57 protein-coding genes and 1 pseudogene (2 of these 58 cut by a window edge) are annotated in these 54,782 nt (G+C 65.1%); 26 read left to right on the forward strand and 32 right to left on the reverse strand.

The window, feature by feature from the left end:
- A protein-coding gene (locus tag AC5RUO_RS12065; protein WP_494011319.1) for a RidA family protein crosses the window boundary here: on the reverse strand, positions 1-71 show its start. It extends 313 nt beyond the left edge of the window; 71 of the gene's 384 nt are visible here — the first part of the coding sequence; the start codon lies at positions 69-71; the stop codon falls past the left edge of the window.
- 28 nt (positions 72-99) lie between these two features.
- Positions 100-1,326: an NAD(P)/FAD-dependent oxidoreductase gene (locus tag AC5RUO_RS12070; RefSeq protein WP_494103631.1), complete on the reverse strand. Its 1,227-nt coding sequence runs from the start codon at positions 1,324-1,326 to the stop codon at positions 100-102.
- A 304-nt stretch (positions 1,327-1,630) separates the two neighbouring features.
- Here AC5RUO_RS12070 and AC5RUO_RS12075 point away from each other — a divergent pair.
- Positions 1,631-1,971: pseudogene (locus AC5RUO_RS12075) on the forward strand (recombinase family protein); the annotation flags it as partial.
- Between the two features lie 268 nt (positions 1,972-2,239).
- Here AC5RUO_RS12075 and AC5RUO_RS12080 read toward each other — a convergent pair.
- The 6 genes from AC5RUO_RS12080 to AC5RUO_RS12105 all read right to left on the reverse strand — a co-directional run bounded on the left by AC5RUO_RS12080 (position 2,240) and on the right by AC5RUO_RS12105 (position 8,971).
- Complete coding sequence (locus AC5RUO_RS12080) at positions 2,240-2,869, reverse strand: bifunctional 4-hydroxy-2-oxoglutarate aldolase/2-dehydro-3-deoxy-phosphogluconate aldolase (RefSeq protein ID WP_494103632.1); 630 nt, start codon at positions 2,867-2,869, stop codon at positions 2,240-2,242.
- On the reverse strand, positions 2,862-4,277 hold the full coding sequence (locus AC5RUO_RS12085) for a mannitol dehydrogenase family protein (protein WP_494103633.1): 1,416 nt from the start codon (positions 4,275-4,277) through the stop codon (positions 2,862-2,864). The genes AC5RUO_RS12080 and AC5RUO_RS12085 overlap by 8 nt, the downstream gene beginning before the upstream one ends.
- A gap of 38 nt (positions 4,278-4,315) precedes the next feature.
- Positions 4,316-5,281 (reverse strand): PfkB family carbohydrate kinase, encoded by a 966-nt coding sequence (locus AC5RUO_RS12090; protein ID WP_494103634.1) that lies wholly within the window; start codon positions 5,279-5,281, stop codon positions 4,316-4,318.
- Positions 5,282-5,292: 11 nt separating this feature from the next.
- Positions 5,293-6,504, reverse strand: coding sequence for a D-mannonate dehydratase ManD (manD, locus tag AC5RUO_RS12095; protein ID WP_494103635.1), 1,212 nt, complete (start codon positions 6,502-6,504; stop codon positions 5,293-5,295).
- A 62-nt stretch (positions 6,505-6,566) separates the two neighbouring features.
- Complete coding sequence (locus tag AC5RUO_RS12100; protein ID WP_494103636.1) at positions 6,567-7,592, reverse strand: L-idonate 5-dehydrogenase; 1,026 nt, start codon at positions 7,590-7,592, stop codon at positions 6,567-6,569.
- Positions 7,589-8,971, reverse strand: a complete 1,383-nt coding sequence (locus AC5RUO_RS12105) for an MFS transporter (RefSeq protein ID WP_494103637.1) — start codon at positions 8,969-8,971, stop codon at positions 7,589-7,591. The genes AC5RUO_RS12100 and AC5RUO_RS12105 overlap by 4 nt, the downstream gene beginning before the upstream one ends.
- A 146-nt stretch (positions 8,972-9,117) precedes the next feature.
- Here AC5RUO_RS12105 and AC5RUO_RS12110 point away from each other — a divergent pair, with 146 nt between their 5' ends.
- Positions 9,118-9,843, forward strand: a complete 726-nt coding sequence (locus AC5RUO_RS12110; protein WP_494103638.1) for a GntR family transcriptional regulator — start codon at positions 9,118-9,120, stop codon at positions 9,841-9,843.
- A gap of 428 nt (positions 9,844-10,271) precedes the next feature.
- Here the strand turns inward: AC5RUO_RS12110 and AC5RUO_RS12115 are convergent, their stop codons facing one another.
- The 10 genes from AC5RUO_RS12115 to AC5RUO_RS12160 all read right to left on the reverse strand — a co-directional run bounded on the left by AC5RUO_RS12115 (position 10,272) and on the right by AC5RUO_RS12160 (position 18,193).
- Entirely contained in the window at positions 10,272-10,793 is a 522-nt protein-coding gene (locus AC5RUO_RS12115; protein WP_494103639.1) for a gamma carbonic anhydrase family protein, read from the reverse strand.
- Positions 10,794-10,879: 86 nt separating this feature from the next.
- Positions 10,880-11,314 (reverse strand): hypothetical protein, encoded by a 435-nt coding sequence (locus AC5RUO_RS12120; protein ID WP_494103640.1) that lies wholly within the window; start codon positions 11,312-11,314, stop codon positions 10,880-10,882.
- Between the two features lie 2 nt (positions 11,315-11,316).
- Positions 11,317-12,852: an AMP-binding protein gene (locus AC5RUO_RS12125; protein WP_494103641.1), complete on the reverse strand. Its 1,536-nt coding sequence runs from the start codon at positions 12,850-12,852 to the stop codon at positions 11,317-11,319.
- Positions 12,853-12,864: 12 nt separating this feature from the next.
- Entirely contained in the window at positions 12,865-14,016 is a 1,152-nt protein-coding gene (locus AC5RUO_RS12130; protein ID WP_494103642.1) for a thiolase family protein, read from the reverse strand.
- Positions 14,013-14,363: a Zn-ribbon domain-containing OB-fold protein gene (locus tag AC5RUO_RS12135; protein WP_494103643.1), complete on the reverse strand. Its 351-nt coding sequence runs from the start codon at positions 14,361-14,363 to the stop codon at positions 14,013-14,015. Before AC5RUO_RS12135 ends, AC5RUO_RS12130 begins: the two co-directional genes overlap by 4 nt.
- Positions 14,363-15,190, reverse strand: coding sequence for an SDR family NAD(P)-dependent oxidoreductase (locus AC5RUO_RS12140; RefSeq protein WP_494103644.1), 828 nt, complete (start codon positions 15,188-15,190; stop codon positions 14,363-14,365). Before AC5RUO_RS12140 ends, AC5RUO_RS12135 begins: the two co-directional genes overlap by 1 nt.
- Complete coding sequence (locus AC5RUO_RS12145) at positions 15,187-16,041, reverse strand: substrate-binding periplasmic protein (protein WP_494103645.1); 855 nt, start codon at positions 16,039-16,041, stop codon at positions 15,187-15,189. The genes AC5RUO_RS12140 and AC5RUO_RS12145 overlap by 4 nt, the downstream gene beginning before the upstream one ends.
- Positions 16,042-16,059: 18 nt before the next feature.
- Positions 16,060-16,731, reverse strand: coding sequence for an amino acid ABC transporter permease (locus AC5RUO_RS12150; protein WP_494103646.1), 672 nt, complete (start codon positions 16,729-16,731; stop codon positions 16,060-16,062).
- Entirely contained in the window at positions 16,728-17,393 is a 666-nt protein-coding gene (locus AC5RUO_RS12155; RefSeq protein ID WP_494103647.1) for an amino acid ABC transporter permease, read from the reverse strand. Before AC5RUO_RS12155 ends, AC5RUO_RS12150 begins: the two co-directional genes overlap by 4 nt.
- Positions 17,390-18,193 (reverse strand): amino acid ABC transporter ATP-binding protein, encoded by an 804-nt coding sequence (locus AC5RUO_RS12160; protein ID WP_494103648.1) that lies wholly within the window; start codon positions 18,191-18,193, stop codon positions 17,390-17,392. Before AC5RUO_RS12160 ends, AC5RUO_RS12155 begins: the two co-directional genes overlap by 4 nt.
- Before the next feature lie 115 nt (positions 18,194-18,308).
- Here AC5RUO_RS12160 and AC5RUO_RS12165 point away from each other — a divergent pair, with 115 nt between their 5' ends.
- Positions 18,309-19,505 carry a PucR family transcriptional regulator gene (locus AC5RUO_RS12165; RefSeq protein ID WP_494103649.1) on the forward strand — a complete coding sequence of 399 codons (1,197 nt, stop codon included), beginning with the start codon at positions 18,309-18,311 and terminating at the stop codon, positions 19,503-19,505.
- Positions 19,506-19,768: 263 nt separating this feature from the next.
- Positions 19,769-20,026 carry a DUF3072 domain-containing protein gene (locus tag AC5RUO_RS12170; protein WP_494011328.1) on the forward strand — a complete coding sequence of 86 codons (258 nt, stop codon included), beginning with the start codon at positions 19,769-19,771 and terminating at the stop codon, positions 20,024-20,026.
- Between the two features lie 49 nt (positions 20,027-20,075).
- On the opposite strand, the gene AC5RUO_RS12175 is transcribed toward AC5RUO_RS12170, so the two are convergent.
- On the reverse strand, positions 20,076-20,279 hold the full coding sequence (locus AC5RUO_RS12175; protein ID WP_494103650.1) for a hypothetical protein: 204 nt from the start codon (positions 20,277-20,279) through the stop codon (positions 20,076-20,078).
- 367 nt (positions 20,280-20,646) lie between these two features.
- Here AC5RUO_RS12175 and AC5RUO_RS12180 point away from each other — a divergent pair, with 367 nt between their 5' ends.
- Positions 20,647-21,933 carry a glycosyltransferase family 87 protein gene (locus AC5RUO_RS12180; protein ID WP_494011420.1) on the forward strand — a complete coding sequence of 429 codons (1,287 nt, stop codon included), beginning with the start codon at positions 20,647-20,649 and terminating at the stop codon, positions 21,931-21,933.
- Between the two features lie 28 nt (positions 21,934-21,961).
- On the forward strand, positions 21,962-23,221 hold the full coding sequence (locus AC5RUO_RS12185) for a glycosyltransferase 87 family protein (protein WP_494103651.1): 1,260 nt from the start codon (positions 21,962-21,964) through the stop codon (positions 23,219-23,221).
- A gap of 16 nt (positions 23,222-23,237) precedes the next feature.
- Here AC5RUO_RS12185 and mptB read toward each other — a convergent pair whose 3' ends face one another.
- The gene (gene mptB, locus AC5RUO_RS12190; RefSeq protein ID WP_494103652.1) at positions 23,238-24,821 is read right to left on the reverse strand and encodes a polyprenol phosphomannose-dependent alpha 1,6 mannosyltransferase MptB; all 1,584 of its coding nucleotides are present in this window, start codon (positions 24,819-24,821) and stop codon (positions 23,238-23,240) included.
- 289 nt (positions 24,822-25,110) lie between these two features.
- Between mptB and AC5RUO_RS12195 the strand changes: the two genes are divergently transcribed.
- Positions 25,111-26,637 carry a SulP family inorganic anion transporter gene (locus AC5RUO_RS12195; RefSeq protein ID WP_494103653.1) on the forward strand — a complete coding sequence of 509 codons (1,527 nt, stop codon included), beginning with the start codon at positions 25,111-25,113 and terminating at the stop codon, positions 26,635-26,637.
- A gap of 46 nt (positions 26,638-26,683) precedes the next feature.
- Here AC5RUO_RS12195 and AC5RUO_RS12200 read toward each other — a convergent pair whose 3' ends face one another.
- The 5 genes from AC5RUO_RS12200 to AC5RUO_RS12220 all read right to left on the reverse strand — a co-directional run bounded on the left by AC5RUO_RS12200 (position 26,684) and on the right by AC5RUO_RS12220 (position 31,437).
- Positions 26,684-27,805, reverse strand: a complete 1,122-nt coding sequence (locus tag AC5RUO_RS12200; protein ID WP_494103654.1) for an NAD(P)/FAD-dependent oxidoreductase — start codon at positions 27,803-27,805, stop codon at positions 26,684-26,686.
- A gap of 87 nt (positions 27,806-27,892) precedes the next feature.
- A complete protein-coding gene (locus tag AC5RUO_RS12205) occupies positions 27,893-28,936 on the reverse strand; it encodes a Gfo/Idh/MocA family protein (protein WP_494103655.1) in 1,044 nt (347 codons plus the stop codon).
- Positions 28,936-29,715, reverse strand: a complete 780-nt coding sequence (locus AC5RUO_RS12210) for an amino acid ABC transporter ATP-binding protein (RefSeq protein WP_494103656.1) — start codon at positions 29,713-29,715, stop codon at positions 28,936-28,938. The genes AC5RUO_RS12205 and AC5RUO_RS12210 overlap by 1 nt, the downstream gene beginning before the upstream one ends.
- A complete protein-coding gene (locus tag AC5RUO_RS12215; RefSeq protein ID WP_494011336.1) occupies positions 29,712-30,500 on the reverse strand; it encodes an amino acid ABC transporter permease in 789 nt (262 codons plus the stop codon). Before AC5RUO_RS12215 ends, AC5RUO_RS12210 begins: the two co-directional genes overlap by 4 nt.
- Before the next feature lie 79 nt (positions 30,501-30,579).
- On the reverse strand, positions 30,580-31,437 hold the full coding sequence (locus AC5RUO_RS12220; protein ID WP_494011337.1) for an ABC transporter substrate-binding protein: 858 nt from the start codon (positions 31,435-31,437) through the stop codon (positions 30,580-30,582).
- A gap of 173 nt (positions 31,438-31,610) precedes the next feature.
- Here AC5RUO_RS12220 and AC5RUO_RS12225 point away from each other — a divergent pair, with 173 nt between their 5' ends.
- Positions 31,611-32,717 (forward strand): LacI family DNA-binding transcriptional regulator, encoded by a 1,107-nt coding sequence (locus tag AC5RUO_RS12225; RefSeq protein WP_494103657.1) that lies wholly within the window; start codon positions 31,611-31,613, stop codon positions 32,715-32,717.
- 34 nt (positions 32,718-32,751) lie between these two features.
- On the opposite strand, the gene AC5RUO_RS12230 is transcribed toward AC5RUO_RS12225, so the two are convergent.
- Positions 32,752-33,903: a GGDEF domain-containing protein gene (locus tag AC5RUO_RS12230; protein ID WP_494103658.1), complete on the reverse strand. Its 1,152-nt coding sequence runs from the start codon at positions 33,901-33,903 to the stop codon at positions 32,752-32,754.
- 149 nt (positions 33,904-34,052) lie between these two features.
- Here AC5RUO_RS12230 and AC5RUO_RS12235 point away from each other — a divergent pair, with 149 nt between their 5' ends.
- Both AC5RUO_RS12235 and rsgA read left to right on the forward strand, forming a co-directional pair.
- A complete protein-coding gene (locus tag AC5RUO_RS12235; protein ID WP_494103659.1) occupies positions 34,053-34,289 on the forward strand; it encodes a zinc-ribbon domain-containing protein in 237 nt (78 codons plus the stop codon).
- 244 nt (positions 34,290-34,533) lie between these two features.
- Entirely contained in the window at positions 34,534-35,697 is a 1,164-nt protein-coding gene (gene rsgA / locus AC5RUO_RS12240) for a ribosome small subunit-dependent GTPase A (RefSeq protein WP_494103786.1), read from the forward strand.
- A gap of 69 nt (positions 35,698-35,766) precedes the next feature.
- Here the strand turns inward: rsgA and AC5RUO_RS12245 are convergent, their stop codons facing one another.
- Genes AC5RUO_RS12245 through AC5RUO_RS12255 form a run of 3 tightly spaced genes read right to left on the reverse strand, consistent with a single transcriptional unit; the run spans position 35,767 to position 37,715 of the window.
- The gene (locus tag AC5RUO_RS12245) at positions 35,767-35,994 is read right to left on the reverse strand and encodes a hypothetical protein (RefSeq protein WP_494103660.1); all 228 of its coding nucleotides are present in this window, start codon (positions 35,992-35,994) and stop codon (positions 35,767-35,769) included.
- Between the two features lie 12 nt (positions 35,995-36,006).
- The gene (locus AC5RUO_RS12250) at positions 36,007-36,144 is read right to left on the reverse strand and encodes a methionine/alanine import family NSS transporter small subunit (RefSeq protein WP_082978922.1); all 138 of its coding nucleotides are present in this window, start codon (positions 36,142-36,144) and stop codon (positions 36,007-36,009) included.
- Positions 36,141-37,715 carry a sodium-dependent transporter gene (locus AC5RUO_RS12255; RefSeq protein WP_494103661.1) on the reverse strand — a complete coding sequence of 525 codons (1,575 nt, stop codon included), beginning with the start codon at positions 37,713-37,715 and terminating at the stop codon, positions 36,141-36,143. The genes AC5RUO_RS12250 and AC5RUO_RS12255 overlap by 4 nt, the downstream gene beginning before the upstream one ends.
- Before the next feature lie 112 nt (positions 37,716-37,827).
- On the opposite strand from AC5RUO_RS12255, the gene AC5RUO_RS12260 reads away from it, so the two are divergent.
- The 10 genes from AC5RUO_RS12260 (at position 37,828) to AC5RUO_RS12305 (ending at position 48,672) form a co-directional block, all read left to right on the forward strand.
- On the forward strand, positions 37,828-38,541 hold the full coding sequence (locus tag AC5RUO_RS12260) for an alpha/beta fold hydrolase (protein WP_494103662.1): 714 nt from the start codon (positions 37,828-37,830) through the stop codon (positions 38,539-38,541).
- Positions 38,542-38,569: 28 nt separating this feature from the next.
- Complete coding sequence (locus tag AC5RUO_RS12265; protein ID WP_494103663.1) at positions 38,570-39,193, forward strand: TetR/AcrR family transcriptional regulator; 624 nt, start codon at positions 38,570-38,572, stop codon at positions 39,191-39,193.
- 105 nt (positions 39,194-39,298) lie between these two features.
- A complete protein-coding gene (locus AC5RUO_RS12270; RefSeq protein WP_494011352.1) occupies positions 39,299-40,525 on the forward strand; it encodes an MFS transporter in 1,227 nt (408 codons plus the stop codon).
- Positions 40,525-42,231, forward strand: coding sequence for an amidohydrolase (locus AC5RUO_RS12275; RefSeq protein ID WP_494011353.1), 1,707 nt, complete (start codon positions 40,525-40,527; stop codon positions 42,229-42,231). The genes AC5RUO_RS12270 and AC5RUO_RS12275 overlap by 1 nt, the downstream gene beginning before the upstream one ends.
- A 45-nt stretch (positions 42,232-42,276) precedes the next feature.
- Entirely contained in the window at positions 42,277-43,359 is a 1,083-nt protein-coding gene (locus AC5RUO_RS12280; RefSeq protein ID WP_494103664.1) for an agmatine deiminase family protein, read from the forward strand.
- Positions 43,356-45,116 (forward strand): amidase, encoded by a 1,761-nt coding sequence (locus AC5RUO_RS12285; protein ID WP_494103665.1) that lies wholly within the window; start codon positions 43,356-43,358, stop codon positions 45,114-45,116. Before AC5RUO_RS12280 ends, AC5RUO_RS12285 begins: the two co-directional genes overlap by 4 nt.
- Positions 45,117-45,575: 459 nt before the next feature.
- Positions 45,576-46,832 (forward strand): D-arabinono-1,4-lactone oxidase, encoded by a 1,257-nt coding sequence (locus AC5RUO_RS12290; RefSeq protein WP_494011357.1) that lies wholly within the window; start codon positions 45,576-45,578, stop codon positions 46,830-46,832.
- 47 nt (positions 46,833-46,879) lie between these two features.
- On the forward strand, positions 46,880-47,215 hold the full coding sequence (locus AC5RUO_RS12295; RefSeq protein WP_494011358.1) for a hypothetical protein: 336 nt from the start codon (positions 46,880-46,882) through the stop codon (positions 47,213-47,215).
- A gap of 105 nt (positions 47,216-47,320) precedes the next feature.
- The gene (locus tag AC5RUO_RS12300) at positions 47,321-47,536 is read left to right on the forward strand and encodes a hypothetical protein (protein WP_494011359.1); all 216 of its coding nucleotides are present in this window, start codon (positions 47,321-47,323) and stop codon (positions 47,534-47,536) included.
- Positions 47,533-48,672 (forward strand): baeRF2 domain-containing protein, encoded by a 1,140-nt coding sequence (locus AC5RUO_RS12305; RefSeq protein WP_494103666.1) that lies wholly within the window; start codon positions 47,533-47,535, stop codon positions 48,670-48,672. The genes AC5RUO_RS12300 and AC5RUO_RS12305 overlap by 4 nt, the downstream gene beginning before the upstream one ends.
- Positions 48,673-48,724: 52 nt before the next feature.
- Here the strand turns inward: AC5RUO_RS12305 and AC5RUO_RS12310 are convergent, their stop codons facing one another.
- On the reverse strand, positions 48,725-49,309 hold the full coding sequence (locus AC5RUO_RS12310; protein ID WP_494011361.1) for a MarR family winged helix-turn-helix transcriptional regulator: 585 nt from the start codon (positions 49,307-49,309) through the stop codon (positions 48,725-48,727).
- A gap of 260 nt (positions 49,310-49,569) precedes the next feature.
- Between AC5RUO_RS12310 and AC5RUO_RS12315 the strand changes: the two genes are divergently transcribed.
- From AC5RUO_RS12315 to AC5RUO_RS12325, 3 genes are read left to right on the forward strand one after another with little or no spacing between them, the layout of a single operon-like run.
- On the forward strand, positions 49,570-50,418 hold the full coding sequence (locus AC5RUO_RS12315) for a hypothetical protein (protein WP_494011362.1): 849 nt from the start codon (positions 49,570-49,572) through the stop codon (positions 50,416-50,418).
- Positions 50,415-50,846: a phage holin family protein gene (locus AC5RUO_RS12320; protein ID WP_494011363.1), complete on the forward strand. Its 432-nt coding sequence runs from the start codon at positions 50,415-50,417 to the stop codon at positions 50,844-50,846. The genes AC5RUO_RS12315 and AC5RUO_RS12320 overlap by 4 nt, the downstream gene beginning before the upstream one ends.
- On the forward strand, positions 50,843-51,505 hold the full coding sequence (locus AC5RUO_RS12325; RefSeq protein WP_494103667.1) for a DUF3618 domain-containing protein: 663 nt from the start codon (positions 50,843-50,845) through the stop codon (positions 51,503-51,505). The genes AC5RUO_RS12320 and AC5RUO_RS12325 overlap by 4 nt, the downstream gene beginning before the upstream one ends.
- Before the next feature lie 209 nt (positions 51,506-51,714).
- Here AC5RUO_RS12325 and AC5RUO_RS12330 read toward each other — a convergent pair whose 3' ends face one another.
- The gene (locus AC5RUO_RS12330) at positions 51,715-52,548 is read right to left on the reverse strand and encodes a LysR family transcriptional regulator substrate-binding protein (RefSeq protein ID WP_494103668.1); all 834 of its coding nucleotides are present in this window, start codon (positions 52,546-52,548) and stop codon (positions 51,715-51,717) included.
- On the opposite strand from AC5RUO_RS12330, the gene AC5RUO_RS12335 reads away from it, so the two are divergent.
- On the forward strand, positions 52,511-52,915 hold the full coding sequence (locus tag AC5RUO_RS12335) for a DUF5997 family protein (RefSeq protein WP_494103669.1): 405 nt from the start codon (positions 52,511-52,513) through the stop codon (positions 52,913-52,915). The genes AC5RUO_RS12330 and AC5RUO_RS12335 overlap by 38 nt on opposite strands.
- An 83-nt stretch (positions 52,916-52,998) precedes the next feature.
- Here AC5RUO_RS12335 and AC5RUO_RS12340 read toward each other — a convergent pair whose 3' ends face one another.
- Complete coding sequence (locus AC5RUO_RS12340) at positions 52,999-53,379, reverse strand: VOC family protein (RefSeq protein WP_494103670.1); 381 nt, start codon at positions 53,377-53,379, stop codon at positions 52,999-53,001.
- A gap of 138 nt (positions 53,380-53,517) precedes the next feature.
- Here AC5RUO_RS12340 and AC5RUO_RS12345 point away from each other — a divergent pair, with 138 nt between their 5' ends.
- Entirely contained in the window at positions 53,518-54,120 is a 603-nt protein-coding gene (locus AC5RUO_RS12345; RefSeq protein WP_494011368.1) for a hypothetical protein, read from the forward strand.
- Positions 54,121-54,186: 66 nt separating this feature from the next.
- Positions 54,187-54,782 carry the 5' portion of a DUF6919 domain-containing protein gene (locus AC5RUO_RS12350; RefSeq protein ID WP_494011369.1) on the forward strand. The gene runs 7 nt beyond the window's last position, so the window shows 596 of its 603 coding nt (coding positions 1-596); the start codon lies at positions 54,187-54,189; the stop codon falls past the right edge of the window.

Raw genomic sequence — 54,782 nt, forward strand, 5'->3', positions numbered from 1 at the left:
TGTACGGCCTGTGACAGCGCTGGGGACGACAATGCCTCCGGTGTGCTGATAATACGTGCTGTCTTGTTCATGTTTTTCTCCTCGTTGCTGTTGCGGATGTTAACGCAGGGGGTCAAAGTCGGCGGCTTCAGGAACGTTGTTTCCGGAGATCAGCTCTGCGAGCATTTGGCCTCCGGCGGGGCCCAAGGTTAAGCCCCACATGCCGTACCCACCAGCGACATGCACATCCGGGATCCGACTGCGGCCGATAAGCGGCAATCCGTCCGCCGTGCACGGGCGCGATCCCACCCATTCTTCGCTGCGGCGGTCGAAATCAATGGATGGAAGTAAAGGCTTAATGGTCCGGACAACGGCATCGAGGCGCCGGTGATCGAGAGGAGCGTCAGGGTGGCGGAACTCCATCATTCCTGAGATGCGCAATGTCTGTCCCATGGGCGTGGCGACCACCCGGTGGGACGGGAAGTAGAGCGGCCCAGATGGCAGGGCGTCAGTCTTTACACTGAAGCTATATCCCCGGCCGGCCTGGACGGCTTGCCGGATGCCAAGCTTTTTTCGGAAGTCGGCAAGCCACGCCCCATTCGCCATGATGACCGCATCTGCAGGCATACGTCCCGCGCTGGTGTGAAGGACTGGGCCGCCATCATGCTCCACACCGAGCACGGAGACACCCTCTTTAATGACGGCGCCGCTGGCCACGAGCCTCTTTGCCAAAGAGCTCACGAAAACTCGTGGGTCCAGGTAATACTGATCGTTGAGTCTTAGCGCCCCGCCAAGGTCCTCCGAGACCATGGGTGCCAAGCGCCTGGCAGCCTGCCCGTCGAGAAGGTCAAAGTCGACATCCTGGCCTGCAGCTCGAACGAACTTCAATTCGTGCTCGATGCCCGATAGTTGCTGTGCGCTGGCGGTGAAGATCAGTCCCGGATCCATTCGCACGGGGCCGCCCTGCACACCTGCGGCTTCCAATTCGCGGTAAGCCCGCAGCGCCTGCAGGTTAAGTGGGGTAAGGGACTGGACGCCTGCCTCCCACTTGTCCGGCCGGCAGCTGCCCACGAACGACATCAGGAACCGGAAGAGGTTTGGGTCGGCACGGAGCGGGACCGAAACAGGAGAGGTGTTGGAGAAGAATGCCGACAGACCAAACTTGAGCGCTGCCGGTTCGGCCAGGGGCACCGAAAATGCCGGGCTAATCCACCCGGCGTTGCCCCACGATGCCCCAGATCCTATCTGCTTCCTCTCCAGCACAGTGACCCGATTGCCCTTTGCCATCAGAAACCAAGCCGCCGACAGGCCGACGATGCCGCCGCCAACTACTACCACATGCTTCATTTTCTATTCCTGTCTTGCTGAATAAGGAGCTGCTCCAGCATCTCAAGACCCACGGGAAACAGTGGCGAAATGGCATAAACAACGAAAAACGCCATCTCAATGACCGAAAGTCGCGCCTGACGTAGTAAGAATGTCCCTATCTGAACTCTCCTACTCCGGCAGATTCTCCCCCTGGGACTGCAGATCCGCCGAGGGCGTCCTGGTACCGGTGGCTGACCCCAATACACGCCCGAGAAGAACGCCAAAGCGTCCAAGCGGACCAAAGAGCTGGAGAAGGAGAATGCTGGCTCAGGGCACCGGACAGCGCAACCTGGATGACCTGCGTGCCCTGATGCAGGGCCTCGCCCGTAAAGGCCTGCGGGTTGAGTTACTCATGAAAAGCCTGGCTTCTACCGGCGAGGACTCTCCCATGGCTAACCTCATGCTCTCAATCATGGGTGCTTTCGCCGAATACGAACGTTGCCTTATAAGGAAACGGCAAAGGGAAGGCATTGCCTTGGCCAAGCACCGCGGAGCCTACAAAGGCCAAAAAGCCCTCCCATCGGAACGGGCCGCGAGCTGGTTCCGAAAGCCGTCCTCGCCCGCGATTACGGGATCAGCAGGGAGACGATCTATCAGTACCTGCGCCACGCCAAGCTGGGGTGAAACCCCTCCCCTGCCGGCGCTGTCGATGCCGCAACCGAAGCGCCGACTACTGGCACGCGTGCATGTCCGATTCCGAACTATTCGATCCTTCTGAACAACGCTGTAGGACCAGTCCGATCAAAGGTGTGGCGAACGGCCTCGGGGGCAGCCGGAGCCATCAAGCCCGAAAACCTGGCTCGCGTGCCATGTTCTCGTCCAATAAGAGCACACCTCAACGTGACAAAGAGGTCCGCATGTCTTGACTTTCTTCTAAAATCGCTATCCCGCATCACTCCGTCCGGAGGGACGCAGCCTCCTCGGCGAGCTTGGTGATCTGCTGCCAGTCCTGGTTTTCGATGGCGCTGCGGGGGGTGAGCCAGCTGCCGCCGACGCAGGATACGTTGGGCAGTGCAAGGTAGGCCGGTGCGGAAGCGAGGCTGATACCACCGGTTGGGCAGAACTGGACTTGCGGGATGGGAGCGCCGATGGCGGCGAGATAGTCCGGGCCACCGGCTGGTCCGGCCGGGAAGAACTTCATGGTGTCCAGCCCGTGCTCGAGCACCGCCATCGTCTCGCCCACGGTGGCCACGCCGGGCAGGACAGGGATTCCGAGGGTCAGCATGTAATCCAGCAGGGACGGTGTCACGCCAGGGCTGACGAGGAACTGTGCGCCGGCGGTGACCGCCGCGTCCGCCTGGCCGGGCGTTAGTACGGTGCCTGCCCCGACGAGGATTTCGGGCACTTCGTTGGCGATGAGCTTCAGTGACGTGAGCGCACTTTCGGTGCGGAGCGTGAGTTCGATGATTGGGACCCCGCCGGCGACCAGGGCCCTGGCAAGGGGAACGGCGTGTTGCGGGTCATCGATGGTTACGACCGGGATGACGGGTGATATGTGCAGGACGCTGTTGGCGTTAGTCATGGTTAATCTCGTTTCTCAGGCCGTCCAGGCCTTGGGTATCAATGATGCGGTACCAGTGCGTGAGGAGTCCCGTGAAGGTGCTGTCTGCCGCGAGCCCGGCGTCGAAGACGCTGCGGCAGCCGAGGAGCGCCGGGATGACGGTGTCCGCTGTCCGGTTGGCGGGAAGGGCGTCCTGAAGCTCGGCGGCGAGGGGGTCGTTCAGCTCCTCTGTGCCGGTGGAGGCAACATGGTGCATCCATGCAGCCACGGCCAGGGCAGCCCATCGGGGCTCCCGGCCGGCATCGAGGTTTGCGCGGATTGTGGTCAGTAGGCGCAGGCCGATTTTCTGGGAGCCGTCGCTGCCGACTTTGGCTGTGGTGTGTCCGAGGGCGGGGTTCGCGAAGCGTTCCAGAATCTGGGCGCAGTAGGTTTCACCATCCAGGCCGTCGGGCAGGCTGATGGTGGGGAGGCCGTCCTCGGCCAGCATCAGCCGGCATGCTGTGCGGAAGGAGTCCTCTCCCACGGCATCACTGATGGTCTCCTTGCCCGCGGCAAGGCCAAGGTAGGCGAGCAATGAGTGGCTGGCGTTGAGCAATCGCAGCTTGGCTGCTTCCCACGCGGCGACGTCGTTGCTGAACAGTGCGCCGGCTTCCTCCCAGGCCGGCCGGTTCCCAGCAAAGTTATCCTCAATGACCCATTGCATAAAGGGTTCAGCCACCACAGCAGCCTCGTCGCGCAGCCCAAGTTCACGTTCGACGGCGTCAAGGTCGGCGCTGGTGGTGGCCGGGACCATGCGGTCCACCATGGTGCTGGGAAACGCTACGTTTGCATCCAGCCATGCCAGAAGCGGCCCTGCTTCCGTTTCGGGCAGGGCTCGGGCGAAGGCGCGGACCAGGTTTCCGGTCAGCTCCCCGTTGCCCGGGAGGTTATCACAGGAGACGACGGTGAGCGGCCCTGCCCCGTTGCGGGCCCGCTGCTGGATTCCCCGGGTAAGCTGTCCGATCGCCGTCAGGGGTGGGTGGCCGGCAAGGTCGGCCTGCACCTGTTCATCTGCGGTGTTGAGCGATCCCGTGTGGGGATCAATCCGGTAGCCCTTTTCGGTGATGGTCAGTGTCACCACCTGCGTGGCGGGTGCGGCGATCCGGTCCACGACAGTTTTCGGGTTGTCCCTGCCGGAGATGGCTTCCACAATGCTGGAAACAACGCGGAGCGGTGCGGCGCCGCTGCCACGCTCGGCAACGGTGAACAGCCCGTCCTGGGGTGTTAGCTGGCGTGCGACAGTATCGGAGCGTTGGGTCACCCCAATAATTCCCCAGTCGGACGCGCCGGTAGCGAGCATGGCGTTTTCTGTAAAGACGGCGGTGTGGGCCCGGGCAAAAGCGCCAAGGCCCAGGTGCACAATGCCGGGCTGGAAGGTGCCTGTGGGCACCCGCGGCTGGTGTTTGCCGCTGGCGAGGGAGGCTGCGCTTAGGCGTGTGATGACAGTGCTCCTTCGGGGGATCCGGCCGCATGGGCGTGGGTCTGTTCGAAGGTGGGGATGTATCCCGTCCCGCCCTTGCCGCCGACGACCAAGGAGGCTGCCGCCGCACCGTACCGGGCAGCGACGGGGAGTGCGTCTCCCAGGACCATCCGCGCGGTCAGCGTGCCCACGAACGAGTCCCCCGCCCCGGTCTGGTCCACGACGGCTGGGGCGGGGATCGAGTCAATCCATGCACTGTTCTGGCCTTCGCCTTCAAGCTGGATACCCTCGGCTCCGCACGTGACCGCTACGTTCGCTGCGCCCAGGCTCCGGAGTTTGGCTGCTGCCTCCCTCGCTGTGGAGCAGCCCAGCAGTGCAGATGTTTCGCCCGGAAAGGACGGCGTCACCAGGAAAGTCCGCGGTGCGAGCTGGAGGAGGACTGCCGCCGCATCCTCTGCGGACGTGAGGCGGGGGCGGAAGTTGGGATCGAACACGAAGCGTTTTGCCAGTGCAGCGGCCTTCAGGACCGCGGCCCGGGAGGAGTCTGAGATGGCGCAGGCGATACCGCCTGCCACAACGGCGCCGGCGGCTGAAAACACTGCCGGGTCAACGTCGTCGGGTCCAAGGCTGGATCCCACGCTGCCGCTGCGGGCGTAGGAGAACTCGCGCTGCCCGTCGGGATCGCTGTGCACCAGGTAGACGCCCTGCTGGCCTTGCCGGAACTTTAGGAGGTCGGGGGAAATGCCGAGTTCAACGATCCGCGCGGCGATCGCCTTGCCTAGGTCGTCGTCGGTCAGTACCGCCAGCAACCCGACGCGGGCGCCGGCTGCGGCTGCGGCGGCGGCGACGTTCAGGGCGTCCCCGGAGATGCCGAGCTGGGCGGGCACGCCGTGCCCAAAGGCCACGTCTGTGGCCACCTCAACGAGGATCTCCCCCATCACGACGACGTCGAACGGCTGGTTCGCGCTATGCATTGTTGCGTCGTTCACCAGTCGTGCACCGATCCGTCGAGCCGCCGGTTGATGGGCAGGTATTTGGGGTCGAAGGGGAAGCGGGTGGCGGCTTCCTCGTTGAACTCCACCCCGATGCCAGGGGCGTCTCCGGGGTGCATGTACCCGTCGTTGAACGTGTAGGACGTGGTGAACACTTCGTTGGCCGGTTCCCGGTGGCCCATGTATTCCTGGATGCCGAAGTTGGGGATGCTCATATCCACGTGGAGGGCTGCGGCGAACGACGCAGGGGACAGATCGCCTGCACCGTGGGAGCCCGAACGGACACCGTACAGATCCGCCAGGGAGAAGATCCTGCGCAGGTGCGTGATGCCCCCGGCGTGCGAAACGGAGGTGCGGATGTAATCGATGAGGCGTTCGGTGATCAGCTGCTGGCAGTCCCAGATGGAGTTGAACACCTCACCGACGGCGATGGGCGTGGTGGTGTGCTGGCGGATCAGGCGGAACGCTGATTGGTCCTCTGCCGGTGTGGGATCCTCGATCCAGAACGGCCGGTACTGCTCCAGTGAAGCGCCCAGCCGCCCGGCCTCGATCGGGGAGAGGCGGTGGTGCACGTCGTGCAGGACATGGGTGCCGTAGCCGAATTCCTCGCGGACGTGAGCCATCATCTTGGGTGCGAAGTCCAGGTACGCCGACGTCTCCCAGGTGTCCTCCTGCGGGACGTTGCCGCTGGCAGGCTCGTACAGCTTCCCGTCCACCGGCGCGATGCCATAGGTTTTGTCCAGTCCAGGCACCGCTGCCTGGACCCGGATGGCCTTGTAGCCGAGGTCCAGGTGGTGCTGGAAGTCGGCGCTAAGGTCCTCCAGAGTGGAGCCGCTGGCATGGCCGTAGACCATGACACCCTCGCGGGCCGCACCGCCCAACAATTCGTAGACGGGCATGCCCGCTGCCTTGCCCTTGATGTCCCAGAGCGCGACGTCGATGGCGGCGATCGCCGTCATGGTCACCGGGCCACGACGCCAGTAAGCCCCCTTGTAGAAGTACTGCCACGCGTCCTCAATCCGACGCGCGTCGCGGCCAATCAGCATCGGGCACAGGTGCTCGGACAGGTACGACGCCACCGCCATCTCGCGGCCGTTGAGCGTGGCGTCGCCGATGCCGGTGATGCCGTCCTCGGTTTCGATAACGAGGGTGACGTAATTCCGTCCGGGCGACGAAACAACTACCCGTGCGTCGGTGATCTTCACTGGTTGGTCCTTTGGATGTTGATGGTGGAGAAGTTGTATTGGCCGGAACTGTCAGCTGTGGCTCAGCTGAGCTTGAGCATGACTTTGCTGCTGCCGGCAGCAGGATCGCCAAAAACCCTCATGGCTTCGGCTGCCTGTTCGATCCCGAACTTGTGCGTGATGACCGGGGATACGTCCAGGCCTCCGGCCATGGCGCTAAGGGCGTTACTGATTTCGTCCGCGAAGCGGTAGGAACCGATCCAGGTGATCTCGCGCGTGACCAGGTCGCCCAAGGCGGCCGGTGCCGGCGCGCCCGGAAGGTTTCCGACCTGGACGAGGGTGCCACCGCGTGCAGTGGCGCGGAGAACAGCGCCCAGCACTGCCGGAATGCCGGACGCTTCGAACACCAGCTCCATTTCCTCGGGAAGGCTTTCACCACCGGAAACGTTCCGGACCTCATCGGCGCCCATGGCTTTAGCGATCTTCAGCGCCGCGTCGTTGATGTCAGCGGCGATGACGGTCCTGGCGCCGGCGTACTTTGCCGCTGCCACCACCAGGGAGCCGATGGGCCCGGCACCGTTGACGAGGACGTCACGGCCGGTAAGGTCACCGGCACGGCTGACTGCATGCATTGCGACGGCGAGCGGTTCGGCCAGGGCGCCGCGGAGCGTGTCCACTCCGTCGGGAAGCACCCGTATCTGGGAAGCTTTGGCGAGCTTCCGTTCACTGAAGCCGCCGTCAGTGTGCGGATCAAAGGCGGCGGATCCGAAGTAGCGGATTTGCGGGTACAGGTTGGTGCGCCCGGCCAGGCGGTCCGGCAAGATGCCGTCCCCCACCAGTTCTGCGGGGTGGACGGTAACCGGCTGGCCGACCTCGAGGTTCTTTACACCGTCGCCGAGCTGGGCGATCCGTCCTGCCACTTCGTGGCCGAGGACAAGCGGTGACTTCAGCGCCGCCGTCCCCGAGGCGCCGTGGCGCCAGTACGAAAGGTCCGATCCGCAGATGCCTCCCCATTCGACGTCGAGCACTACCTCGCCGGGGCCGGCTACAGGCTCGGGCCGTTCGTCGATCCGTAGATCGTTTGCGCCATGGACAACGACGGCTTTCATACTGCGTCTTCCAAGCGGACCATGTCGCGGCCACGGACCTCGGGACCCACGAAGGCCGAGATGAGGGTGATCAGCGAGTAAGCGATGAGCATCGCTGCCAAGGGCCACCAGTGTCCGGTGATTGCGGTGAGTGTTGCGGCCAGCAGGGGGCCGATGGCGGTGGCAAGGATGCCGCCGATTTCCTTAGCCAGGGCGAGCTGGGTGAAGCGGGTACGGGCACCGAAGAACTCGGCCATGGTCACGCTCTCCATGGCGAACAGGCTCAGTACGCCCAGGTTCAGGCCGACAACCATCGCGATGGTGATGAGTGTGGTGTTGCCGCTGGTGACCATCATCAACATGGGGATGGCGAACAGTGCGGTGAGGGCGCTCAGCGCCAGGTAGAGCGGCCGCCGGCCGAAGCGGTCACCGAGCATGCCCATGACCGGGATGGTCAGGAAGCCCAGCAGCGAGCCGTACATGATGGCAGTGGTGCCTACACTCTTGTCGACGAGGAGGACGGTGGCGAGGTAACCGATGAGGAAGGTCTGGATCAGCCCGGAGTTGCCTGCCTGACCGAAGCGCAGTCCGAGAGCGATCAGGAAGGCCTTGCCCTTGCGCTGGTGCAGGGCGGCTTCGATGGTGCTGGTCTTGGCGAGCTCTTCCGCGGCGGCGATTTCGCGCTTGGACAGTGCAACACCGTCGACAACGTCGGCACGCTCCTCGAAGACGGGACTTTCTTTGACGTGGTGGCGGACCCAGACGGCGAAGAGCATGAGCACGAAGCTGAACAGGAACGGGATGCGCCAGCCCCAGCTCAGCAGGTCCTCTTCAGAGAGGGTGGAGACGAGGATTGCCCAGATGGCAGAGGCGGCGAGGGTGCCGGAGTTGGTGCCCAGGCACACGAGGGAGGAGATGAGGCCGCGGCGGCGGGCCGGGGCGAATTCGGCCAGCATCACGGTTGCGCCGGCGATCTCAGCACCGGCGCCGAAGCCCTGTGCCAGGCGCAATGCCACCAGCAGGATGGGGGCCCAGATGCCGATCATCGCGTAGGTGGGGAGGACACCGATCAGCGTGGTGGAAGCGCCCATCAGGGCGATCGTGATGAAGAGGACCTTCTTGCGGCCGATCCTGTCGCCCATTCGGCCGAAGTAGACGGCACCCGCAAGACGGGCAACGTAGCCCACGCCGTAGGTTGCCATTGCGGCGATCAGGCCAATGACCGGGCTAACGTCGGGGAAGAAGAGCCTGTTGAACACGATGGCTGCTGCCAGCGAATACAGCTGGAAGTCCATGAACTCCATGGCAGTTCCCAGCCAACCGGATACGGCGACTTTGGCCAATTCCTTGGTGGGTTTTGCCTCCGGCTTGGTTACGGGCGGCGAGATGCTCTCAGTCATCTGATGCTCCTTTGCAGGCGATGAAAAACGAAGGGGAGATTCGAAAAGGGGAAGGTTTGCCGGCATCGGGGGTGTGACCGGCAGCACCTGTTCTACTACCATACAAGCACTACCATTCTAGTGTGTCAACCACTTAGAATGAGTTCATGGGAACCGAGAAAAGAGGCGCCGCTCCACGGCTGTCCGTGAGGGACAAAACGCTGGAGACGATCCGGCGCCGCATCATCTCCCTCCAGCTGCCCCCCGGCGAGCCGCTCTCAGAGAATGAGCTGGCCCAGGAACTGGGCGTGAGCCGCACGCCGGTCCGCGAAAGCCTGATCCTGCTTCGGGAAGAGGGCCTGATCCAGGTCTTCCCCCAAATTGGCTCCTTTGTTTCTCTGGTGGATCTTGGCCGCGTCTCGGAAGCCCAGTTCGTGCGGGAGGCCATCGAATGCGCCTCCCTGCGGGACCTGGCCGTGGACAATGAAGGCCTTGCCGGGTTACGACTGATACTCAAAAGCCAGACGGAAGCCGATGCACAGAAAGACGTCGAGGAGTTTTTCCGTCTCGATGAGGAATTCCACCGCGAGCTCCTGCGCCTTGCAGGGCATGAGTCCGCCTGGTCTGCAGTCAACTCAGCCAAGGCACACCTTGACCGCGCCCGACGCCTGAGCCTGCTGGACACCAGACCCATCGCAACTCTGATCCAACAACACACCGCAGTAGTGGATGCCTTGGAAACCAACAACCTCGATGACGCCGACAGCTCGCTGCGCCTGCACCTGCGGGGGGTCTTCGAGGACGTCCAGCGGATCCAGGAAACCACCCCAGAACTTTTCTCCGACGGCACCCTCGCCCGGCCCAGCCGCCGAAGCGTGGCGCGTCTGTCCTGACCAAGTAGAACAAACAGGCATCTCCGCTGTACTTGGCGACTGCCAGCTTAAAGGAGGCCTGTTTTCGGCGAATGAAAAAGCGGTGGGCGAGGGGCCACCGCCTCTGGCCTCTAGTCGCGGCTCGCGCAGACGCTCGTGAGGTGAACGACAGTGCCGTCAGCAAACCCGAACCCTTCGCCAAAGGGGCACGCAGGGATCCCTCTGCTATTTGGCCCAACGCCTTGGCAAATTTGATGCCCTTGGGATTCCGGCTTCAGCTCCTACTCGACGCAACCCTCAGCTATCCAGTCAGATAGAGCCACACTCCAACCTGACGTCGTGGGTTTCTAGCAGCCGCTCAAAAAGCAGTAACGCATAGCAACTGCTACCTGGCCGCCGGCAGCCGGGGACAATTCGCTTTGGGTTATCCACTAAAGTCTGTCGGTGCGTCAATCCTGAGCCAGGAGGGACGAGGCATGGGTGTCCGCCAATTCGTGGCATTTGTCCGCGTTGTTGCGTATAGCTGAAGTTTCCTGTTCGGAAAGCTTCCGAACTACTTTTCCAGGAACTCCGGCGAAGAGAACCCCGGAGGGAACTTGTTTTCCCTCCGTGACCAGTGCGTTGGCCGCGATCAGGGAGTCTCCGCCTATGCGTGCTCCGTTCATCACCGTGGCGCCCATGCCGACGATAACGTGATCCTCGATTGTGGCTCCGTGGATGATTGCTCCATGGCCGATGCTCACACCTGTACCGATGTGCACGGGCATCCCCGGATCGCTGTGGAAGACACAGTTGTCTTGGATGTTGGAGCCAGCTTCTACAGTGATGCCTGCGCCGTCGGCTCGTAGGACTGCTCCGTACCAGACGCTGACGTTGTCCCCTAGATGGACGTCACCAATGAGGACAGCGGTGGGAGCGATCCAGGCGGTGTCCGCGACTTTGGGGCGGCGGTCGCCCATTGAAATGTTCATAAGGGGCTCCTGGCGTTGTGCCGTTTGGACCCGGATTCCTCCGCGGGCCCAGTGATCGTGCGTCGTCCTGTTGGTTCGTTCCTCAATCACGCAGAGGTGGTTGAGGGTCCGGACTTTGACACAGGGTGCTTGATCAGCCACGCGTCGACGGCTGCCTGTACCGTCATTCCCGGGCGGATGGTGTCTTCTGCGAGGGGGTTGGAGCACGATATGACGCCGTTCTCCCATTGATCGAGGACATCGCCGATCCGTGAGCTGTTATGGCTGACTGCGCAGGACGCGGTGCCATGCTGGGCCAACAGGGTGAGCGCTTGAATTCCGGCCTCGTCCTTGCCGACTCCGGCGTCGTTGAATACCACTAGGCCCAGGCGGTACTTGCTCGCATATTCCCCGGAGCTGGCGCCGCCGTGTGAGGCACAGACGATGACGGCCCCGGTGTCCTCTTCTGTGACGAAGGAGATCGAGTCCACCAGGGTTGCTGTCGTTCCCTTGGTGGTTTGGACTTCCTGGTGTCGGATCATGACTAGATGGCCCGTTCCCGGCCGGCCCAGTACGGGGCGCGGAGGGCTTTTTTATCGGCCTTGCCGAACGGGGTTAAGGGCATGGCATCGATGATTTGGACCTTTTTGGGACGTTTGTAGTTCCCGAGCAGGGTGCGGGCCTGGGAAAGAATGTCATCTTCGGTGATCTGGCTGTTGGGCGTCGGGACCACGACGGCGCAGACAGCTTCGCCCCAGTCCTCGTCGGGCACACCGATGACTGCGACTTGTGCCACGCCGGGGATTTTCTGGATTTCGGCTTCTACTTCGGAGCAGTAGACGTTGTATCCGCCGGTGATGATCATGTCGGCCTTGCGGTCCTTGATGTAGAGGTATCCGCGGTCATCCCACTGGCCGATGTCGCCGGTGTGGATCCACCCGTTGATTTTAGTTTTCGCCGTAGCCTCGGGGTTTTTCAGGTATTCGTCCATGTTGAAAGGCGCCGAGAGGCAGATCTCGCCTGTTTGCCCGTGGCCGAGGGGGTTGCCGTTGTCGTCGATGACCCTGGCGTCAGCGAAGAGGCTGCGTTTTCCACAGCTGCTCAGGACGGTCGGGTCCTGCAGCCCGAGTGCATGGTCTGCCTTGGTCAGTACGGTTCCCCAGTTGGGGCATTCGGTCTGTCCAAAGAGCTGAATGAGGATCGGACCGAACACATCGATCGCTTCCTTGAGCCGGGACGGGGTGACGGGTGCCGAGCCGTACACGAGTGTGTTGAGTTTGGGGAGTTCTCCGCCGTTGGCGTGAAAATCAATCAGGCGGTACAGCATGGTGGGTACTACCATCGCAAATGTTGCTGCGTGCCGGTGACCGATGTCGCTGAACGACTGTGGGGAGAACTTATCCAGGAGCACGGTTTTTGCTCCTCGTGCGATGCCCGCAGCGGCGAACGCCCCGGCGGAGTGCGACAACGAGGTTGAGAGCAGCAGGGTATCGCGGGATGTTACTTCCGCCTCCAGGACATGGGCGATGATGTTCGTGGCGACGGACGCGCGCGAATGCACGACTCCTTTGGGACGGCCTGTTGTTCCGCCGGTGTAGTAGATGGCGGCGCGGTCGCTTCCCTTCGCGTTGACGGGGTGGCTGTCCATGGACTCGACGGTTGTCAGTTCTGCGAGATCGACGTCGATCACCACCAGGTCGGGGCGGTCGGCTTTGATGGATTCGACCTTGTCCAGGTAGCCGCTGTCCAGCTTGGAGGATGTGAGCAGGATTGGGCTCTCGGAGTGCTCGATGATGTAGCTCATTTCCGAGGCGGACAGCATGGGGTTGAGCGGGACCTTGACCAGGTTGGAGCGGAGGATGGCCAGGTCGGCGGCGATGAATTCGGGAAGCATCCCCAGAAGCACTGAGACACTGGTTTGCGGTCGGGCAACCTCGTCGAGTGCGTTGGACAGTGAGGCTGCGGCGGCGTGAAGCCGCCCATAGGTGATTTCGTCGTCTCCGGCCACGATGGCGGGCTGAGTGGCGTTATCGATCAGGCTCTTGGAGTAGATGATCCAGGGGTCTTCAAGGGCGTGCATGTGTGATTCTTCCTAGGTCAGAGTTTCAAAGGCGGTGACGACGCATCCGTTGCCGCTGAGGCCACTGGCGCTGCCGCCCATCGTTTCGACGAGGCCGCGGCGGGCCGAGGGGACCTGCCGCCCTTCGGCGGTGCCCGTGAGCTGCCAATAGATTTCGGCGACCTGCGCAAGTCCTGTTGCACCAAGGGGGTGCCCTCTCGAAAGCAGCCCACCGGAGGGGTTGACGGGGACTTGACCACCCATGGAGGTGTGCCCTTCTTCGGCAAACGCGGCGCCTTCGCCTTCCTCACAGAATCCCATCGCTTCAACGGTGATGATTTCCCCAATGGTGAACGCGTCGTGGACCTCGCAGACATCAATGTCGTTGTTGGTCAGGCCGGCTTGTTTAAGAGTCCGCCGGGTTGTTCGGTCGATGAGTTCCCAGTTCCAGACCTTGTCCGAGTCCGGGGACGGCCAAATGGCTCCACTCTGGAAGCTTGATGCCAGGACCTTGACTCCTTGCGTCCCTGGATCGACCACGTCTTTGCTTCTGATGACAACAGCTCCTGCCCCGTCGGAAATGGGGCTGCACTGCAGGAGAGTCAGGGGATCTGAAATGGGGCGGGAGCCGAGGATCTGCTCGATCGTGTAGTCGCCGCGGTATTGGGCCCTGTCGTTCTGCATGGCGTTCGCGTGGTTTTTCACGGAGATGTAGGCGAGCTGTTCGGCGGTGACCCCGTATTTCTCCATATATCGGGTCGCCGTCATGGCATACATTGAAGGCAGCTGCATCCCCTGGATGGCTTCCCTGTCCTTGGTGTCGGTAGGAATGGGGCCCTTGATCCAGTCAGACATTTTCTCGAAGCCCACGGCCAGTGCAGTGGAGTTTTCGCCGAACCGCACGGATTGCGCTGCCATGTGGACGGCCAGGGTCCCGCTGGCGCAGGCGTTTTCCACGGTGATGATGGGAACGCCAGCCAATCCGGCTGCTCGGAGGGCGCGGTGTGCGGTACCCGGGTAAGCAAAAACGGTGCCGATGTAGATGGCGTCTATGTCCCGGGCCGTGACCCCTGATGCAAGGAGGGCTTCCTGGATGGCCTGGGTGACGAGTTCTTCGGCTGAGAAGGGTTGCTTGCCGAAGTTGCTTGTTCCCACTCCGGTGAGGATCGGTTCGGTGATGCTCACCGTGTTACTTCCTTGATCAAGTAGGTGTCCTCGCTGCCGGAGCCGATCAGGACGCGATCGTCCACCTTCACCGGGGGTTCATCGGGTGCTTGCTGGCAGAGAATTCGGGGGCCGTCGTCGAGGTCGACGTAGACAAGCCGGTAGCCGGTGGTGTTGGTTCCGTGGGGCAGATGGACAAGCGTGTGGGACCAGACCGTTCCGATCGCTTCGACTTCCCGCTGCTCTGTAGCCTCGCCACAGAGCGGACAGGAGGCAGCGGGGGTCGGGCTGCGGAACCGGCAATGAGTGCAGGCTGTTATTGGGATGGTTTGCACATCAGTCGGGGTGTGATTGCTGGTGAGGGACATCAGTTCTCGCCTCTCGACTGCCGGTACTCGGTGTAGTCCCCTGGCAGCACGGTTATACCGCCATCGATGGGGATGGAAACGCCCGTGATGTAGGAGCTGTCTTCACCCGCAAGATAAACGGCAAGGCGTCCGATGTCCTGCGGTGTGCCCATGCGGCCAAGGGGAACTGACGCTGCTATGGCAGTCCTGCCCGCTGTATCGGTGGCCTTTTCAACAAGGGGTGTCAGGGTCACACCGGGCAGGATGGCGTTGACCGTGATGTTGTCGGGCGCGAGCTCGCTCGCCAGGTGCCTCGTCAGCCCCAGAACGCCAGCTTTGGAAGCGGTGTAGGCGGCGCCGCCAAGAACGCTGACGCGGATGCCGGCGATGGACGCGATATTGATGATTCTGCCTTGGCCTTTTTGCTTCATCCCAGGGATAACCGCTGCAGAAAGCGCGAACGGCGCGGTGAGGTTAACGGACAGCACCCGGTTCCAGGTCGCCGGATCGATGTCTTCAAAGTGTTGCTTGCCGGTAATGCCGGCATTGTTAACCAGGACGTCAACCCCGCCACCAATTTGCTGGCATTCCTCGATCAAAGCCCGGATGGTGGCGTCGTCGGTGATGTCCCCGGCGACGGCGTGCGCGAGGTAGCCCTGGGCGACAAGTTCCTCAGAGACCTCTTTCGCGGCACGCTCGTCGTAGTCATTGACCACCACCGTTGCTCCCGCTTTAGCCATCTCCGCAGCGATTCCTGCACCAATGCCGCTTCCTCCCCCGGTGACCAGTACTGTCAGCCCTAGCAAGGCGTTGGACGCGGTCGTGTCGATGCCTGCTGCTGCCGTCACTTCGACGGTCCTTCCAGGGCTGTCTGGCTGGTGATGCCGTATTCGGCAAGGGCGTCCTTGATCAGCCCTTCTTCTTTGGCTCGCTTGATGAAGTCATTCAGGGCCGCGCCGAGCTGCTCGTTCGACTTTGTATAGGGGTAGTTCGGCTCGCCGGGCTTGGTGAGAACTTCGTACTTCGGGTTCGGATCCAGGGTTGATATTTTCAGCTCTGAGTTGCCACGGTCCTTGATTTGGATCGCAAGTGTGGCACCGGCGCCCAGGGCGGCGTCGATGCGTCCGGACTCCAGATCCTTGAAGATGGCATCGATGGACTGATAGGACACCACGTTCTCTGCGCCAATGGCTTCACCGAGCGGCTTCTCGAAGAGGGAGCCTCCGACGACGCCGACCTTCTTGCCTGCCAGCTCGTCGATGGAGGCCAGACCGGTTTTGGACACGATGCCGGCCTGGTCGTACCACAGGGTTTCTGATTGGCCGAGGACCTTGGCGCGCTCGGCCGTCTTGTACCAGCCGCCGCCGGCAACGTCGGCTTTGCCCTCGGTCATGGCAGCGACAGCGGCTGCTCCCGCCAGTGGCTGAACGTCAAGGCGCAGGCAATTCTCCTCCGCGAACTTCGTCAGCAGGACAGAGTCAAGGCCAGTGATCTCCTTAGTGTTGACGTCCACATTGATCCCGGGCAGCTGCTGGACCGCAGCGACGGTGAGTGTGTCGTCAACGATCGTGTCGAATTCCGCGACGGGTTTGCAGTCAGCGGCAGGAGCGGTACTGGGGGCGTTGGAAGCGCAGGCTGTGGCCGACGCGGCCAGTGCACCGACAAGGAGTACCTGGATGGCGCGCAGTGATGTGTTCATGGTGTTCACTCCGTTGTGTTATTTGGAAAGGGTGGCTGATACTGCCGCCGGGAGGCGGCGGCGGAAACTCGGTCGGCGGCTGCTGGTCCTGGCGGCCAGCTGGGAGATTCCCAGGCAGAGGACCAGGTAGATGGTGCCGGCGGCGAGCATGTAGGACAGAGAATCGAAGGTGATGGATCCCATGTTGTAGGACAGGCCTGTCAGCTCTTTGACACCTACCGAGTAGCCCAAAGAGGTGGCCTGGAGGACGAGGACGGTGAAGCCCAGCAGCGCAGGAATGACTGTTTTCAGTGCCTGCGGAAGGATGACCAGTCCCTGGATTTTCCAGAAGCTGAGACCGAGAGCGGTGGCTGCTTCCGACTGTGCCCGGGGAACGCTTTGTATGGCTGAGCGGAAGATGTCGGCCGTGTATCCCATGGTGGTGAAGGAAAACGCGGCGACCACTGCGGCGAAGTTGGAGAGGAAGATTCCCAGCTCCGGTAGGCCGGTGTAGACAAAGTAAAGGGTCACCAGGCCAGGAAAACCGCGGGCGACGTTGACAACGAAGAGCGCAACGGCGCGGACGACGCCTTTCCCTGCGCCCAGGAGATAACCGAAGATCAGGCCGGCCGGAAGCCCGATGGCCAGAATCATCAGCCAAAGCCCAAAGGTAGTGGCGAGACCCGGAATCAGGTCCAGGAAGTATGTCATCGCGATACCGCCATCTTCTGGTCTGCCGTGGTCGCCTTCACGCGGGCCGGTCGTGCGAGGAGGGCGGCGAGGCCGCCAATGGGCAGGCACAGGATGATGTAAATGAGGCCTGCAATGAGGAAGACGCTGAGCCCGTTGGCTCCTCGTTCGACCAGGTAGTTAGCGACGTTCATGATTTCCACGACTCCGATCAGGGAAGCTAGGGCTGTTTCTTTCAGCAGGTGGATGCCGAAGGAACCCAGCCCGGCGAAGATGATCGGTTTGGCCTGCGGGACTACGACCTTGGACAGGGCGATGTGCTGCGGCAAACCGAGCGCCACGGTGGCCTCGCGCTGGGTAGCAGGAACCGAATTCAACCCCGAACGGTAAATTTCGGCTGTATACGCGGACGAGACGACGCCCAGCGTCAGGATTGCGCTGAAGACTGCCGTTGGGCTGAATCCGAAGGTGTTAAGTCCGAAGAAGACGATGAACAACCACACCAGGGTGGGAATACCACGGACCACTTCGATGTAGACGGTTGCGATGATCCGCAGTGCAGAGTTTCGGCTGCTCCTTCCCGCAGCAACCGCGACACCGAGAAGCGCTCCCATAGCGATGGAGGAGGCCCAAATCAGGACCGTGGCAGGGACGACCGCCAGAAGGTCCGATACCCACGTCATAGCTCGGTCTCTTCCACCGCCGCGAGGAACTGCCTGGTGCGCTCATGGGCTGGTGAGCCAAAGAGCTGCTCCGGGGTGCCTTCCTCAACGATGCTGCCGTCGGCGAGAAAGAGCACCTTGTCAGAGATCTTCTGCGCGAACTTCAGCTCATGGGTGACGATCGCCATCGTCATACCGGCGCCCGCCAGCTCTTTCATCACCTGCAGCACCTCAACGCGGAGTTCCGGGTCTATGGCGCTGGTCGGTTCGTCGAAGAGCATGATCTCCGGGTCCATGGCCAGCGCGCGGGCAATCGCCACGCGCTGCTGCTGCCCCCCGGAGAGTTGCAGCGGCATGTGGTGCATGCGCGAACCGAGACCGACGGAGGTCAGAAGCTGGGCAGAACGCTCGTCAGCTTCGGCCCGGGTGCGGTCCAGGGAGTGGATCTGGGACAGCGAAACGTTCTGCAAGGCCGAAAGATTGGGAAAGAGGTTAAAGGACTGAAATACCATTCCGACCTTCGTCCGGTACCTCTGCAGATCCGACTTCTTTAGCCCGACTTTGCCGTTTTCAAAAAGCGGCTGTCCCAGAATCTTCATGGTCCCGGAGTTCGGCACTTCGAGAAGGTTCAGGCACCGGATGAGAGTGCTCTTCCCGGAACCGCTGGGACCGATAAGGGTCACAACCTGGCCCTTGTTGATCTCGAGATCGATGCCGTGCAACACCTCGAGCGAGCCGTAGCTCTTCTTCAACTGTTGCACCTGGATCGCCGTAGTTCCCACGTGCCCTGCGAGCTTTTCAAATTGCATCTTCAAAGTCACCTTTGACTTACCTCTCCGATTTGGCGGTCGCCTACTTAGAGTCTAGGAGTGATGTGAGCCACACGCATGAGTGGGCTGTTGAGACTATTTCCGACATTTGTAGGAAACTTGTCCCATGCCCCTCGACCTCCAGACCGTCGTAGCCGAACTCGCCGACCAACTCGGAAAACCCGTTGCAGTCAATGACTTTGACCTGAACCTGCTAGCCGCATCAGCACAGGACCCAAACGTCGACCAGTACCGCGTGGAGAGCATCCTGCGCCGGAGAACACCAACGCCGGTCGTCCGTATGCTCCACGAAAAAGGAATGCTCACGAGGGCGGATCCCTTCGTGCTCGAAGGCGGGCTTTTGCCCGGCCTGCGGCCCCGGATGTGCATCCCGATTGAGGCCAACGGACGAAACATCGCCTTCCTATGGATCGTCCTGGATTCGGAATCGGGACTGACCACCACGGAGTATTCGTATGCCCGGGCTGCGGCGGAAGACATCCGGAATGCGCTACTGGCTACCACAGCACCAGGAATTGACGTTCTCGTCGCACAGAGCCGACACCTCCAACGACTCATTCACCCAGACACGGTGACGGCAGGATATGCAGTAGCCGAACTGGTCAGCGAACACGCCATTGAGCCGTTCAAGCGGTTGGTTGTATCAGTTTTTGAACCGGAGGAAACCCTCCCTGCAGAAACGGCAGGGGAACGAACCGATCTCGCGCAGATGGTTGCCCCCGCACTAAGAGCCCTCGATCAACCGACACTTCTAGGCATCGTCGATGGCGCGATAGTCCTCGTATCCAGCGACACCAAGCACCGCGCCTTAGTCGATCGTATTGAAGCCGCTCTCAAGCACGGCCCCAATCACATCAGGGTCCGGGCGGTCGGCAGTTCCCAAACTCTGGACTGGAAAGACGGCCTCCGGGACGTGTATCTGGAGGCGGCATACGCCGCACGCATCGCCGGAAGGGTCCCCGAAGCCCCACATCGGACGAACTATGACAGCCTGGGCGCCCTTGTCCTGTTTCGCCACATCCCATGGACCCAACGATCCATAGAGGAGATCAGTGCAGATGCCGCAGCTCTGCTCGCTGAAGGCCGCACGGTAAACTCCGAGACTCTACTCATGTACATGCGTTGGGCCGGAGACACCCAAAGAACCTGCGCTGAACTGAACATCCACAGAACCACCCTCTATTACCGTCTCGACCGGTGCCGGGGCCACATAGGCGATGCCCTCGAAGACGGCTGGCGTCGGACCTCCCTCTACCTCGCTCTCGTCCTATCGGATCTCGCCGGCTTAGGCGGCCAGCACTAATCACATGACCGCACTATTTGGAAGGACCTTTGACAGGGTGAAGTTAAGCGGATCCTAACAAGCTGGACTACACCCAAAGCTGACGTCAGGCAACTACGTACAGAGGGTCGGAATGGGGTCCCTGCGGCATTTCCGGACGCCGTCGTAGGCAGGTCTTAGATCTATATCTGACAGACGAATCACGCTGCAGCCCAGGGGCGCGGCCGGATCAAAAGGCAAGCATGCTTCCCAAAATGTCCCACCCCGCACCTAAACTGCTAGCCATGGACAACAACGGCAAAGACACCATCGGCAGCTCCACACCTGAGCCGGATGCAGGCCTCAACCGGGACCCGGAAGACTGGGTGACAGGGGACGAACCCATGACCGCGGCGCAACGGAGCTATTTGGACACACTGGCGCGGGAGGCAGGGGAAGAACTTCCTGCGGACCTCAGCAAGGCGGAAGCGTCAAAGCACATCGACCGGCTGCAGCAGCGCAGCGGCCGGGTGTCGGGTGACGGGGATGGCGCCGCGAGCTAGCGGCGGCACGTGGAGCGCCGGCGGAAGACGCCGGCCTCCAGGAAAGGGCCTACCAGGCCTGCTGTTCCCTCGTGAGGCCGAAGGGCACGGACTCGCTCAGGGAAATCGTGAACTTGTCGGCAGCATGCCGCGTGACCAAAATGCCGTGCCGCCGGTCGGCAAGGGCACGAGCCTTTGCGGCGGAGACGGCAGCGTCCAGTTCGCTGTCCATGCTTTGGCGGTCGGCCACGGTGAGGGTCAGGGGGAAGTTCATGGGTAGAGCCTTAGGTAGATCGCGGGGAGAGGGGCAGGGCAAACCGCCTGCGCTCCCCAAAGGCTGCAGACGACGAAAGGCACCTGGGTGCCGTCCGATCATGATGCCGGATCATCGGAACGCCAACAACTGGAGAAAAATAACCGCAGGTCAGAGCGGATAGCGTTTTCCGTCGCAGGGTGATTACGGCGTCCAATGGGCGGTCAACTAAAGTTGAATCCGGGGCGGACGCTGACTCTCAGCCGGCTCCGATGCCACAGACACCGCCACGCGGCAGAACCAAGCACCAGCGCAACACCACACGTGTGCCACAACTGACAAGGATCCCGCCATTTCCACCGACGTTCTCTTCGGCAATCTCACCAGGATCCGCAATGTCATCCTTCCCGCACCCGTCCGGGCCCGGCTGAACACGGGACGCGGACTGCTGGGCGGATTCATCGTGGTCCACCTTGTCTTCCTCATCTTCTCCGCGTCACTCTCGCTGCGCGGCGAGGCGTTCAGTGACACCTTCATCTACCGCGACTGGGCGATGGCCGGGTTCGACGACGCCAACCTCACCGGCGGCCCCAGCCCCTGGGTCTACCCCATCCTGGCGCTCATCCCCATGGCCATCGCAGGCATCGCCGGGCCGGGACCGTTCTTCTTCCTCTGGGTCCTGATGACCACCCTCCTCAACGGCTGGGCGCTCCTGAAGCTCACCGGACGCGGCCGCCACACGGAAGCGATCCCTGCCGGCTGGTGGTGGCTGGTGTTTACCTTCCTCATGGGCTGGCTGGGGTTCGCCCGCGTGGACGGCCTCACCGCCCCGCTGGTCCTGGTGGCACTGGCCTACGGTGTCAACCAGCCGTTCATCGCCTCCGTCCTCCTGGCCATTGGCACGTGGGTGAAAGTCTGGCCGGCGGCCGTCATGCTGGCCCTCTTCGCCGTCGTTAAGAACCGGATCCTGGTGGTCCTGGCAGGAATTGCGACGACGGCGGGCGTCGTCGCGCTGGCAGCGGCAGTAGGCAGCGTCCCCAAGCTGCTGAACTTCCTCACCCAGCAGGGCGACCGCGGCATGCAGCTCGAAGCCACCTTCACCACGCCCTGGCTCTGGCTGTCTGTCCTGAACGTCGGCGATTCCCGGATGTACATGAACACCGCCATCAACTCCATGCAGGTGGACGGGCCGGGCACCGCCGTCATGTCCGTCCTCATGCAGCCGCTCCTGATCCTGGCTGCACTGCTCGTGGCCGGCATGACCTTCTGGGCCCTCCACAATGGAAAGCAGCACAACGGAAAGATCAGCGGCGGCGTGGACCGCACCGAGCTGCTCCTCGCCGGCGCCCTCACCCTCGCCACCGCGTTCGTCGTCTTCAACAAAGTGGGCTCGCCGCAGTTCATGGTCTGGCTCGCCCCCGCCGTCGCCGTCGGCCTGGCCCACAGCTGGCGCGACTGGCGCGTCCCGGCTGCCATGCTGATCGTCATCGCCGTCGCCACCTACTTCATCTACCCGCTGTTCTACGACGCACTCAGCCACAACAACCCCTGGATGGCCCTGGTACTCACCATCCGCAACGTCCTCCTGGTAGTCCTGTTCCTGTGGAGCGTCCGGCGCCTGTACCTGCTGGGCAAGAAGGCTCCGGCCGCCGCCCCTGCGCTCAAGGAGTCCTGAGATTTCCGCGAGGTTCTTTGACCGCCTGGTGACGGTCCGCAGCAAAGTCCTCCCCGCCCGGGTGGTGGACTGGTTCGCCCGCCCGTCCAGCGTGTGGTGGGGCTTCGCCGTCGTCCATCTCTACTTTTTGGGCTGGATGGCGTCCTTCTTCCTGCACGGCGACACGTTCAGCGACACCGAGCAGTACCGGCAGTGGGCCCTGACCGGGTACAACCCCGCGGACCTGGACGGGAAGATCAGCCCGTGGGTCTACCCGGTGCTGGCGCAGATCCCCATTTTCCTGGCGAACATCGCCGGGCCGGACCTCTACCTGCTGGCCTGGTTCCTGATCATCACTGCCCTCAACGCCGTCGGGCTCCTCTACCTGACCCGCGGCCCGCGGAAGGTGACCGGCACTGCCCCGGCCTGGTGGTGGCTGTTCTTCACCGTCTTCATGGGCTACCTCAGCTTCGCCCGGGTGGAGGGCATCACCGCACCCATCGTGCTGATCGCACTGCTTTATGCAGCCGAGCGGCCGGTGGTGGCCGGCGTCCTGCTCAGCATCGCCACCTGGATCAAGGTCTGGCCGGCGGCTGTGCTGGCGCCGATCGTGATCGCCAGCCACAAGCGGATCCAGGTGGTCCTGACCGGCGTTGCCGTGACCGCCGTCGTCACCCTGGGCACGTGGCTGTCCGGCGGCCTGCCGCACATTCTGGACTTCCTCCTGAACCAGGGCGAGCGCGGCATGCAGCTCGAAGCCACCTTCTCCACACCGTGGGTGTGGCTGAGCGTCTTCAATATTGCCGGCTCCAAGATGGCGGACAACACCGCCATCAATTCCACTGAGGTCTACGGTCCGGGCGCCGCCACCGCCGCGTTCCTGATGCAGCCGCTGCTCATCCTCGCCGCCATTGGAGCGGCCATCCTGCTGGTCCGCGCCATGAAACGAGGGGCCGAACGCGAGGAACTGTTCCTCGAAGGCTCCCTCATGATGGTCACCGCATTCATCGTGTTCAACAAGGTGGGTTCGCCGCAGTTCATCATCTGGCTGGCCCCGGTGGTCATTGCCGGGCTGACACACGACTGGGAACGCTGGAAAGTTCCGGCAGCGCTGCTGATGGGCATCGCCATGACCACCTTCGTGATCTACCCGCTGTTCTACACCCCGCTGATCCACGCCCACCCGGTCATGGCGGCCATCCTTACGGCCCGCAACGTCCTGCTGGTGGTGCTGCTCTGGTGGTCGGTGCAGCGGACGGCGGAGCTTGGCCGTAAGAAGGCCGTGCCGGTTCCCGCCGCGAACGCCTAGGGCTCAGGCCCAGGGGTCAGCGGCTGACCGCGCGTCCCCGCCAAGCAAGCAGCCACTGCCAGCCGCGCCGGGCGAGGTCCCAGGGCTTGCCCTGGATCAGCAGCTTGCGGGTGTGCACGTCCAGGAACAGCAGGTAGAACGTAAAGGCGAGCGCGGTAAAGAACGCCAGGGTGGACGCATCGATGGGAAGCTCCACGAAGGACCATACGGACAGCTGGTCCTGCGCCCCGAACACCACGAAGAAAGTGACGCCCACGTACAGGGACCGGATCTGCCAGTCGTCGCGGATCCCGGTGACGGCCAGGAACGGCAGGAACCAGAGGATGTACCAGGGCTGGATGATGGGTGAGAGCATCACGACGGCGGTGAATGCCAGGGCCATCCGGCGCACCGCACGGGAGTAGTCGCCGCGGAACATCAGCAGCAGGACAAGCGCGATGGCGGCCCATTTCATGCCGGTCCGCAACCAGGTGGCGAGCGTGCCGCCCGGGAGCCCCAGCGCGTTGGAGAGCATTTCCACCTGCTGGCCCAGGAAGCCGGACGGCGAATACCCCGTGTAGCCGGGGGTGGGGTCCATGATGGCCCAGGTCCAGCCGATGCCCAGGTTGTAGGGGATGCCGCTCAGGAGCAGCACGCCGAAGCTGAGTCCCGCCGTCGCGCCCCACATCAGGAACTTGCGCGGCCAGGTGGCGGACGGCCCCGCCCACATCACTCCAAGGAACGGCAGCAGGAGGACAGTGATCGGCTTGATCCCGATCGACGCGGTGACCAGGAGGATCCCCAGGATGTAGCGGCGGGTGGCCGCGAAGTAGACGCCGGCCACGGCCAGGCCCACCATCAGGGCATCGTTGTGGGCGCTGGCGATGAAGCTGATCAGGAACAGCGGGTTGGCCACGGCGATCCAGAGTGCCCGTGCGCCGTTGACGCCGTGCAGCTCCGCCAGTTTGGGCACGTAGATGACGCAGAGCAGGACCCCGACGCCGGCCAGCAGGCGGAAGAGGAGGACGGAGACGTCCGGCTGCGCCCCGGTCAGTCCCACCACCCCGCGCGCGAGCCACAGGAAGTACGGCCCATAGGGGGTCCGGTTTTCCGCCCAGGCGGGGTCGGCGCCGAGGGCGAACCAGTTGCTGAGCGTGGAGATGCCCACTTCGTAGGGGTTCTGGCCCTCCTGCACCAGCCGCCCCTGGCCGGTGTAGGCATAGACGTCGCGGGAAAACACGGGCACGCAGAACAGCAGGGGCAGGGACCAGGCGGAAATGGCAATCACCACTGACCGCAGGGACGACTTCCCCCACTCGGCCAGACGCTGCCCCAGCCGCAGCCAGGACCGCATCAGCACCATGGCGCCAACGGTCAGCAGGACGGTGGAGACGGTGACGCCCCAGCCCTCGGTGCGGAGCGCGATGACCACGGGCTGGCGGATCATGGGCGAGCCGTTGGCGATCCAGCCGGTTCCGATGGAACCGACGAACATCATGAGAGCGCCGACGAACCCTTCAATGATTGCCAGGTAGGCGCGTCCGGCGGCCGGCGCGGAGGCCTTGACCGGCGCTGCCGGCTGGCTCTCCGAAGTCCCGAGATGTGACCCGCCTGCCGTCATGATTGTGTCTGGTCCCCTACTTCGATACGGCGCTGGTTGGACCAGCAGAAAGGCCGCCCTGCAACCCGGCCATTTTATCAGCAGGCCTTCCGGCCGCCCCCGGGCTGCGGGCGGCCGGCAAGGCACAGTTTGGCAACAGGGCGGGCTGTGCGTTCCGCGTAAGGTTGAAGGGGCTCGGTCCGGCAGCACGCTTGCGCCGCCCGTGCCCCCAGTTTCGAGCGCACCGCGGCGCCCCTTTCCCACCACCTGAAGGCTCCCACGCGCCTTCCCAACCTGAACGGAGCCCGCCATGGCCGTATCTCCCGCTTCTCCGGTTGCAGCGCCTCCACCCCAGCAGCTGCAATCGGTCCGGGCCACGCTCCGCTCACCGCGCCGGCTGAAGACAGAGGCCCTTGCCGGCCTGGTTGTTGCCCTTGCCCTGATCCCGGAGGCCATCGCCTTTTCCGTGATTGCCGGCGTGGACCCGAGGATCGGCCTGTTCGCGTCCTTCACTATGGCCGTGACCATCGCGTTCGTCGGCGGACGCCCGGCGATGATCTCCGCAGCCACCGGGGCCGTGGCGCTGGTGATCGCACCCCTGATGCGCAGCCATGGGCTGGACTACCTCATTGCCGGGGTGATCCTGGCCGGAGTGTTCCAGATCCTGCTTGCCGCCGCGGGGGTGACCCGGCTGATGCGCTTCATTCCCCGGTCCGTCATGGTCGGCTTCGTCAATGCGCTGGCCATCCTGGTGTTCATGGCCCAGCTCCCGGAGCTGGTTGACGTCCCCTGGATGGTCTACCCCCTGGTTGCGGTGGGCCTGGTGATCGTGGTGGGCCTGCCACGGATTACGACGGCGGTGCCCTCGCCGCTGGTGGCGATCGTCCTGCTCACCGTGTTTGCCGTCCTGGCCGGCGTGGACGTGCCCACGGTCTCGGACAAGGGCCAGCTTCCGGAGAGCCTGCCGTCACTTTTCGTGCCGAACGTCCCGCTGACATGGGAGACCTTCCAGATCCTGGCCCCGTTCTCGCTGTCCATGGCCCTGGTGGGGCTGCTGGAGTCCCTGATGACCGCCAAGCTGGTGGATGACATCACGGACACCCGGTCCAACAAGACCCGCGAATCGTGGGGCCAGGGCGTGGCGAACATCGTCACCGGATTCCTCGGGGGCATGGGCGGCTGTGCCGTGATCGGCCAGACCATGATCAACGTGAAGGGGTCGGGCGCGCGCAGCCGGGTGTCCACCTTCCTGGCCGGCGTCTTCCTGCTGCTGCTCGTGGTGGTGCTGGGCGACGTCGTCGGGCTCATCCCCATGGCCGCGCTGGTGGCGGTGATGATCTTCGTTTCCGCCATCACGTTCGAATGGCACTCCATCGCGCCGCGGACCCTCCGGCGGATGCCCAAGTCCGAAACCGCCGTCATGCTCATCACCGTGGCCGCGGTGGTGGCCACCCACAACCTGGCCATCGGGGTGGGCGTGGGCGTGCTGGCCGCAATGGCCATGTTCGCCCGCCGCGTGGCCCACTTCGTCACCGTGGAACGCACGGTGCTTGAGGTCAACGGGCAGAACGTGGCCACCTACACCGTGGACGGCGAGCTTTTCTTCGCCTCCTCCAATGACCTCTACACGCAGTTCGAGTACGCCCTGGACGCGGCACCGGACATCCACCGCGTGGTGGTGGACCTGCACGCCTCGCACCTTTGGGACGCCTCCACCATCGCCGTCCTGGACGCCGTCACCGAGAAGTACAGGCGCCACGGCCGCGAGGTGGAGCTGATCGGCCTGAACGCTGCGAGCGTCTCGATGCGGGAGCGGCTGGCGGGGAAGCTTAACTAGGAACCCTGGGAAAGGGCCCTGCGGCTCCCCCGCCGGCCGTCCTGGACTAGGAGAACCGCCCGGGCCGGAAGGTGGCGAGCATGGGGTGCTTCCTGCCGGTCAGGATCTCCCCGGCCAGGAGCTCACCGGCAATGAGGCCCAGGGTGGCGCCGGAGTGGGTGAAGGCGACGAAGCAGCCGGGCACCTGCCCCAGTTCGCCAAGGACCGGCTCGCCGTCGCCGGGGATCGGCTTGTAGCCAATCTTCCAGGATGCAGGCTTGAGTTCCGGGTTGCCGGCAACCAGCTTCGACGCCTCGTCGGCCAGTTCCTGTACCACCTCATCCGGGATGCTGAAGGAGCCGTCCCCGTGCTCGGTGATGCGCTCCTCGTACCAGTCGTGGTCCAGCGCGAAGGTGCCGCCGGGGTTGGGCCGGAGCGCGGCGCGGGGGGTGTTCATCACCGCGGCGACGTCGTGCTGCACCTGCTTGGTCAGCACCAGCATGGACACCGGTGACCCGTTGGGGATCCGGATGCCAAGGGGTGCGACGACGGCGGGCGTCGCCGCGCCGCATGCAACCAGGACAGCGTCGGCTTGGTAGGTCCCGCCGGCGGCCGTTTCCACGCCCGTGGCGCGTCCCTCCTCCACCATCACGGAAGTCTTGCCCGCATTCAGGACGAGTTCACCGCCGCGGGAGTGGAATTCCTCCATGAGGAAGTCGATGAGGTCGGGCAGGCTGACCCAGCCCTCGCCGGGGTTGAAAATGGCGTTGTCCGGTACAGCGGCGGCGTCGATGCCGGGGGTAACGGACGCGATGTCACCGGGAGAAAGGAGCTTGGAGTCGTAGCCGATGGACTTCTCGTAGGCGTGCCGGGCCTCGGTGTCAGCCTGCTGTCCGTCCGCGTTCCACATCAGGCCGCCGCCGAACTGGAGCCATTCCCGGCTGGGATCGGATGCGAACAGGGTGCGGTACCGGTCCACGCCGGCAATCCGCAGCTGGTGGTAGGGGGTGGACCGCTCGCCTGCGGAGTTGAGCCACGACAGCGACCGCCCGCTGGCTTCGCTGGCCAGGCCGCGTTCGGTCAGCAGGATCACGGAGGCGCCTTCGCGGAGCAGGTGCACGGCGGTGGAGACTCCCAGGATGCCGCCGCCGATGATGGCGACGCGCTTGGCGGATGCTGCAGAGGACATGGTGTCCCTTTCTGTGAAAAACATGATGATGGGAACGCTGTTAGGCGTTGAGGGAGGAAAAGTCGTGGAAGGAACCGGACGGTGGAATCAGGCCAGGGCGTGGATGCCCTCGATCACCCTCAGCACCTCAAGTGGTTCGGCCGGGTCCACGGGCAGTGGGCCCTCCCCCCGCAAGGCTGCGGAAAGCTGCACATAGAACTGCGGGTACGCGCCGCGCTCCGGTTGTACGGGCTTTGCTTCGCCGTCCACTCCCAGGAGCCCCCAACGCTCCTGGGGTTCAACCCCATAGGCGGTGTCCGACGGCGGCAGGCCGGCAGCCAGGGCGGGTTCCTGGCTGTCCAGTCCCCACTTGGTGTAGCCGGAGCGGGAGCCGAGGACGTGGAAGCGCGGCCCGGCCTGGGCGGCCATGCCGTTCATCCACAGCCTCGAGCGGACACCCGACGCGTGCAGCAGCGACACGAAGGCTTCGGCGTCTGCGGCATCCGGGTGGGGTCCACGGTTTGCCGTCTCCCCGTAGATCCTGTCCACCGGGCCGAACAGCCGGATGGCCTGGTCGATCAGATGTGCCCCCAGGTCGTGCAGGATGCCGCCGCCTTCGGCGAGGGAGACCGTGTCCCGCCAATTGCCGAACCCTTCGGGACGCCACCACTCGAACCGTGATTCGAAGCTGCTGACTTCCCCGAGGGCTCCTGATGCCAGGACCTTCCGGAGGGTCAGGAAGTCGGCGTCCCAGCGCCTGTTCTGGAACACAGTAAGCTGCACGCCGCCGTCGGCTGCCCTGCTGATCAGTTCCTCGCCAAGGTGCGACGCGGGCACGAACGGCTTGTCCACCACTACGTGCAGTCCATGGGCGATGGCCGTGGCGGCCAGCCCGAAGTGGGTGTCCGGCGGAGTGCCAAGGATCAGCAGGTCGAGGTTTCCCGCCTCCGCGAAGAGCTCCTCCGGGGTGGGCAGGATCCGGGCCTGCGGGTAGAGCCTGGCCGCCTCGGCCACCCGTTCCGGGTGTGAGGTGACGATGACGTCGAGTGCGAAGCCTGGATTCGCGGCGATCAGCGGCGCGTGGAACACGCGGCCGGAAATTCCAAAGCCGACGACGGCAGTACGGATGGGTGCCGCTCCAACGGTCCGCATCAGAGCACCTCCGAGAGGAACCGCTGCAGGCGTTCGCTGCGGGGGTTGTCGAAGAGTTGGGCGGGTGTTCCTGCCTCCACCACTTCGCCTTCGTCCATGAAGACCACCTGGTCCGCGACCTTGCGGGCGAAGCCCATCTCGTGGGTGACCACCAGCATTGTCATCCCGCGGCGGCCAAGCCCTGCCATGAGGTTCAGGACGCCCTTGACCAGTTCCGGGTCCAGGGCACTGGTGGCTTCATCGAAGAGCATGACCTCGGGTTCCATGGCGAGCGCACGGGCGATGGCAACGCGCTGCTGCTGGCCGCCTGACAGGTCCCTGGGCCGATGGTCGGCGCGCTCCGCAAGTCCCACTTCGGCGAGTCCGCGGCGGGCGCGCTCCATCGCTTGGGCCTTGGGCATGCCCTTGACGCTCCATAGCGCCAGTGCCACGTTCTCCAGGGCGGTGTGGTCCGGGAAAAGGTTGAAGTGCTGGAACACCATACCGATGCGGGTCCGAAGGGTATCCGGATTGGCGGTGAGGGCGCTTTCACCGGCCAGCAGCACGTCGCCGCTCCTGGGTTCGTGCAGCCGGTTGACGCCGCGCAGCAGGGTGGACTTGCCCGAACCCGAGGGGCCGATGATGCAGGTGGTGGTGCCCGGGGCAACCGTGAGGCTGACGTTGCGCAGGACCTCGATGTCCCCGTAGGCCATGGTCAGGTTGCGCAGCTCCAGGCTCGAGCCGTGGAACGTCTGGACGTCCTGGGAGGCGTTGTTGCTGGTGGTGGTTGGCAGGTTCATGTGTTGCTCCCGGTGATGAGCGGCGAGGCCGCATCGAGTTCCTTGACTTCGTTCAAACCGCTGGTGGGCGGTGCGGCACGGCGGCGGCCGGTGCGGAACCTGTTGTCGAAGTAGTTCACCAGGTGCGTCAGCGGAACGGTGATCACCAGGTACAGGATGCCCGCAGCGACCAGCGGGGAAAGGTTCCCGGACAGCACGGCGGCGTCCTGTCCCACGCGGAAGAGTTCGCGTTCGGTGACGAGCAGCCCCAGGAAGTAGACCAGGGAGGAATCCTTGACGATTGCGATGAACTGGTTTACCAACGCCGGAAGCACCCGGCGGATGCCCTGGGGCACCACAACAAGTGCCATGGACTTGGCGTAGCTCATGCCCAGGGCCCGGCAGGCCTCGCCCTGGCCCTTGTCCACGCTGAGAATGCCGGCACGGAAGATCTCGCCGATGTATGCGCTGGCGATCAGGCTAAGGGCGATGATCCCCAGGGGGTAGGGCGAAGGACCAAAAATCGACTGGCTGAGGCGTGCGAAGCCCTGGCCGATCAGCAGGATGGTGAGGATGGCGGGCAGGCCGCGGAAAAGGTCCGTGTAGATCCTGGCCGGAACCCGCAGCCACTTGGACGGTGAAATGCCCATGACGGCGACCACCATTCCCAGCACCGTGCCAAGGACGGTTGCGGCGATGGAGATGATCAGCGTGTTGAGAAGGCCGACCGCCAGGAGTTGGGGCAGGACCTCGGCCATTGCGCCGAAGTCGAAGAAGGTACGGATGATGGTGTTGAACCAGTCCATGGTTGCTCTCAGACGTAGATTGTTTGGAGGTTCCGGGCGGGCCGCTTGAGGCGGCCCGCCCGGTCAGATGTCCGTGGGACTACTTGGCCGGCTCAGCTGCGGCGGTCTGCTCGGCCTTGGGCAGGTACTGCTCTGGCATCGGGGAGCCCGGGAACCACTTCTGGTAGAGCTCCTTCCAGGTGCCGTCTTCCATCGCTTCGGCGAGGCCCTTGTTCAGGGCCTCCTTGAAGGCCGTCTTGCCCTTGGCCACGGCGAATCCGGCCGGGGCGTCGAAGGACGGAATGTCAGCCGCGCTGACCAGGCCGTGCTGTTCCTGGTAGGCCTTCGCGGCCTCGTAGTCCAGGAAGTGTGCGTCCACGGTGCCGCTGTTGACCGCTGCGATGGCGGTGTTGTTGTCCGGGAAGCGGACCAGGCTGGCGGACGTGAAGTTCTTCACGGCATAGGCTTCCTGAAGTGTGCCTTGAACCACGCCGAGCCGCTTTCCTGCCAGGCCGTCGGCGCCGGTGATGCCGGAGGTTTTCGTGGTGATGACGGTCAGGTAGCCGGCAAGGTAGCCATCCGAGAAGTCCACGGTCTCCTTGCGCTTGTCCGTGATGCCGATTGCGGCCACGCCGGCGTCGAACTGGCCGTTGGCCACGGCGGCCAGGAGCCCGGAGAAGTCCTGCCCGGTGAAGACCACATTGTCTACGCCGGCGCGGTGGGCCACGTCCTTGAAGAGTTCCACGTCGAATCCCGTGAAGTTGCCAGAGGCATCGGCAAATGTGTAGGGCTTCGAGTCGCCCAGGCTCGCCACGCGGATGGTGCCGGGCTGGATCAGGCCGTAGGGATTGTCCTCCGTGGTGGAGGCGGCGGTGGTAGAGCCGCAGCCGGAGAGCGCCAGGACTGCGGCCAAGGCAGCCGCGGCGATGCCGGCGGGACGGAAGTTCAGCTTTTTCACAGCGTTGTCCAATCGTTGATGGGGAGGCGGTGCTGTCAGGGCCGCCAAAGAAAGTGGCCGATGTTTCTTGTTGAGTCCGGTCTCACCACCTAGGATTGAGACCGGACTCACATCGATTGATAGAAATGTAGCCTAAGTCACAGGGGCCGTCAACAGCCCGTCGAAAGGTGAAGATGAACGGTGAAGGAACGAGGCGGCGGGACGTAACCGTTGCCGACGTCGCCAAGGCAGCCCAGGTGTCCAAGGCCCAGGCCGCGAGGGCGCTGGGCAACTACGGTGCTGTCAGCGATGACGTCCGTGAACGTGTCCTCGCCGCAGCCGAGGCACTGTCCTACCGTCCGAACGAGCTTGCACGCAGCATGAATACAGGGAAATCCCACACCATCGGCGTGGTGGTCGGCGATATCGAAAACCCCCACTTCGGACTTGCTACCCGGGGCATTACCGACACCGCCAAGAAGGCTGGCTACAACGTCATCCTGGTCAACACTGACGAAGACCGGGGGACTGAAGTTGACGCCGTCCGGGTCCTGCTGGACAAGCGCGTGGACGGCCTGATCGTTGCCCCCGCATCATCGGTGGATACCGGGCACCTGCAGCAGGTGCACCAGTCAGGCCGCCCCCTGGTCTTCATTGACCGGACCGGCGGAGACCTGGGCGTGGAGACGGTAGCGGTGGATATGGTGAAGATTTCGCTGGAAGCCACGCAGCATCTTCTCGACGCCGGCCACCGCAGGATTGCCTTCGTTTCCACGCTGCGGACCGAGGCTCCCTACACCCCGGGAATGGCGCTGGATTCGTCGCAGATCGCAGACCGGCTGGAGGGAATGCGGAAGGCATTCCTGGCGGCTGGCCTTCCGTTTCCGGAGGACCTCGTCCGGCTCAATGCCGGCGACGCTGACTCCATCCGCAGCATCACCCGGGAAGTCCTTCGCGGGCCGGAGCAGGCCACTGCAGTGGTCGCTTCCGATGGCCTGATTGCCCTCAGCGTGGTGGAGGCGATCCAGGAACTTGGGCTGTCCATTCCGGCCGATGTTTCATTCCTCATGTACGACGACTTCCCCTGGACCCGGCTCACCACACCACCCCTGACCGTGATCGCCCAGCCGGTCTACAACATGGGTGTGGCTGCAGCCAAGGCGCTGATCCGCCAGATGGAGGGCCTTGCACCTGCCCCACCGGCACAATTCACGGCAACTCTTGTCCGGCGCGGTTCGGTGGGACCCTGCCCGACTGTGGGGCAACCCCCGCAGGAGCAGCTCGCGGCCAGGCTGAACTAGGCCTCGGCGGGGGCGGCGTCCCGCTTGGCTCTCCCTACAGGAGCCGGTCGCTGCGGGCCGTGCGGTTCCGGCCCTCTGACTTTGCCACGTACAAAGCCGCGTCGGCGGCGGCGATGACGCTCTCCACGTCGGAGGTATCGGCGTCGTACATGGAAATTCCGTAGCTGACAGTGGGCATCTCCATGCCGTCCGCGGCAGGTCCGGCGGCGAGCCGGCGGCTGATCTCCTTAGCGATCAGCTCGGCGCGCTCCGCGCTGGCACCGGGGATCAAAAGCACGAATTCTTCGCCGCCATAGCGGCCCACCAGGTCGGTGGACCGGACCGTCTCGGTGCAGGACTGGGCGAACCGCTGCAGCGCCCTGTCCCCGGCGGCGTGGCCGTACGTGTCATTAACACCCTTGAAGTGGTCCAGGTCCGCCAGGATCAGGGCGCCGGAGCCGCGGGTGATGGCACGGTCGGAGAGCAGCTCGGCGGCAAGGTCGATGAAGGCCTTGCGGTTCAACAGGCCGGTCAGGTCGTCACGGGAGGCCACCACGCGGAGGGCGCGGGTCTGCTGTTCACTGCTCAGCGCGGCCATACTGAAAGACACCACTACCAGCAGCACCATGGTCACCAGAGTGGTCACCGCCGAGCCGAACACCGTGGTGAAGGTGGGCCCGTTCTGCCCCTCGACCAGGAACGCGATCCACCGGAGGAAGTAGAAGGCGGCCAGGCCCCCGGCTGCCACTGCCATGGGAATCCGGACCCTCGAGTAGCCGGGCTCCAGGCGCCACAGCTCCCGGGATGCCAGCCCAATGCTGACGCTCATCGCGGCGAGGAACACCGGACCGCCGGACCAGGTATTCGTGGCGGGGCTGTCCAGCACGGAGGCAACCAGGACCACCAGCGGGATCCCCGTGAACGCCCACTTGGGCGGCGGCACAGTCCGCAGCGACCGGGCACCTGCCCACACCGCTACCCCGCCATGTACCAGCATCACGTTTCCCAGCGGGTTGGCCCACACCTGGTGGACCGTCCCGTCCAGCAGGAAGCACGCGGATCCGGCGAGGAAGAACACGAGCGCCAGGCACCACCAGCCGCTGTACGGCGAGCGCGTGATGCGGTAGGCGGAGAAGTAGAAGAGCACCACCAGGACCAGCGCCATCAGGCCGAAGGCGATCCTGAGCGTGGTGGTGTCCAGAACCATGTCTTCGAAGTCCCCCCAACGCCGAATGCCTGTGCCGACCCTCAGTATTACACCGCAACGGCACGCGCATGAGCACTCGTACCCATGAACAACCGCGGCGAAACCGCCTAAGGTGGTCCGATAAGCACAGGACCACGAAAGGCCCCGCCATGCTCCTCCTCTTCGGCTTCAAGACGGTACTCAAGGCGCTCCCCGGCAAGCCCGCAACCTGCCAGTACTGCCGCTCCTTCGTCCACCACCACCTGGAAGAGCGCACCACCAAGTTCACGCTGTTCTTCATCCCGGTGTTCACCACGTCCCGGAAATACAACATCACCTGCTCAAACTGCGGCTACGTCTCGTCAATCTCCGGCCGGCAGAAGCGGGCCCTGGAACTGCAGCGCTAAGCTTCCCGTTTGGCTCTGGCCCCCGACGCCGGCCGCGGCTAGAGTGGGACACGGTCGCCCCTGCCGTCCCGGCCGTCCCGGCAGAGCGGAGAGGACCCCTGGAGGGAATGGAGGTGGTTTTGATGACTGCAGCTGCTGCGCGCCCGGAGCGCCCCGCATCCATCAACCAGCCCCACTCCCCCGCCTGCATCAGCGTCGCCTGACGCACCCTGGTGCATCGGGAGATCTTCCCGAGGAAACCACACTGAACACTTCTTCAGGCAACGCCCTGGACAGTACTGGAATCAGCAACAAGTTACTTTTCGAAGGCCCCACCGCCTTTGGCTATGCGGCGCCAGTAGCGCGGCATTTCAACGAACACCCCTGCCCCGGCGCCACCGGCCGCGGGCGGGTGGTCCGGGTGGACCGCAACCGGCTGCTGGTCGCCGTCGGCAACGACCTCCTGCACCTTCCCTACCCCCTGGCCGGCGGCGTTCCCGTCGCCGGCGACTGGGTGTGGACCGGCCCCAACCGCGCCGGCGAACGCCAGATTCTGGCCGTCCTGCCGCGCCTGTCCGAACTCAGCCGCAAGCGCGCTTTCGAGGATTCGTCCGCGGAACAGGTCCTGGCGGCGAACATGGACGTGGTGGGTGTGGTGGTGCCGGTGGACCGGCCCCTGACCCACAACCGGCTGGAGCGGACCCTTGTGGCAGCGTGGGACTCCGGCGCCACTCCCCTGGTGATCATCACCAAGGCCGACCTCGCCGCCGTGGCGGACGACGTCGTCGGGAAAGTCATCCTCCAGGCCGCCGGGGTGGAGGTGGTGACCACGTCCGCAGAAAAAGGCGACGGCATCGACGAACTGCTGCAGCAAATCCCTGCGGGCGGCACCATCGTGCTCCTGGGACCGTCCGGCGCAGGCAAGTCAACGCTGATCAACGCGCTGGTGGGCCGCGAGGTCCAGCACACCGGTCCGGTGCGCTCCGGCGACTTCAAGGGCAAGCACACCACCACGTCCCGGGAACTGGTGCCACTTGCCAACGGGACCGTGCTGATGGACACGCCGGGTGTGCGCGGCTTCGGGCTGTTCGACGCCGAGGACGGCCTGGAGGAGATGTTCGGCGACGTGGAGGAACTGGCTGCGGGATGCCGGTTCTCGGACTGCTCCCACCAGGGCGAACCAGGCTGCGCCGTGCAGCAGGCCCTCGCGGACGGCACCCTTCCGGAGCGGCGCTGGCACAGCTACCTGAAGCTGCAGCGCGAGCTTGCCGCCCTGGCCCGGCGCAGCAGCGTGGCCGCCCAGCGGGCGTACCACCGGGAGTGGCACCAGAAGGTGGTGTCAGCCGGGAAGTCGCAGCGCTGGGCGGAGCGGGATCTGGCGGAACGGCAGGACCGCGCCGGCGGGAAGGACCGGAAGCGGCGGCGGTGAGGGTCCGGGGCCGGGAGGAGCGCGCTCAGGGCGTTCAACGCTGTAAATCAGCTACCTGGCCTTCCACTACTACGACGGTTCCAACGGGAACGTTCCGTACTTCCCCACCCTCGGCATCCAGAAAATTGACTGGACCTGGCCGGTGTTGAACCAGAGCGTGGAAACGCCGTCGATCCTGAAGCAGCCAAAGGCCACCGCAGCAGGCAGCACCGCTGCCACTGAACCGTCGGCTTCCCGGCTCCTCCCGGCAGGTGAAGGCGGAGTGCAGCGCCCTTCAACGGTGCTGCACTCCCCCATAACCTTGTTCCATCAGAGCTCCGGGGCGTGCTCCTCAGGCAGCGCGCCCTCGTCCTCCGGGTGCCGTTTCAGGTTCAGCAGGGCCAGGGCCAGGCCGCCCCAGACGGTGAGGATGGCGATGATCATCATGGTGATGGCTATCGGCGTCACAGTGCCTTCTCCTTTTCCTCTTCGGCCACCACGGCGTCGTATTCGGGGTCGTGGTGGGCCTTGGACCGGTGGCTCCAGGGGATGAATGTCAGTGCCAGTGCCAGCACCACCAGGACCCCGGCCATTCCCCAGCCAAAGATGCCCACAAACCATTCCGGGTAACCCTCATAGGTGGCGGTGATCTTGCTGATGAACTCGTTCGACACCATGTAGATCAGCGCCAATGGGACGACGCCGGCCACCAAGATCATCCACGTGCGCCGCATCTTGACGGTGGAGATCCTGTTCAGGTGGGCGGACAGCAGAGGCAGTTTGCGCAGGAACCACGCGAGCACCACGACAGTGACCAGGGCCCCGAGCGTGATGCCGAAGCTGTTGACGAATGCATCAGAGGTGTCCAGCAGGTAGAGGCCGGTGGCCGTGGGGAAAAGTCCCAGCGAGACCGCCGCCACCAGACCGCTGACCACCAGCGACGCCTGGACCCGGCCCCAGCCGAGCTTGTCCTGGACCGCGGCCACAATGACTTCCAGAACCGAGATCAGGGACGTGATGCCCGCGAAAACCAGTGACCCGAAGAACAGCACGCCCATGAGAGCTCCGAACGGGGCCTGGGACACGATGGTGGGGAACGCGACAAACGCCAGCCCGATGCCCTGCGTCACCACTTCGTCCACCGCAGTACCCGCTGCTTGGGCCATGAAGCCCAGGGCGGCAAAGACACCTATTCCGGCCAGGATCTCGAAGCCCGAGTTGGAGAAGGCCACCACCATGCCGGAGCCCGTCAGGTCCGTCCGGCGCTTCAGGTAGGAGGCATAGGTGACCATGATGCCGTACCCCACGGAAAGGGAGAAGAAGATGTGCCCGTAGGCTGCCGCCCAGACGCCAGGATCCGCGAGCGCCGCCCAATTAGGAGTGAAGAAGGCGTTTAGGCCTTCAGCCGCACCCGGAAGGAAGAGCGACTGGACCACCAGGAGCAGGAACATCACCATCAGCAGCGGCAGCAGGACGGCGTTGGCGCGGGAGATGCCCTTCCGTATCCCGGCCACCATGATGAAGATGACGGCGGCCCAGGTCAAAAGCAGCGGGAAGAACACGGACGGCACGTACTCGAAGCCCAGGCCGGGAGCCTCGGCGACGCTAAGGAAGTTCCCGAAAAAGAAGCCCTCGGCGTCGTCACCCCAAGCCTCTGTGAAGGAAAAAACCGTGTACATCAGTGACCAGGCGATGATCACTGCGTAGTAGGCGGCAATCACGAAGCAGACCAGCACCTGCCACCAGCCGAGCGGCTCTGCGACACGGTGCAGCCGCCGGTAGGCCAACGGCGCCGAGCCGCGGAACTTATGGCCCACGGCATAGTCGAGGAACAGCAGCGGGATGCCGGCCGTGAGCAAGGCCACCAGGTACGGGATGAGGAACGCACCGCCGCCGTTGTCGTAGGCGATGTAGGGAAAGCGCCAGATGTTGCCCAGCCCCACCGCCGAGCCGATGGCGGAGAGGATGAAGAGCCGGCGGGACGAGAATGTTTCGCGCTTGGCCGGACTGGCGGGCTGCGCTGGGGAGGAAGCAGTCATGTCCGGACTTTACTGCTGCCCTTCCGCCTGCAAAAGCCCCCTCTGCTGTTTGCGCACCCGGGGAGGCCTGGCCGGCGGCCTTTTTGTCGCCCCCGGAGAGTAGGGTTCCGTCATGGACATCATCCTGGTTCCCGGTTTCTGGTTGGACGCTTCCTCCTGGGAGGAGGTGACGCCGGCGCTCGAGGCTGCGGGACACCGCACTCATCCCCTCACCCTCCCCGGCTTGGAGTCTGTGGATGCCAACCGTGCCGGGATTGGCCTGCGCCAGCACATCGACGCCGTGGTGTCGGAAGTGGACGCCATCGAGGGAAAGGTGGTTCTGGTGGGCCACTCAGGCGGCGGGGCCATCATCCACGGGGTGGTTGATGCCCGCCCGCACAGGATTGCACGGGCCATCTATGTGGACAGCGGCCCCCTCGGGGAGGGCGGCGTGATCAACGATGAACTGCCGGCCGAGGGCGACGACGTTCCGCTTCCGCCCTGGGAAGGATTCGAAGACGCGGACCTGGTGGACCTCGATGACGGCCTCCGCCGGAAGTTCCGTGCACGGGCCATTCCACAGCCCATGGGCGTGGCTTACGAGCCGCAGCACCTGCACGACGAGCGGCGCTACGACGTTCCCGCCACAGTCATCGCCTGCGAATTCCCCTCTGCCATGCTGCGCGAATGGATCGAGGCAGGCCATCCGTTCGTGGCCGAGCTTGCCCGGATGCGGGACGTGGAATACGTGGACCTGCCCACCGGCCACTGGCCGCAGTTCACCAGGCCCGCGGAACTGGCCGAAGCCATCCTTGCCGCCGTGGACCGGAACGGCCAGCTACATTGAACGGACCGCCCTGTGCTTAGGAGTTCCGATGCCGCGCCCGCGATCACCGCTGCTGTCCGTGGATGCCATCATCCGCGCCGCCCTGTCCCTGGTTGATGCCACCGGAGATTTCAGTTTTCCGAAAGTGGCCAGGGAACTTGGCGTCAGCCAGGCCTCCCTCTACAACCACATCGACAACCGCGAGCACATTATTGAGCTGATGCGCGGGCTCGTCTTCTCGGAGTTCGCCGGGCGGAGGCACCTTGATCCTGCAAGCCTGCCCTGGGACGAGGCACTCCGGACGCTGGCCTACGAATACCGTGACTGCCTGGTGGACCACCCGCGCCTGGTGCCGCTCCTGGTAACCCAGACCGTCCAGGACCTGGGCGTGATGCGGATCTATGAGGATATGGCGATCGTCCTGGGCAGGGCGGGCCTGGACCCTTCGGTCATCGTCCCGGCCATCACCACCGTGGACTACCTGGTCCTTGGCTCCGCACTGGAACTGACTGCCCCCGACGTCGTCTGGTCTCCCCCGCCGGGAGAATTTCCCGCGCTGACGGCTGCCATCAGCGGGCTGGGTTCCCCTGCGGAGCGCTCCTATGCCGCCTTCGCTTTCGGAGTGGAGACCATCGTGGCCGGGATCAGGCAGGTCACAAAGATAAGTTTCTGAAAGGCTTTCACTAAAACACTTGTGCTGGGCGGGGTGCATCTCCATAATAAATGAAGGCCATTCATTTTGTGACGGCATTCGCTCCACCCCAGCAAGGAGAAGTCCATGTCCCAGGACGACCCCACCATAGGGCGCGTACCCCTGACGCCGCGCCGGGCAATTTCCGTCTTCGGCATCAGCGTTGTCGGCTTCATGACCGCCAATCTGGTTCCCGTCATGATCGTCGCACTGACCGGCGACCTCGGCTTTCCGGACACCGCAGCCGGCACGCTGATGACCGGATCGCTGCTCGCCTGTGCGGTGGCCTGCCTGCTGACGTCCAGGCTGGCTTCCGGAAATGGAAGATACCTGGTGGCCCGTGCCGGCCTGGGGCTTGCTGCGGCAGGCTTCGCAGCCGCGGCCTTCATCCCGTCCGTTCCTGTCGTCGTCGCCGGTATTTTGCTCGGCGGGCTCGGCGCGGGCGGGGCCGTCTCGGCAGGCGGCGCCGCGCTGGGTGCCCTCCGCAACCCGGACCGCGCCTCGGGCCTAAGCGGCTTCGCCAACCGCGTGATCGTTTCCGTGATTCTCTTTGTCATCCCGGCCGTGGGCGCCGGCATGGGCAGTGCGTTCGGCCTGCTTGCGGGCCTTGCCCTGGCCGCCCTGTTCACCACCGCCTGGCTGCCGGGCAACCCTGCCGGTAGTACAGACGGACTACGGGAAGCCGCCGCGCCGGGCAAGGGCTCCCGATCCACAACCCTCGCCGGGCTCGGCCTGCTGGCCTGTTTCGCACTGTGGGCCCTCAGTGAGGACTCCCTCTGGGCTGTGGCCGCCACCATGGGAGCCGACCAGGCGCAGCTCGACGAAACCGGCATGGGCCTGGTTCTCAGCCTCTCCACCCTCGGAGGGCTCCTCGCCTCGGGCCTGATCGGGCTCGCCGGGCGCCGGCTCGGCAGGACAGCGCCGCTGGCGGTGGCGCTGGTAGCGGGGGCAGCATTAAAGATGCTGTCCGGAACCGTCACCGATCCGGGCCTGTACATGGCCGTGATCATCGCCTGGAACACCATCTACATGCTGGCCTTCATCTACATTGTGGCCACCGCGGCCGCTTTGGACGCATCCGGGCGCTGGTCCGCCCCGGTGCTCGGCGTCTACCTGATCGGCTCCTCGTTCGCCCCGTTTTTTGGAACGTTCGTCTCGGCTTCGGCAGGGTATGACGTCCTCGGCTACGTCTTGGCGGGCATGACCCTGGTCCTGGCGGTTCCGCTGATCCTGATCTCCCGCCTGTCCGTCCGGATGAACCGGGATGCGGCCGGCAACCCTTCGACCAATATCAACAAGGCGGTCATCGTCTAATGTCCCTCCCCGACCTGAAGGAGAGCACTCCCTTGCCTGCACGCACGCTCTATACCAACGCCGCCGTGTTCACGGCCGACGGCGCTCCCGCGGAAGCCTTCGTGGTGGAAGGATCACAGTTCATCCACGTGGGAGACGAAGCCGGTGCCCGCAGTGCGGCAGGGAAAGGCGCCGCGGAAGTGGACCTTGCGGGCCGCTTTGTCCTGCCCGGCTTCGTTGACGCGCACACCCACCTGCTGATGACGGGCCAGGCCCTGCAGAAGGTCCAGCTGCGGGACGCCATCAGCCTCGCCGAGCTGCAGCAGCGCCTCCGGGACGCTGCCGCGGCCAGCAATGCACCGCGGGTCCTCGGCGCCGGCTGGCTCCACAGCGCCCTCGACGGACAGGCTCCCACCCGCCAGCTGCTGGACGCAGCGGTCCCGGACCGCCCCGTCTATCTGGACGCCAATGACCTGCACTCCGTCTGGGTCAACAGCGCTGCCCTGGCTGAACTGGGCATCGACAAAGACACCCCGGACCCCATCGGCGGACGCATCGGCCGGGACCCTGAGACGGGTGAGGCTGATGGGGTGCTGTATGAAACGGCAGTACAGCAAATGATCTGGCCCGCCCTTGCGGCGCATGCCACGGACCAGGACCGCGACGCCCAGCTGGAGGAGGCCTTCGCCAACTACCTGGCCGTTGGCGTGACCAGTGCCGTGGACATGGCCGTGCAGGACGACGACCTTGCCGCTTTCCGCCGCGCCATGCAACGCCGGAACGGCACCCTGCCCATCCGGGTCAAGGGACACCTCCTGGTGGCCCGCCACGAAGCGGAGTCCGACAACCTGGCACAGGTGGCCAAGGCCGCATGGCTGGCGGCCGAACTGCACGATGACTGGCTGCAGATCTGCGGCATCAAAGTGATGGTGGACGGGGTCATCGACAGCTGCACCGCCGCCATGAAGGAGCCGTACGCCGACGGCAGCAGCGCCGAGCCCGTCTGGGACCGCGCATCGCTGACCCCGGTCGTGGTTGCGGCGGACGCCGCAGGGCTGCAGATCGCCCTGCATGCAATCGGCGACGAAGCGTCGGACATCGCCCTGGATGCGTTGGAGGAGGCGTACCGCCGCAACGGGCCGCGGGACCGCCGGCACCGCATCGAACACCTGGAAACAGTCACGGAGGCGAACGTAAAGCGGCTGGCCGCCCTCGGCGTCGTGGCTTCCATGCAGCCCGTCCACGCCGACCCTGCCATCCAGGACAACTGGCGCAGCATGCTGGGCGACCACCGCTGCGAGCGGGCCTTCCCCTGGACCGAGTTCACGGAAGCCGGCGCCACGCTTGCACTGAGCACCGACGCGCCGACGGCACCGCACCAGCCGCTGCCCAACATGTACGTTGCCGCCACCCGCCGCTCCGCCCTTGACCCCGCGCTGGAAGCAAACCTGCCCCACTACGCCCTGGAACTTGCTGATGCGTTCTGCCATGCCACCCGGGACGCCGCCTACTCCTGCCGCGCCGAGGACCGCCAGGGCAGGATCGCGGCCGGCTACCTGGCGGACTTCACCGTCCTGGACACCAACCCGCTCCAGGCAGACGCCGCCGAACTGCTCACCAACTCCACCCGGCTCACCGTAATAGGCGGCAAGGTGGCATACGACGCCGGAGCCTCCCCGGCCGACCGTCCCGCCGTAACCAGTGCCCGCGTGGGCCAGCCCGCCTAAGACGTTTTCCCTCCACCAGCCAGACCGAAAGACCCAGGAATACCGATGAAACCCGCTCCCGCCCCCACCGCAGCCGCCGCGAAACCCGCACCGGCAACCTCCATGCCCGCTGAATGGGACGCCCACCAGGGCACTTGGATGGCCTTCCCGCCGCCGAACGACACTTTCGGCGAAGTAGGAAGTGCAACGCTGGACCGCGCCCGCGCCGCCTGGACGAAGGTGGCCCAGACCATCGCCCGCTACGAACCCGTCACTGTGGTGGCCGATCCCCGCGATGCCACCGCAGCCCGGGAATGGCTCGGCGACGGCATCGCGGTGCTCGAAGTCCCCCTCGATGACGCCTGGCTCCGGGACAGCGGGCCCACCTTCGTGCACCAGCAGGACGGCTCGCTGGCTGCCGTGGACTGGATCTTCAACGGGTGGGGCGCGCAGGAGTGGGCCGCGTGGGACAAGGACCAGGACGTTGCCCGCATCATCGCGGCTGAAAGTTCCGTTCCCGTCAGGTCAAGCTCCCTCGTAAACGAGGGCGGCGGATTCCATGTGGACGGTGACGGAACGGTGCTGCTGACCGAGACTGTCCAGCTGGATCCCGGCCGTAACCCGGGAGCCACCAGGGAATCGGTGGAGGCCGAGGTCCACGCCGCGCTGGGCACTACCAAGGCAATCTGGCTGCCCCGCGGACTCACCCGCGACTACGACGAGTTCGGCACCCGCGGACACGTCGACATTGTGGCCTCCTTCGCTGGCCCGGGCACCATCCTGCTGCACCGCCAGGATGACCCCGCCCACCCGGACCACGCTGTCTACCTGCAGCTGAAGGCAGCCCTCACGGGCCACCTGGACGCACAGGGCCGGCCCCTGCGGATCATCGACGTCCCCGCCCCCACCACGCTGAAGGACGACGAAGGCTTCGTGGACTGGTCCTACATCAACCACTACGTGGCAAACAACGTGGTGGTACTGTGCGCCTTCAACGACCCCAATGACGCCATCGCCGCCGGCATCCTGGAGCGGGCCTACCCCGGCCGCACCGTGGAACTGGTGGACGCACGCGGCATCTTCGCCTTCGGCGGCGGCATCCACTGCATCACGCAGCAGCAGCCGGCCGTGCGGGGAGGTGCGGCATGAGGCTCGCCGAGACAGCCGGCACGCCGGGCACCAAGGGCCGCTTCGACGTCGTCGAAGCCTCCATCAGGGATCTCCGTGCGGCGCTGGAGGCGGGAGAGGTCACCAGCGAGGAGCTCCTGCGGCTGTATTTGGCGCGGATCGAGAAGTATGACTCCTCCGGTATACATCTGAATGCACTGGTGGTGATGAACCCGGACGCCCTCGCCGACGCTAGGGCATCCGACGAACGCCGCGCCCGGAACGCCACCCTGGGGCCCCTGGACGGCATCCCTTACACCGCGAAGGACAGCTACCAGGCGCAGGGCCTCACTGTTGCCGCCGGGTCTCCCGCCTTCAAGGACCTGGTGGCCCAGAAGGACGCCTTCACCATCGAGCGGCTCCGCGCCGGGGGTGCCGTCCTGATCGGCCTGACCAACATGCCGCCCATGGCCAACGGAGGTATGCAGCGCGGCGTATACGGGCGCGCCGAAAGCCCCTACAACGCGGAGTACCTCACCGCCGCCTTTGCCTCCGGGTCCTCCAACGGTTCCGGCACGGCCACGGCCGCCAGCTTCGCCGCCTTCGGGCTTGCGGAGGAAACCTGGTCGTCAGGCCGGGCGCCGGCGTCGAACAACGCCCTCTGCGCGTACACCCCCTCCCGCGGCGTGATCTCCGTCCGGGGCAACTGGCCGCTGGTCCCCACCATGGACGTAGTGGTGCCGCACACGCGGACCATGGACGACCTCCTCGAGGTCCTGGACGCCGTGGTGGCTGACGACGCGGAAACCCGGGGCGACTTCTGGCGGGTCCAGCAGTGGGTGCCGATTCCCAAGGCCTCCGAGATCCGCCCGGCCTCCTACCTGGACCTCGCAATCCGGGACAGTGCCGCCGCCAGGGGTGTGCTTGCCGGCAAGCGGCTGGGCATCCCCCGGATGTACATCAACGCGGACCCGGAGGCCGGAACAGCTCCGGCTGGCGGGATCGGCGGCCCCACCGGGCAGCGCATCGAAACGCGGCAGTCCTTCATCGAGCTGTGGAATGCCGCGCGGCGGGATCTCGAAGCCGCCGGCGCCCACGTCGTCGAAGTCGACTTCCCGGTGGTGTCCAACTATGAGGGCGACCGTCCCGGCGCGCCCACCATCGCCACCCGCGGCCTGGTACCGCCGGAGTACCTGCGCCGCGAGATCGTGGACCTCTCCGCCTGGTCATGGAACGACTTCCTGGACGCCAATGGGGACCCGCACCTCAACCGGCTGGCCGACGTCGACGGTGCCGCCATCTTCCCCGCTCCGGACGGTTCCTTACCGGACCGGTACGACGGGTTCGACGACGACATCAGCGACTACCCCGCCTGGATCCGTAAGCACGGGGTTCCCTCCCTCGTGGACATTCCGCACCTCGAGGAGGGGTTGAAGGGGCTGGAGGAAACGCGGCGGGTGGACCTGGAGGAGTGGATGGACGGGCTTGGCCTGAACGCCGTCGTCTTCCCTGCAGTCGCGGATGTCGGCCCGGCGGATGCCGACGTCAACGAAGCCTCGGCTGACCTCGCCTGGCGCAACGGCGTCTGGGTGGCCAACGGGAACCTGGTTGCCCGGCACCTTGGCATTCCCACGGTCACGGTGCCCATGGGGCTGGCCCCGGACATTGCAATGCCGGTTGGCCTCACCTTCGCCGGCAAGGCGTACAGCGATTCGGCACTGCTGCACCTGGCCGCAGCCTTCGAGGCCACCGGAAGCCGCCGCGTCCCGCCGCCGCGCACCCCTGCCACTGACGCCTGAGGCGCCGGAAGCGGAGGGGAACCTGCCGGACCTGCTGGACCTCGACGTCGACGCCCTCCACTCCCGGGCCGGTGATGGGCTGCGTGAGGGTGAGCGCGGAGGTCCGGGCCGGCTATTCCGCCGCCGGGGATGGCGGCGGAGATGCCGGCAACTGCATGCCGGTGCGGACGTGGCGGGTGCCGGGCTGCGCAACCGCCAGCTGTGCGGGGCGGACCAGCGCGGCGCCTGCCTTATCGGCGCCGACCTCACCGGGGCACAGTTCCTCACGCAGGCTCAGTCGGCGCGGCCCGGGGAACCTTGGCGACGCGGCTGCCGCGGGCGTTGGCCCATCCGGACCATTGGAGCACCGGGAGGGGTCCTAGTTCCGCGCGAGGCAGACGGACTGCTGCTCGCCTTGACACCATGATTGTTAGCGCTGACAGTGGAGGGAGCCATCCCCGCCGACCGAAAGCCGACTTTATGAAGAACTGGGCAGGAAACCTAGACTACTCATCCCGCGAGGTGCAGCGGCCCGGGTCCGTGGCCGAACTGGCCGAGGTTGTTGCCGGCTCGCCCCGGGTGAAGGCACTGGGGTCCCGGCACTCCTTCAACCGGGTGGGCGACACGGACGGCGTGCACGTTATGCTGGACGCCCTGCCCCGGCAGATCGAGCCAGATTCGGCGAAAGGCACAGTCCGCGTCAGCGGCGGCATCAGCTATGGCGAGCTGTGCCGCACGCTGGAAGGGCAGGGCCTGGCCATCCATAATCTTGCTTCCTTGCCCCACATATCTGTGGCAGGGGCAGTGCAGACGGGCACGCACGGGTCCGGGGTTGGCAACCAGTCCTTGGCGGGCGCCGTCCAGGCCATCGAGCTGGTCCGGCCCGGCGGTGACGTGGCCACCCTGTCCCGCGCGGACGGCGACGAGTTCCTGGCCGCCGTAGTGGGACTGGGGGCATTCGGCGTCGTCACCGGCCTGGAGCTGTCCGTCCAGCCCAGCTTCCGGATGCGCCAGCGGGTATTCCAGGACCTGCCGTGGGACCGGGCGCTGGAAAACTTCGCCGCCCTGGTGTCCAGCGCCTACAGCGTAAGCCTCTTCACGAACTACGCCGACGATGCCATCAGCCAGGTCTGGCTCAAGGCACTCGATGACGAACCGCCCCTGGCCGACCTCTTCGGCGCGACGGCAGCCACCCGGCCCCGGCACCCGCTGCCGGACATGTCCGCAGAGAACTGCACACAGCAGCTGGACGAGGCCGGTCCGTGGCTTGACCGGTTGCCGCACTTCCGCCACGAGTTCACGCCCAGCAAGGGCGAGGAACTGCAAAGCGAATTCATCCTTCCGCTGGAACACGCACCCGCCGCCATCGACGCGCTGCGGGGCCTGGCGGACAAGCTGGCACCCCTGCTGTTCGTGTCGGAAATCCGCACCGGTGCGGCCGACGATTTCTGGCTCAGCCCGTTCTACCGCCAACAGAGCGCCGCCTTGCATTTCACCTGGAAGCCCCTGCAGCCGGAGGTGGAGGCCCTCCTTCCCGAACTTGAGGACCGGCTCCGTCCCTTCGGGGCCCGGCCGCACTGGGGCAAGCTGTTCTCACCCGACGGCCACGACTGGGAGCAGCTGTACCCCCGGTTTGCCGGATTCCGCTCGCTGGCAGCAGCACATGACCCGGACGGCAAGTTCCGGAACGGGCTGCTGGACAGCGTGCTCGGTGTGCCGGCGGCCACTTCGCACTGACACGCCCCGGCCCGGGACGGTGGTGGAGCAGCGGCTAGGCTGGAAGAATGAAACGCCGCCTTGCCGCCCTGTCCGCCGTCCCCCTGATGCTGCTGCTTGCCGGCTGCGGTGCCGTGGAGGAGGCCGCCACCAATGCCGCCAGTGACGCCGCGTCCAAGGTTGCCACGGCGGCCGCGGACGAAGTGAAGCGGCAGATCTGTGCCGTGGTCCAGGACGGACTGGTAAGCGTGGAGGACAAGCAGGTTCTGGCCGGACTGGTCTCCGCAGCCCGTACGGCAGGTGTTCCCGCGGAAATTACGACGCCGCTGGGCGAGATTGCGCAGGCCGGCGACCAGGTGCCGGAAGAGTCAGTCCAGGCACTGAAGGACGCTTGCCCGGCTTAGGCGAATTGCCCGCTGAATCCCCCTTCAGTCGGCCGCATGGCGGTGCTACCGTGAAATGACGAACTAGTAAGCCTGTGATACTAATCACGCGCGAAGGAGATCGTCATGGCCGAACGAGGCAACGCCAAACACGGCTCCAATCTGGATGACCAGATGCAACACGAGGCCCAAGGGGCCGTCCGGGGGAACCAGCCGGCCCACGCGGAAGAATTCCGCGAAACCGAGCCGTTTCCGGACAGCACGGATCCTTCCGAGGTCCAGGAGGCACTGAACCCCGTCGCAGCACCGGACCCCATCGATGATGAGGAGGGAGAACAGTGACGGGCAGCCTCAAGCGTTACGCTGACCTGTACCGGCTGCCCGGGCCATGGTGCACCGCCTACGTCAACGCGGGAACTGGCACGGTGGACACCCTGGAAGCCGGGGACGTCCTGCCCGGCAATCTGCGGACCCGGCTGCAGTCCGAAGGAGCCGCGGCGCAGGATCTGGACGCCATCGAACAGGCCGTGACGCTTGCGGCCGGCGGCGTTCCGGCCCCGGTGGCACGGTTTGTCCTGGTCAACCAGGGCAAGGCGGCGGTTAACGAGGTCCTCCCCGGTGAGCTGGTCCTGCCGGAACGGATCTCCGTGGACCCGGTTCCCGATCTGCTGCCGCTGGTGAAACACCGGCCCGAAGAGTTCGCCTACGTGGTTGCGGAAGTAAGCCGCGAACACGGGGAGATCAGGTTGTACCACGCCGGTTCTGGCGCTCCTGCCAGCACCCAGGAAGTGCAGGGCGAGACAGAGCATGTGAGCAAGTTCCAGGGCGGGGGCTGGGCCCATCTCCGGTTCCAGCACCACACGGAGGACGTCTGGCGCCGCAACGCGGACGAGGTTGCCGGCGAGATCGACAGGATCGTCGGTGACAGCGGGGCCAGGCTGGTGGTCCTGGCAGGCGACATCCGGGCCCGCGGACTGGTACAGGACCAGCTCTCGAAATCCACGCAGGCCTTGGTTTCGATGGTCGACTCCCACACGCACACGGCAGGGGCCGATGAACAGCAACTCACCGATCAGGTGAACCAGCGCGTCGCGGAACTCTGGGCTGCCGAGCAGCAGGAGGTTATGGACCGGCTGGCCACGCAGGAAGGCCAGGCAAATCCGGAGTCGGCCACCGGCATCGGGGCTGTGGTCCATGCCCTGCAGCAGGCCCAGGTGGATGTCCTGATCCTGGATGACGCCGCATTGTCGGAGCGGACCCTGCTGGCACTTGATGCCGAACCCTGGGTGGCCACTGCCGAAGAGGAGTCCCTGGCTGCTGGAGTGCTGGGGAAGGTTCCCGCACCTGCGGCGCTGCTGAGGGCAGCCGCATTGACGGATGCGCGGGTCCTGCTGGTCCCCGGCCCCGTCCTGCCGGACGGCGTGGACGTTGCCGCACTGCTTCGCTGGTCCACTGGACCGGCCGTACCCGCCGGGTAGCCGGGCTCAACCAGCATAGCGGGCAGCCTTACGAAGAGGACGGCAACCAGCGCTAGGCGTTGTCCTCCGGACTTTGCTGCTGGTGCGGCTCCATTGGCTGGCCCGCTTCCGACTGCAGCGGTTGGTCCGGACCCCGCCGGCCCCCGGGCCTGGACGTGTGGGGCCTGCGCGTCCGGTGGTCGGGTGCCACGAAGGGGACTACTTCCGGATGCCGGCTGGCAGGGAGGGCAGTAACGAATTTGGTCAACTCGTCCTGCAGCACTTTCCAGCCAATGCTGGGGTCATCCGGGTAGGCATTGATCTCGGCGTGCCGGGCAGCTTCCAAGGCCGCGAAGCCTGCTTCGGTAAGTTCAACTTTAAGCTGCCGGCGGTCCGTTGCCTGCCGGGTCCGCGTAATGTGGCCCATTGCCTCGAGGCGGGTAAGGATCCGGCCCAATGTCTGGCTCTGCACGCGGATGGCTTCAGCCAGCTGCTCCTGGTTCAACGGGCCTGCGGCCAGCCCTTCCAGGGCTATCACTGCAGCCCGCGTCAGGCCCAGATGGGCGAGCGCGTCATCCTGCCGCCGCTGGACCAGGCGTGCCGCCAATGTGATGAGGCGGTAGCTGTTCCGGGCGTCGGGATCAAGGTTGCTCGTCATCGGCCATGGCCTTCCTGTAGGCGGCAAGGGGCGGGTGGGCCTGCTTCTCTACGCTCCTACAATAAGCATGCTTAGCATCAAATTCGCAAGTAGGCTTACTATCCGCCCCATACGCTGGTCGCGGAAAATGCAAAGCAGCAGCCGGCGCCCCTTGCGCATCAAATGGGAAGTGTGCTTAGGATCTAGTTAGTAACCATGCTTACTAATCGCCAGCACTGCTGGTTCTTGATCGCCAGCCAACCCGTGAGGAAGAGAGCCCGATGACAGAGAACCAATGGCCCCAGACCCCGAACACCACGCCGGCCGACCCGTACGGCGGACCGACCACAGGAGTTGACGGCAGCTTCACTGCTGCCGCGGACACCTCCGGCACCTCAAAGAAACAAGCGGCCAAGAAGGAGGCTTCGCACGTAGCCAGCGACGCGGCCTCCGCAGCCCAGGGAGTCGCCCAGACGGCCAAGAGTGAGGCTGCCAATGTGGCTGCCGAGGCGAAGCACAGTGCGCAGGACCTGCTGCACCAGGCGAAGACGGGCCTGAGCAGCCAGGCCGGGACGCAGCAGCAGAAGGCTGCCGAGGGCATCCGCACCATTTCCGGCCAGCTGCAGAACATGGCGGACGCCCCGGACCAGCAGGGTGTGGCCAGCGACCTCATCCGGCAGGCCGCGGAGCGCACCTCCTCCATGGCCACCTGGCTTGAAAACAGGGAGCCGGGAGACCTTCTGACCGAAGTCCAGCGCTTTGCCCGGAACCGCCCCGGAACCTTCCTGCTGCTGGCAGCCGGTGCCGGCGTCCTCGCCGGCCGCCTCACCCGCGGCCTCACCGCAGGCGCCCCTGAGACCCGGAGCGGCGCGGCCTCCCCGTCGCAGCGCACGTACACGGCCCCGCCGGCAGCTCCGCTCCGCCAGGAGACGGTATACGCCGCGGGCACCGACGATCTCTTCACGGAACCGACTGTGGGCAGCGGAGCGCCGGTATCAACCTCAACGCTGCCGGCCGGGACCACAGGGGACACCCCGCTCCGCTTCGAGGATGACCCCTACCGGGATGAGGACGGCAGCTACCGTGCAGCGGACGGAACCTACCGGTCAACGGAGGGACGGCAGCTGTGAGTAGTTCAATTCCGGAACCTGCGCCGAGTGAGGCGCATCAAAAGGCCGATAACGCCTCCCTCGGTGAGCTCCTGGGCGATGTGACCCGGGACCTGTCCACCCTGATGCGCCAGGAACTTGAGCTGGCCAAGGCCGAAGCCAAGCAGTCAGCCACCAAGGCGGGCAAGGGCGCCGGCATGCTGGGCGGGGCAGGAGTGGCAGGACACTTCGTCCTGGTCTTCCTGTCCCTGGCCCTCATGTTCGCCCTCGGCGCCCTGATGCCGCTGGGCTGGGCCGCCGTGATCGTCGCCGTCATCTGGGGCATCATCGCCGCGGTCCTGGCCAGCATTGGCCGCAAGGAACTCAAGCAGATCAAGGGCATGCCCCAGACCGGCGAAACCCTTTCCGAAATTCCCCCAACCCTAAAACCAGGTGAGGTCAACCGATGAGCGAGAACCCTGACGCAATCCGCCAGAACATAGAAGAAACCCGCGCACGGCTGGGCACCAACGTGGACGCCGTCGCGGACAAGGTCACCCCGTCCAACATCGTCAACCGCCAAACCGACAAGGTCAAAGACGCCGTGACCGGGGTCAAGGAGAGAATCATGGGAGCAGCAGACCACGCCACCACCCGCGTGCAGGACACCATGCACTCCGGGACCGGCCACACCAGCGACGCCCTGCACAGCACCGGGGACACCCTCCACGGCGCCAAGGACAACGTCTCCGCCAAACTCTCCGATGCCGGCACCGCAATCTCCCAGGCCCCGGACCAGGTCAAAGCCAAGGCGCAAGGCAACCCCCTGGCCGCGGGCCTGATCGCCTTCGGCGCCGGAATGCTCGTGTCATCCCTGATCCCGCCGAGCCAGAAAGAACGCGAAGCCGCGGACCAGCTCAAAACCGCAGCCCAGCCCCTGGCCGGCAAGGTCACCGACGCCGCGAAGGACATGGTCCAGGACCTGAAGGAACCGGCCCAGGAAGCGATGGAAAACGTCAAGGCCACCGCAACCGACGCAGCCCAAGCAGTCAAAACCGAAGGCCAGCACGCCGCCACCGACGTCAAGGACCGCGCCACCGACGCCAAAACCAACGTCCAAAACACCTAGGACAACCGCCGAGGGCCGCTCTTCCGTCCGGAAGGGCGGCCCTCGCTTTACCCGCCCTAAGCCAAGGAGCAACAACGTCATGAAAAAGCTGCTTTTCGCCCTGCTTCCCACCATCGTCAGCCGCGTCATGCGGGCCCGGAAGGCGCGGCAGGCCCGCGCTGGCCGGGTTCCCCCGCGGAACCGGTACTAGGTTTAGGCCCGGTCCGGCGCTAGCGCTTGCCCTTTTTGCGGGATCCCTTGCCGCGGCCCTTGTCCGGGTTGGGGGCATAGCGCTGGGCCACCTTGGGTGCCGGCTTCCGGGCTCCCCCGCCCCGGCGGTCAGGTTTGGGATCCTTCTTTACCTTGGCCGGCTGGGCGGACGGCTGGCGGGAGCTTTGGGCGGTGCGCCCACGGACAATCCCAATGAACTCCTCCAGGACCTCGTCCGTGGCGTCCGCCGGCCAGACCAGGGCGATCCCGGTTCCCGGGGCGCCGTTGAGCCGGCGGGCCACCGTGTCTTTAACGTTGAAATGGCGGGCGACGGACATGGGCAGGACCACCAGCCCGGCCCCTGCGGCAACCACCTGGAGCGCGGCTTCCGGCCCGCCGAGGCCGGCAACATCCAAAAAGGACTCCTGCTCCAGGTCTTCGAGCGCCACCTCCTCGAACACGGAGATCTCGTGTCCCTTGGGAGCCACCACCACCGGCTGCTCCTCGTAGAGCGGAATGACGCTCAGGCCGTCACGCTCAATGGGGAGCCGGACAAAGGCCATATCCGCCAGGCCTCCGCGGACAGCGTCAACGCGTGCGCCGCCGTCGTGCATGAACGCCTGCAACGGAATGTCCGGCATCCGCTCTTCCCAGCGGCGGATCCATTTCCCGGGCGTCACCCCCGGCACGTAGGCAATGCGGAGGGTCCGCGGCGCCGCCTGCTCCCCCGCGTCGGAGTCCTCGGAAGCGTCGGGCGGGGTGGTGTTGTCAGTGGGCACGTCTTCACAGTACCGCCCGCCCGGATACCCTTGAAGCATGACCTCTGCAAACTCCCAGTCCATGAAGCCGGCCACCGTTGCCAAGAAACTTGGCATCTACCTGCCCGCAACACCGCAGGAGTTCCAGGAATCAACCATCACCCGGGAGGAGTTCGCCGAACTCCAGGCCAACCCGCCGGAGTGGCTCGCAGAGCTTCGCCGCCACGGCCCGCACCCCCGCCCGGTGGTGGCGCAGAAGCTGAACATCTCCATCAGCGGCCTCGCCCGCGGCGGCGTTGAGGAAGCGCTGACGACGGCGGAAATCACCGCGCTGCTCCAGGCTCCCCCGCAGTGGCTGGTCACCGAACGCGCCACGCATGCCGCAGTCCGCGCCGAAGCCCAGCGGGTGAAGGAAGAGGCCGCGAAGAAGGCTGCAAAGAAAGCCCGCGCGCAGGCGAACTAGGTTCTCCCGCATCAGAGGCTTGTCCGCTGGTCTGCCCCTTGAGGGCTCGGATCCGCGGACAAGCCTCTGTTCATTAAGGAATTTCAGTCCTGGTGCAGCTGGACGAAGTTGCCGCAGCCGTCGTCGAACACGGCGCTGATGCCTGAGGGATCCTCGGCGGGTTCGCCCCGGAACACCACGCCCTCATTGATCAGCCGGTCGTACTCCGCCCGGACGTTGGGGACGCCAAAGACGATGGCCGGGAGGCCGGCGTCGTGCAGCGCGTTCATGTAGTTGGCTGCGATCGGATTGTCGCTGGGTTCGAGGAGCAGGCCCACCGAACCAGCGTCCGCGCCGGGGTCCTTGATGATGAACAGGTTGTACTCCGGCATGGCCATCAGGGTCTCGAAACCCAAGGTTCCGGTGTAAAAAGTGTGGGCGGCTGCGGGGTCCTTGACGTGGATGCTGCACATTTTGAGTCTCATGTTCCTCACCGTACGTGCCGGTCCCGCTTCACGAAACGTCAGAGACCAGCCATTGACCCCGCACGCCGGACACTGTGCAATTAAATGACCAGCCCGGGATTCCGCGGCCCGGGCGCTGTTAAGGATCGGGTGTCAGCCATGGGGGAATCCTTGTTTGAGGGTCTGGTCCAAGGGGTGTGGGCCCTGCTGCTTGCGGGGCCTGTCTTCGTCTGCAGTGTTGCCGCCACCGTCTTTGTGGTCCGGCGCCGTGCCCTTGCCGAGGGGGACGGGCAGCCGGAACGGTCGGACCAGCTCTTCTGGGACCTGTTCCTTGGCGCGTGCGTCGCTGTCCCTGCGCTTTTAATTCCCACGCTGGTCTCACCCTGGACCGGCCTGTTCCTGGGCGGGGCCGGGGTGGCCGCAGCGGTTGCCGCCTACCGCGGAACCCCGCGGTACCTCAGCCGGCGGCAGGCACGGCAGAACAGCCGCAAACAGGAGTCCGCACACCTGGCAGCCGCGGCGCGGCACGACGAAGTTGTCGCCAGGTGGCGGCGTTACGAGCTGGACCCGGCGTGCAGCATCGACTATCCCGCCCTCACGGACGTGCGCCTGCCGGAAACCTCGGCGTTCATCAAGGCGATGCGGACCGCGGACCAGCTGCGCGTGCATGCGCACCAGGACTATCCCGACGCCGTCACCCGCCTTGCTGCCTCACTCGCCGCTGCCGAGCAGGCGGCCGGCATTCCCGCCGGGAAGGCGTAGGACCGGACGTTAAGTGGTGTGTCGGTGCGGTGGAAGGTTCCGCCGCACCGGCGATAGCATCCGGAGATGAAGCCAGAAGAATTGCCGGAGCGCGACCAGTTCGGCCGGCTGCTTGAGGACCGCGGGGTGTGGCGCCAAGCCACCACCCTGGAAGCCGCCGGTGAGCTCACCGCCCGCTGGCTTGAGGGCGGCAGCTCCTACCAGCCCGGACACTTTGCAGCCGGCTTTGATGAGGAGACCGGACCAATTGCCGCAGCCCTGGCAAAACTGAACCGCAACGGGCTGTTCACCAAGGAGTCCCAGCCAGGCGTTCAAACCGAGTCTGCTGCACAGCGGGAGTACGTGACAGGCTTCTGCAGCGCTGCCGTTGCCGGAGACCTGCTGGCGCTGTCCACCCGGACTGACCTGGTCACGGTGGCCCACGCTCCGGGTGAGGCCAGCAGCGCGTCCATCCCGGTCACCCTGGCCGGGACGGAAGTCACCACCGTGTTGGGCTCCAGCGAGAACCCGGTGGACGAGGCCCAGATCCGCGACTGGGCCGACGAGACCAATGACGCCCTGGCGCTACTGCTTGCCGACTCCTGGTACGTGGAGATCCTCGACCCTGTGTGGGGACGCAACGGCGTACTGCTTCCCGCCGTACTCGGCGCCCTGACCGGGCG

It is taken from the genome of Arthrobacter sp. Y3221087 (genome assembly GCF_059089905.1).

Bases quoted from the DNA above. Each gene is read 5' to 3' on its own strand.
- AC5RUO_RS12070 (WP_494103631.1), bottom strand. From the start codon at position 1,326: ATGAAGCATGTGGTAGTAGTTGGCGGCGGCATCGTCGGCCTGTCGGCG.
- AC5RUO_RS12080 (WP_494103632.1), bottom strand. From the start codon at position 2,869: ATGACTAACGCCAACAGCGTCCTGCACATATCACCCGTCATCCCGGTC.
- AC5RUO_RS12090 (WP_494103634.1), bottom strand. From the start codon at position 5,281: ATGCATAGCGCGAACCAGCCGTTCGACGTCGTCGTGATGGGGGAGATC.
- AC5RUO_RS12100 (WP_494103636.1), bottom strand. From the start codon at position 7,592: ATGAAAGCCGTCGTTGTCCATGGCGCAAACGATCTACGGATCGACGAA.
- AC5RUO_RS12105 (WP_494103637.1), bottom strand. From the start codon at position 8,971: ATGACTGAGAGCATCTCGCCGCCCGTAACCAAGCCGGAGGCAAAACCC.
- AC5RUO_RS12110 (WP_494103638.1), top strand. From the start codon at position 9,118: ATGGGAACCGAGAAAAGAGGCGCCGCTCCACGGCTGTCCGTGAGGGAC.
- AC5RUO_RS12115 (WP_494103639.1), bottom strand. From the start codon at position 10,793: ATGAACATTTCAATGGGCGACCGCCGCCCCAAAGTCGCGGACACCGCC.
- AC5RUO_RS12120 (WP_494103640.1), bottom strand. From the start codon at position 11,314: ATGATCCGACACCAGGAAGTCCAAACCACCAAGGGAACGACAGCAACC.
- AC5RUO_RS12125 (WP_494103641.1), bottom strand. From the start codon at position 12,852: ATGCACGCCCTTGAAGACCCCTGGATCATCTACTCCAAGAGCCTGATC.
- AC5RUO_RS12135 (WP_494103643.1), bottom strand. From the start codon at position 14,363: ATGTCCCTCACCAGCAATCACACCCCGACTGATGTGCAAACCATCCCA.
- AC5RUO_RS12145 (WP_494103645.1), bottom strand. From the start codon at position 16,041: ATGAACACATCACTGCGCGCCATCCAGGTACTCCTTGTCGGTGCACTG.
- AC5RUO_RS12150 (WP_494103646.1), bottom strand. From the start codon at position 16,731: ATGACATACTTCCTGGACCTGATTCCGGGTCTCGCCACTACCTTTGGG.
- AC5RUO_RS12155 (WP_494103647.1), bottom strand. From the start codon at position 17,393: ATGACGTGGGTATCGGACCTTCTGGCGGTCGTCCCTGCCACGGTCCTG.
- AC5RUO_RS12165 (WP_494103649.1), top strand. From the start codon at position 18,309: ATGCCCCTCGACCTCCAGACCGTCGTAGCCGAACTCGCCGACCAACTC.
- AC5RUO_RS12170 (WP_494011328.1), top strand. From the start codon at position 19,769: ATGGACAACAACGGCAAAGACACCATCGGCAGCTCCACACCTGAGCCG.
- AC5RUO_RS12175 (WP_494103650.1), bottom strand. From the start codon at position 20,279: ATGAACTTCCCCCTGACCCTCACCGTGGCCGACCGCCAAAGCATGGAC.
- mptB (WP_494103652.1), bottom strand. From the start codon at position 24,821: ATGACGGCAGGCGGGTCACATCTCGGGACTTCGGAGAGCCAGCCGGCA.
- AC5RUO_RS12195 (WP_494103653.1), top strand. From the start codon at position 25,111: ATGGCCGTATCTCCCGCTTCTCCGGTTGCAGCGCCTCCACCCCAGCAG.
- AC5RUO_RS12200 (WP_494103654.1), bottom strand. From the start codon at position 27,805: ATGTCCTCTGCAGCATCCGCCAAGCGCGTCGCCATCATCGGCGGCGGC.
- AC5RUO_RS12205 (WP_494103655.1), bottom strand. From the start codon at position 28,936: ATGCGGACCGTTGGAGCGGCACCCATCCGTACTGCCGTCGTCGGCTTT.
- AC5RUO_RS12210 (WP_494103656.1), bottom strand. From the start codon at position 29,715: ATGAACCTGCCAACCACCACCAGCAACAACGCCTCCCAGGACGTCCAG.
- AC5RUO_RS12215 (WP_494011336.1), bottom strand. From the start codon at position 30,500: ATGGACTGGTTCAACACCATCATCCGTACCTTCTTCGACTTCGGCGCA.
- AC5RUO_RS12225 (WP_494103657.1), top strand. From the start codon at position 31,611: ATGAACGGTGAAGGAACGAGGCGGCGGGACGTAACCGTTGCCGACGTC.
- AC5RUO_RS12230 (WP_494103658.1), bottom strand. From the start codon at position 33,903: ATGGTTCTGGACACCACCACGCTCAGGATCGCCTTCGGCCTGATGGCG.
- AC5RUO_RS12235 (WP_494103659.1), top strand. From the start codon at position 34,053: ATGCTCCTCCTCTTCGGCTTCAAGACGGTACTCAAGGCGCTCCCCGGC.
- AC5RUO_RS12245 (WP_494103660.1), bottom strand. From the start codon at position 35,994: ATGGGGGAGTGCAGCACCGTTGAAGGGCGCTGCACTCCGCCTTCACCT.
- AC5RUO_RS12255 (WP_494103661.1), bottom strand. From the start codon at position 37,715: ATGACTGCTTCCTCCCCAGCGCAGCCCGCCAGTCCGGCCAAGCGCGAA.
- AC5RUO_RS12260 (WP_494103662.1), top strand. From the start codon at position 37,828: ATGGACATCATCCTGGTTCCCGGTTTCTGGTTGGACGCTTCCTCCTGG.
- AC5RUO_RS12265 (WP_494103663.1), top strand. From the start codon at position 38,570: ATGCCGCGCCCGCGATCACCGCTGCTGTCCGTGGATGCCATCATCCGC.
- AC5RUO_RS12270 (WP_494011352.1), top strand. From the start codon at position 39,299: ATGTCCCAGGACGACCCCACCATAGGGCGCGTACCCCTGACGCCGCGC.
- AC5RUO_RS12275 (WP_494011353.1), top strand. From the start codon at position 40,525: ATGTCCCTCCCCGACCTGAAGGAGAGCACTCCCTTGCCTGCACGCACG.
- AC5RUO_RS12280 (WP_494103664.1), top strand. From the start codon at position 42,277: ATGAAACCCGCTCCCGCCCCCACCGCAGCCGCCGCGAAACCCGCACCG.
- AC5RUO_RS12285 (WP_494103665.1), top strand. From the start codon at position 43,356: ATGAGGCTCGCCGAGACAGCCGGCACGCCGGGCACCAAGGGCCGCTTC.
- AC5RUO_RS12290 (WP_494011357.1), top strand. From the start codon at position 45,576: ATGAAGAACTGGGCAGGAAACCTAGACTACTCATCCCGCGAGGTGCAG.
- AC5RUO_RS12295 (WP_494011358.1), top strand. From the start codon at position 46,880: ATGAAACGCCGCCTTGCCGCCCTGTCCGCCGTCCCCCTGATGCTGCTG.
- AC5RUO_RS12300 (WP_494011359.1), top strand. From the start codon at position 47,321: ATGGCCGAACGAGGCAACGCCAAACACGGCTCCAATCTGGATGACCAG.
- AC5RUO_RS12310 (WP_494011361.1), bottom strand. From the start codon at position 49,309: ATGACGAGCAACCTTGATCCCGACGCCCGGAACAGCTACCGCCTCATC.
- AC5RUO_RS12315 (WP_494011362.1), top strand. From the start codon at position 49,570: ATGACAGAGAACCAATGGCCCCAGACCCCGAACACCACGCCGGCCGAC.
- AC5RUO_RS12325 (WP_494103667.1), top strand. From the start codon at position 50,843: ATGAGCGAGAACCCTGACGCAATCCGCCAGAACATAGAAGAAACCCGC.
- AC5RUO_RS12335 (WP_494103669.1), top strand. From the start codon at position 52,511: ATGACCTCTGCAAACTCCCAGTCCATGAAGCCGGCCACCGTTGCCAAG.
- AC5RUO_RS12340 (WP_494103670.1), bottom strand. From the start codon at position 53,379: ATGAGACTCAAAATGTGCAGCATCCACGTCAAGGACCCCGCAGCCGCC.
- AC5RUO_RS12345 (WP_494011368.1), top strand. From the start codon at position 53,518: ATGGGGGAATCCTTGTTTGAGGGTCTGGTCCAAGGGGTGTGGGCCCTG.